Source organism: Streptomyces sp. NPDC006687 (assembly GCF_040636215.1).
Lineage (GTDB): Bacteria > Actinomycetota > Actinomycetes > Streptomycetales > Streptomycetaceae > Streptomyces.
Genome location: NZ_JBEYJJ010000004.1, coordinates 170,921 through 227,169, shown reverse-complemented (window position 1 = coordinate 227,169; position 56,249 = coordinate 170,921). Strand labels below are relative to the sequence as shown.

Genomic DNA, 56,249 nt, shown 5'->3' with positions numbered 1-56,249 from the left:
CGAGGATCGTGACGAGGCCGCCCGGGTCCACCAGGCGGTCGGGGAGGAGGGAGTCGGGGGCCAGGCGCAGCGGGACGCCGCGCTCCGCCGCGACGGTCGCCTTGCCCACCAGCAGCGCCGCCAGCAGGGGGTCGTGGACCTTCTCGGTGACCTGCTCGGCTGTGGTGCGGTGCACGCCCACGACCTCCGTCACGAAGGCGACGGCTTCCTCGTGCAGGCCCAGCTCGAGGAGGCCGAGCAGGGTGTGGAGGCGGTTGGCGTGCTCGTGGTCCTGGGCGCGCAGGGCGTCGATCAGGCCCTTGGTGGAGTCGAGTTCGCGGCTCAGGTGCTCCAGTTCGGTGCGGTCGCGCAGGGTGGCGACGGCGCCGCCGTCGGCGGTGGGCATGCGGTTGGCGACCAGGACGCGCGGGCCCTGGACGGTCAGCAGGTCGCGGCCGGTGACGCGGCCGGCCAGGACGTCGCTGGTACGGCCGGCGCCCAGGATCTCGTCCAGGGGGCGGCCGGCCAGGGTGTCCGCGCGGTCCTGGTCGAGGCCCAGGAGCCGGGCCGCCTCGTCGTTGACGAGGCGTACCCGGTCGTCGCGGTCGAGGGCGATCACGCCCTCGCGGATGGAGTGCAGCATCGCCTCGCGTTCGGCGAGGAGGCCGGCGATGTCGGAGAAGGCCAGGTCCCGGGTCTGCCGTTGGATCCGGCGGGAGAGGAGGTAGGCGGCGAGCGCTCCGGCGGCGAGGGCGCCGCCGGCGTAGGCCAGGAGGCCCGGGATGGCGCCGAGCAGTCGGTCGTGCACGCTGTCGTAGGCGATGCCGACGGAGACGGCTCCGACGATCTCCCCGTCGGCCGCGAGGAGCGGCACCTTTCCGCGGGCGGAGCGGCCGAGGGTGCCCTCGTCGATCTCCATCACCTCGTGGCCGGCGAGGGCGTCGCCCGGGTCGGTGGAGACGGGCAGCCCGATGCGGTCGGGGCTGGGGTGGGAGCGGCGGAACCCCTTCAGGTCGAGGACGACGACGTACTCGGCACCGGTCGCGCGGCGGATCCGTTCGGCGGCCGCCTGTACGGGGCTGTCGGCCGTGGGGGCCGAGCCGAGCAGGTCGGTGGCCAGGGAGGGGTCGGCGGCCGTGCTCTGGGCGATGGCCAGCGCACGCCGCATCGCCTGGTCGTCCAGCTGGTGGCCCAAGGGCGCCAGGAAGAGCCCCGTGGCCAGGACGAGGACCCCGGCTGCGATGGCCAGCTGGGTGAACAGGATCTGCGAGACGGCGCGCCGGGGCAGTCCGAGGCGCCGCGCCCGCAGGGGGAGGGGGTGCATGACGAGTAACCGTAGGTCGGCATGCACGGAAGCGGAACGCCTGTCGCCCAGTTCTGCCCGGGCGGTCGCGGAGAGTGAACAGGCCGGATCATGGCCCGAGGCCCGGCGGGTAGGGGCGTTCCGGGGGCGTCAGGGCGGGGCATGGGCCGACGCGCGCCGTCGGTGCGGTGGGGTGGCAGGGCGGGGGAGTGCGGAGGGCGGTCTCTGTCTTTCGGCAGAGGGGCGGATCGGCCGTGAGGCGCATGCCGCCGCGGGCTGGGGTATCGATACTGGTCAGCGTGGTGAGCTTTCCCGTGTCGCGTCCTCGTCCCCCAGTCCGCGGCCCCGTGCGCGCGGCGGCGGAGACGGCCTGGGTCCTGCTCGCCGGGCTGGGCGTGTGGGCGGTGGTCGGCTACGCCGGGGTGCTTCCGCACCCGTTGCTCCAGCTGCCCGCCCTGGCCGTCGGCGTGACCCTCTTTCCGCTGCGCCGCCGCTTCCCGTCGGCCGTCCTCCTCGTTCTCGCGGCGCTGACCGGTCTGGCCGGCTGCGTAGGCCCGGTCACCGCGGCGACCGCGTACACGGTCTCCCGGCGGACGGTCCGGGCACGGCGGAGGGCCGGGCTGCTGGCGGCGGCGGCCACCCTGCTGGTGGTGTGCGCGACGCTGGCCGCCCCCTGGCTCGGTCCCGGGCCGCTGCCGTACGGGCCGGCGCTCGGGCTGGTCCTGACGCCGACCGCCGTGCTGGTCCCCGGCCTGGTCGGCACCTCGTACGGGCAGCAGCGGCGGCTGGTGCGGGCGCTGCGCGAGCGCGGGGACGCGGCGGAGCGGGCCCGGCGGCTCGCCGACAGCGAGGCCCGCATCCATGAGCGCTCCCGGATCGCCGCCGAGATGCACGACCTGGTGGGACACCGGCTCAGCCTCATCTCCCTGCACGCCGGGGGACTGGAGCTGGCTCTGCAGCGGGCCGACCCCGAGCTGCGCGAGGAGGCCGTCCTGGTCCGCCGGACCACCCGGGACGCCCTGCGCGAGCTGCGTCAGGCCCTCGGGGTGCTCGGCCCGCTGGGCCGGGACACCGGCCCGGAGGCCCTCACCGACGCCACCGGCACCCGCGCCGACATCGAGGCCCTGGTGGCGGAGTCCCGCAGCGGCGGGATCGCCGTCCGCCTCGACTGGACGGGGCCGGACCTCACCGGCCGCCCGGCGGGGGTGCGCAGGGCGGTGCACCGGCTGGTGCGGGAGTCCCTGACCAATGTGCACCGGTACGCCGGTGCGGCACACGTCGCCGTGAGCGTGGCCCACGGTGAGGAGACGGTTCGGGTCACCGTCCGCAACGGCGCCCCGCCGGGCCCCCGCGCCCCCGCCGGGGGCCTGGGTTCCGGCAGGGGGCTCACCGGCCTGCGCGAGCGGGTCGAGCTTCTGGGCGGTTCCTTCACCGCCGCCCCGCTCGCCTCCGGCGGCTTCGCGGTCGAGGCGGCCCTGCCCGCCGAACCCGCCGACGCGCCCGCCGTCCGGCGGGAGCCCCCGCCCCCCGGTACCGGCGGCGGGGCTCCCGTCGTATCCGCTCCGCCCGGACGCTGCACCGCGCACGTGCTGACGCTCGCCCTCGGAATGGTCGCGCTGAGCACGCTGATGGCCCTCGGTACCCTCTTCGTCTACGCCACCGCCCCGCACCGGGACGCCGGACCGCGCCCGCTGCCCCGGGTCGGCATGAGTTACGACGAGGTGATGGGCGCCGGAGTCACCGACAACGCGGCGGTCCGGGCGGCGGCCGCCGGCCGGGAGCCCGCGCGCCCGCCGGGGACGGCCGGCTGCGTGTACCCGTTCAACGGGGCCACCCAGTCCCGCCCCGGCTCCCTGACCATCGCCCGCTACTGCTTCGACGCCGGGCAGCGCCTCATCGCCGTCGACCGTTTCACCGTCCCGTCGGTCCGGGACGCCACACCCTGGGAGATCCCGTGACCGAGCCCGCCCGCCCCATCCGCGTCCTGCTCGCCGACGACGAGGCGATGATCCGTGCCGGAGTACGCCTGATCCTCCGGCACGCCGAGGGGATCGAGGTCGTCGCCGAGGCGCCCGACGGCCGTCAGGCCGTCGAACTGGCCGCCGCGCACCACCCGGACGTCGTGCTGCTGGACATCCGGATGCCGGTCTGCGACGGGCTGGCGGCGATCGCCCCGCTGCTGGCCCTCGACCCGGCGCCCCGCGTGGTGATGCTGAGCACCTTCGGCGACGACGACAACGTGGTGCGGGCGCTGCGGGAGGGAGCTGCCGGTTTCCTGCTGAAGGACGAGGGGCCGCAGGAGCTGATCAGCGCGGTCCGGTCGGCCTCCGCCGGGGACGCGGTGCTCTCCCCGGGGGTGACCGGGGCCGTGATCTCCCGGATGCTGGCGGCCGGTGAGCCGCGCGGCGCCGGGGCAGCGGCGGCGGACGACCGGATCGCCCGGCTGACCGGCCGGGAGCGGGAGGTGCTGGCGATGCTCGGCGAGGGCCTGTCGAACCAGGACATCGGCGCCCGGCTCGGCATCGGGACCGGCACGGTGAAGACCCATGTGGGTGCCATCCTCGACAAGACCGGCTCCACGAGCCGGGTCCAGGCGGCCCTGCTCGCACACCGGGCCGGTCTGGCCCCCTGAGCCCCGGTCCCCCCGGCCCCTCGGCCGCCCGCGGCCTCTGCGCGCCCCCGCATCTCCCGTGCCCTCGGTGTCCCCGGTGTCTCCCGTAGGGCGGGGATCCGCCGGCCCGGTCTCTGCCCTTCGGCAGAGGGCGGCCGACCGGACCGGGTCTTCCGGCAGAGCCCGACTCCCGCCTGCAGGCCGATGTCCTCGCAGGTCAGGGCCGTGACGATGGATGCATGTCACACACCTTCCCCCCTTCGCCCTCCCCTGCCCCGCCCGCGGGTGCCGCCCGTCCGGAGCCGGCCGCCCGCGCCTCCGGCCTGACCAAGACGTACGGCAAGGGCGAGACCCGGGTCACCGCGCTGGACGCGGTGACCGTGGACTTCGTCCGGGGCCGGTTCACCGCTGTGATGGGTCCCTCGGGTTCCGGCAAGTCCACGCTCATGCACTGCATGGCCGGCCTGGACTGCGTCACCTCGGGGTCGGCGCGGATCGGCGGGGTCGAGCTGTCCTCCCTGAACGACCGCCAGCTGACGCGGCTGCGCCGGGAGAAGGTCGGTTTCGTCTTCCAGGGCTTCAACCTGATGCCCACCCTCACCGCGCTGGAGAACATCACCCTGCCGCTGCGGCTGGCCGGCCGCCGGCCCGAGACCGCCTGGCTGGACACCGTCGTCGCTACCGTGGGGCTCGCGGGCAGGCTCGCGCACCGTCCCGCCGAACTCTCCGGCGGCCAGCAGCAGCGCGTGGCCGTCGCCCGGGCCCTGGCCTCCCGGCCCGAGATCGTCTTCGCCGACGAGCCCACCGGCAACCTCGACTCCCGCTCCGGCGCGGAGATCCTCGGCTTCCTGCGCGACTCGGTGCGCGAACTCGGCCAGACCGTGGTGATGGTCACCCACGACCCGGTGGCCGCGGCCCACGCCGACCGGGTCGTGTTCCTCGCCGACGGGCGCCTGGTGGACGAACTGCACGCCCCGGACTCCGGCGCCGTGCTCGACCGGATGCTCGCGTTCGAGGCCCAGGGCCGCACCTCCTGACCGGCCGCGCCGCGCCCGCCGCCGGGCGCCCGCTCCCGTGGCGCCGGCCCCTCGCCTTCGCGCCCCTCCGGGCCTCGCGCCCTGCGCGCCCGCGACCGTCCGCCGCCTCCTCCTCCGCCCCCGAGACAGTCCGCCGGCCGCTCGCTCCTTCGCGCCGTCCGCGCGTGCTTCTGTCCGCCGCCCCCCGCCTCCTGAAAGCCCGCCATGCTGCGAACAGCCCTGCGCAACGTCCTCGCGCACAAGGCCCGTCTGACCATGACCGTCCTCGCGGTCTGCCTCGGGGTCGCGTTCATCTCCGGCTCCCTGGTGTTCGCCGACACCACCGCCGCCGCCTACCGTGCCTCCCTGGCACGCGACCGCTCCGGTGTCGCGGTCACGGTGGACCCGAAGTTCCCCGTCGGCGCCCCCGCCGCCGAACGCGGCTCCGTCCTCGACGACGCGCTCGTGGCCCGGCTCGCCGCCGTGCCCGGCGTCAGCGCGGCCCGCCCCTCCGCCGACGGATCGGCCACCCTCGCCGCCAAGGACGGCGCCCCGCTGCGGGCCGGCCGCCCGATGGGCCACCAGGCCGCCGCCTACGTCCCCGGCCCCGACGGCAAGGACGCCCGCTACCCCCTCACCGCCGGGCGCGCCCCGCGCACCTCGGGCGAGGTGGCCCTCGACGGGGGCACCGCCGACGCGGGCGGATACTCCCTCGGTGACGTCGTCCGCCTGGCCACCGACGGCCCCGTCCTGCGGCTGCGGCTGGTCGGGCTGGTCTCGACCACCGACACCCGGGTCACCGCCGGCGGCACCCTCGCCGTCTTCGACAAGGCCACCGCGCAGGAACTGTTCGCCGCCCCGGGCCGTTACACCGGCATCGACCTGTCCGCCGCGCCCGGCACCGACCCGGCCGACCTCGCCCGCCGTGTCGGCGCGCTGCTGCCGGCCGACCGGGCCGAGGCGACCACCGCGGCCGCGCTCGCCCAGCAGCAAGCGGTCTTCATCGACGCCAAGACCAGCGGCTACTCCCGGCTGCCGCTGGTCTTCGCCGTGGTCTCGCTGTGCATCGGCTCGTTCCTGATCGTCAACACCTTCACCATGCTCGTCACCCGGCGCTCCCGGGAGATCGCGCTGCTGCGCGCCATCGGCGCCACCCGCCGCCAGGTGGTGGGCTCCCTACTCGCCGAGGCCGCCCTCGTCGGGTCCGTGGCCTCGGTGCTCGGCTTCGGGCTCGGGCTCGTGGTGGCGAGCGTCCTGCCCGGCGTGCTCGCAAGCGCGGACGACCCGCTGCCGACGGGGCCGCTGGTGGTCGGTCCCGCCGCGGTGCTCGCCTCCCTGGCCGTCGGTGTCGGCGTCACCGTCCTCGCGGCGTGGCTGCCCTCCCGCCGGGCGGCCCGGATCGCGCCCGTCGAGGCGATGCGCACCGCCGAGCAGCCTCCCTCGGCGACGTTGTCGCGGGTCCGGGGCGCGGCCGGCGCCGTCGGAGTCCTCGTCGGAGGCGGACTGCTCCTGTCACTGGACGATGCCCGCGACGCCTCCGACGCGCACCTGCGGACCGCGATGTCCGGCTGCGGGATCCTCGTCACCGGGCTGGTCCTGCTGGCCCCGCTGCTGGCGGCCCCGGTGATCCGCCTTCTGGGCCGCCTCGCCGGCCGGCCCGGGGTGGCCGGCGGCCTGGCCAGGGACAACGCGCTGCGCGATCCCCGGCGCACGGCGGCCACCGCCGTCGCCCTGATGATCAGCACCGGGCTGGTCTGCGGACTGGCCGTCATCGAGGAGTCCTCGGCCCGTGCCCTGGACGCGCAGGCCGCGGCGGGTCTGAGCGCCGACTACGTCATCAGCACGGGAGGCAGCACCACCGCCATCGACCCGGCCGCCGTGCGACGGGTGGCCGAGGTGCCCGGAGTCACGGCGGCCTCGGCCGTCGCGGACTCCACCTTCGCGGCCGGGTCCTTCGCCCGGCAGGTCTCCGGAGTCGACCCCGGCACCGTGGGCGCCGTCATGAAGCTGCGGTTCGCCAGCGGCGGGGCCGATGCCATCGGGCCGGGCCGGATCGCCGTCTCCAGCAGCTTCGCCCGCGAGCACCGGCTCACCACCGGGGGACGGATCGAGGGGAGCATCGGCCCCGGGCAGGGCGAACGGGACAGGTCCTTCACCGTCGTCGGCGTCTACGAGGACAACCCCACCGCCCGGGACGTCCTCGCCTACCGGGGCGAGGTCCAGGAGCACGGCTTCCTGCGGGACTCCGTCCAGCGGGTGCTCGTCCGCACCGGCGGCGCGGCCCCGGCGGACGTGCAGAAGCGGCTGCGCGGCGCCCTCGACGACAACCCCCTGCTGAAGGTGCAGAGCCGCGCTCAGCTCGTGCGGGAACAGGGCGGTACGGCGGCCGACCTGATGACCATGGTCTTCGGACTGCTCGCCATCGGCGTGGCCGTCTCCGCGCTGGGCATGGTGAACACCCTCGCCATGTCCGTCGCCGAACGCACCCGGGAGATCGGCGTCCTGCGAGCGATCGGCATGGACCGCACCGGCGTCCGGCGGATGATCGGGACCGAAGCCCTCGTCGTCGCGGCGTACGGCACTCTGCTGGGCCTGGCCGCCGGCCTGTTCGGGGCGTGGAAGGTCAGCGGCCTCGCCAACGGGGCCATCCCGCAGTACGCGTTCAGCCTCCCCTGGGGAACCCTCGCCCTGGTCGTCGTCCTCTCGCTCGCGGCGGGCGCGGCGGCGGCCGTGGTCCCGGCCCGCCGGGCCGCGGCGCTCGGCCCGCTGCGTGCGGTGTCCGGCGGCTGACCGGTCCCCGCGCTCCGGCGGCCCCGGGCCGCCGGGGCGCGGGGATCAGGGGGTCGGGCGGGGCGGGCGGGGGCCCGTGTAGTGGCCGCTCGGGCGCATCCGCAGCGGCCGCTCCTGGTACTCCTCCAGCGCGTGCGCGATCCAGCCCGCCGTCCGGGCCACCGCGAACACCGTCTCCCCGGCCTCGGCGGTCATCCCGCAGGACAGCGTCAGCACCGCCAGCGCCAGGTCCACGTTCGGGTGCAGCCCGTGCCGGGCCATCACCGCCGCCACCTCCCGGGCCGCGCCCAGGGCGGCGGCCGCCCGGGGCAGTTCCTCCAGCCGCTCGTACAGCACCCGCGCGCGGGGGTCCTCGCCGTGGTAGAGGCGGTGGCCGAACCCCGGCACCCGGCGGCCCGCGCGCAGGTGTTCCGCCACCACCGGTGCGGCGCCGCCCCGTTCCAGCACCTCCGCCAGCATCCGGTGCGCGAGCCGGCCCGCCGCCCCGTGCAGGGGGCCCTCCAGTGTGCCCAGCCCGGCCGAGACCACCGCGTACGGGTGGGCCCGCGCGGAGGCGGCGACCCGTACGGCCAGGGTGGAGGCGGCCAGGTCGTGGTCGACCAGGAGGGCCAGGGCGAGGTCCAGCACGTCCAGGGCCACCGGATCGGGATCCTGCGCGGTCAGCCGGGACCACAGCCCCCAGGCCAGCCGCCCGTCGCCCGGCTGCGCCGGGGCCACCTCGGGCAGGGCCCCGACCAGCGTCGGGATCAGGCAGCGCGCGGAGCCCAGTACGGCCTCCTCCGACAGGTCGAAGCGCAGCGGGTCCGCGACCGCGGCGGCGGCGACCGCGACCCGGAGCAGGTCCAGCGGGCCGCCGTGCTCGGGCATGGCGGCCACCGCCCGCCGGGCGGCGGCGAGCGGCTCCGGGGGAGCGGTGAACCGGGCCCCCCGCACCAGGGTGCCCGTCCAGAGCCACTCGGCGACCTCCTCGAAGGCGTACCGGGAGGCGAGTTCCACCGCGTCCACCCCGCGGAACCAGTACCGGTCCGGCCCGCTCTCGATGAGGGTGAGCGCCGTGCTCACGGACAGCTCCCCGGCGGCCGGGCCCGCCGCCTCGCGCCGGCTGCGTCGGGCCAGCGCCTCCACCTCGGCGGCGTCGAAGGTGCTGCCCCGGCCGACCGGGTCGCGGCGGCTGCCGAGCTGGCCGCGGCTGACGTAGGCGTACACGGTCGCCGGCTTCACCCCGAGGAGCCGGGCGGCCTCCTGCGTACTGATCCGTCGGGAGGGGGCATCGGACGGGCGGTCGTCGCTCATGAGTCCCAGCCTACATAGATTGATTCAATCAATATTGACATCGATCTAGTCAAGATGGATGGTCGATCCATGAACACCACCGTCGAAGTGCCCCGCGGTCTCGCGGGAGTCGTTGTCACCGAGACCCAGCTCGGTGACGTCCGTGGCCGCGAAGGCTTCTACCACTACCGCCAGTACTCGGCCGTGGAACTGGCCGCCTCCCGCACCTTCGAGGACGTCTGGCACCTGATGTTCCGCGGCACCCTCCCGGCCGGACCCGCCGAGCGGGACGCCTTCGCCGCCGAGATCGCCCCGCTGCGCCACCTCCCCGCCGAGGTACGGGACGCCCTGCCCGCCCTCGCCCGGGCCACCGCCCTCTCCGGCCCCCTCGCCGGCCTGCGCACCGCGCTCTCCCTCCTCGGCGCCTCCGCCGGATTCCGCCCCGTCTACGACCTCGACCCCGGCCGCCGGGCCGCCGACGCGCTCGCCGCCTGCGCCGCCGTACCGACCCTGCTCACCGCCCTGCACCGGCTCGGAGCGGGCCTGGAGCCGGTCGCCCCGCGCGACGACCTCCCGTACGCCGCCAACTACCTGTGGATGCTGACCGGCGAGGAGCCCGACCCCGTCAAGGCCCGCGCCGTCGAGCGGTACCTGATCTCCACCGTCGACCACGGCTTCAACGCCTCCACCTTCACCGCCCGCGTCATCGCCTCCACCGGCGCCGACGTCGCGGCCTGCCTCACCGGGGCCGTCGGCGCCCTCTCCGGCCCGCTGCACGGCGGCGCGCCCAGCCGGGCCCTGGACACCCTCGACGCCATCGGCACCGCCGACCGCATCGGCCCCTGGATCCGCGAGCGGGTCCTCGCGGGCGACCGGATCATGGGCTTCGGGCACCCTGTCTACCGCACCGAGGACCCGCGTTCGCGGATGCTGCGGGACATCGCCCGGGAGTTCGGCGGGCCGCTCGTGGAATTCGCCGTGGAGGTCGAGCGGCAGGTGGAGGAGATCCTCGCCGAGCTCAAGCCGGGCCGGGAACTGCACACCAACGTGGAGTTCTACGCGGGCGTGGTCATGGAGCTGTGCGGGCTGCCGCGCGAGATGTTCACCCCCACCTTCTGCGCGGCCCGCGTGGTCGGCTGGAGCGCGAACGTCCTGGAACAGGCCGCCGACTCCAAGATCATCCGTCCGGCCGCCCGCTACACCGGCCCCACCCCGCCCCAGCCCGTACCGCCGCTGGGCTGACTACGATCGTCCGGGTGAACAGCGTCCAGCCCATCCCCGTCGTCGTCCTCTCCGGATTCCTCGGCTCCGGCAAGACGACGCTCCTCAACCACCTCCTGGCCCACCGCGGCGGCACCCGCATCGGGGTCGTGGTCAACGACTTCGGCTCGATCGAGATCGACGCGATGTCGGTGGCCGGCCAGGTCGGCGACTCGATGGTCTCGCTCGGCGGCGGCTGCCTGTGCTGCGCGGTCGACGGCAGCGAGCTGGACGCGTACCTGGAGAAGCTGGCCGCGCCCGCGCACCGCATCGACGTCATCGTCATCGAGGCCAGCGGGCTCGCCGAGCCCCAGGAGATGGTGCGGATGCTCGTGGCCAACGAGAACCCGGCCGTCCGCTATGGCGGCCTCGTACAGGTCGTCGACGCCGCCGAGTTCGACGCGACCCGGGCCGCGCACCCGGAGACCGACCGCCACCTGGCCGTCGCCGACCTGGTGGTGCTCAACAAGACCGACCGGGTGGACGCCGCCGAACGGGCCCGGATCGAGGCGGAGGTCGCCGCGCTCGCCGCCCCCGGCACCCCGCTCGTCGGCGCCGACCACGGACGGATCGACCCGGAGCTGCTCTTCGACCGCCGCCCCTGGACCGAGACCCGGGGCCAGCTCTCCTTCGAGGACCTGCTCGCGGAGGCCGGGGACCACGGGCACGAGGACGGCGACCACGGCGGGCACGCGCACACCGCCTACGACAGCGTCTCCTTCACCACCGACCAGGCCCTCTCCCCGCGCCGGTTCATCGACTTCCTCGACGGCCGCCCCGCCGGCCTCTACCGCATCAAGGGCTTCGTCTGGTTCGGGGTCCCCGGCCACCAGGAGCGCTACGAGGTCCACGCGGTCGGCCGCTTCCTGCGGTTCGATCCCGGACCCTGGGGGCGGGGCGAGCCGCGCCGCACCCAGCTGGTCCTCATCGGCCGGGGCATCGACGGCCCCGCCCTGCTGGCCGCACTGGAAGCCTGCCGGGAGCCGGACCCCGGCCGGGCCCGCCCCGAGAGCATGTGGGGAGTGCTGCGCTACGCCCCCCGCCCGGCGGAGGAGGACCCCGCCGGGGACACCACCGACGGACCGGCCTAGGCGACCTCGACCCCGAAGTCGGCCAGCAGGGCCCCCAGGCCCTCGCGGTAGCCCTTGCCGCCGATCACGAAGTCCCAGTCCCCGTTGGCCCGGCGCCGGAACGAGCCCAGCACCAGGGCCGTCTCACCGGCGCGGCCGTCGGAGACCTCCAGGCGGCCCAGCTCCCCGCCCGCCGGGTCCAGCAGCCGGATATGGGCGTCGGTGAAGCCCGCCAGGTCCGCGTCCGGATCGGCCTCGGGGTCCACCGCGGCCACCAGCACCAGCCGGTCGGCCTGCGCCGGCAGCGCGTCGAAGGCCACCTCCAGCGCGGCCCGGTCCGGGGCGGAGTGCGGGCGGGAGCGGACCGAGCCGTCCGGGGTACAGGGGTTGTTGTAGAACACGAAGTGCTCCTCGCTCAGCACCCGGCCGCCCGTGCAGACCAGCGCGCACACGTCCAGCGCCACCGTCCCCGACCAGTGCATACCGAGGACGTTGTGCTCGGCGGGCGGGGCCAGCGGTGTGTCGACCAGGGTCGGCGCCGGGGAGGCCGTCACGGGCGGCCCGGAGGCCGGGCGGCCGGCGGAGGCGGCCGGGCCCAGCCGTCCGCGCAGCCCGTACTGGTGCAGCAGCTCCACCAGATCCGCCCCGGGAACCAACTCCAGCGGCTTGCCGTTGGCAAAGGTGTACGACCCGGGCCCGAAGGACGCGGTGGTGACGAGCACCCCCTTGTTCGCCCCCTTGTCCTGGACCGTGCCGTACAGGTCCCGTACCGCCGTCGGCGGCACGGTGTTGCGGTAGCGCTTGACCTGCACCACGATCCGCCCGCCCCGGATCGGGGCCGGGTCCAGCGCCTCGACGTCCACCCCGCCGTCGCCGGAGCGCTGCGTGGTCACCGCCTCCATGCCCATGGCCCGGAACAGTTCGGCGACCAGGTTCTCGAAGGCGATCGGGTCCATGGTGAAGAGGTCCGGCTCGTCCTCGTCACCTCCGGCGTGCCCGCCGTGGCTGACGACGCCTCCGCCGACCTCGTCGGGCCGTCGCCCCGGACGCACCTCCGTCAGCTGGTCGGGGCGCGCCGACAGCTGCCCGCCCAGCCCCGACACCAGGCAGTCCACCGGGCTGACCTGCTCCAGCCGGAGCCCGGCGAAGGCGCCGCGCCCGGCCGGAAGGGTGGACAGCACGAACCTCGCCTCCTGCCCGGTCGCCGGATCGTGGCAGTCCACGAACCCGTTGACGACGACCGAATCCAGCACCCCGAACTCGTCGGCCGCGTACAGCTCCCGCACCACCAGCAACATGCACTGCGCCAGCAGCTCCCGGTACAGGCCGCGGCGTTCGGTCACGGGCCGGGGCCTGATCCTGTCCTGGTCCATGCTCGGCAGGTACTGGACCGCCCTGGCCTCCGGCACCACCGCGAACCCCGGCAGCTCCCAGTCCAGCACCAGCTGGCGCGCGGCCGGGTCGTAGGCGGCCGTCACCTGGCGCGGCAGCGCCTCGGGCCAGGCGGCGCAGGCGTACAGCGCGGCAGAGAAGTACTCCACCACCGCGTCGGCGCGACCCGCGCGCAGGGCCTCGGCCAGAGCGGCGAGGCCGCTGTTGTGGGCGCGCACCCCGGCGAGTTGTTCCGCCGCCCACCGGTCGTACTGCTCGCGGTACGACGCCAGCTGCTGCCGGCGCTGCGCCTCCGCGGCGTTCGCCGCCTGCCAGGCGGCGGTGTACCGGTCGTGCGCCTCCCGCTCCGCCTGCGCCCGCTGCTGCGAGCCCGCCGGCCAGCTGCCGACCTGCTGCCGGAACTCCTCGATGCGGGGCATCGGCACCGGCTGCCCCAGTGCTCCGGGGTCGAAGGGCTGCAACCACTCGGGCCGCACCAGGGAGGCCACCCGGAACGGGGGAGCCGCGCATCCCGCGACGAGCAGCCCCTTGAGCGTCTCCACCTCGGCCTCGATCTCAGCGGTGCGGCGGGCCGCCTCGGCCTCGCGGTACTGCCGGTGGCTGCGGTTCGCGTCGCGCTCGTAGGCGCGCTGCCGGCGCTCGGCCTCACGCTGTTGGATCACCTGCGTCTGCTGCTGCCGGCGCTGGGACTCGGCCCAGTCCCCGATCACCCCGCCCGCCTGACGAGTCATCAGCTGTGTCTCCCCCCACCGACTCCCGGAAGGAAAACACTAGTCGGCATTCGGGTGGTACGTCCCCCCGGTCGCACCACCCGAATGCCGCCGTACGGTCCTACAGTGCCGCCCCCGCCAGAACCGCGACCCCCGACGGGAGCGCGGTGCCCGAGCCGTCGCGGCGCGGGTCCGGGGCCGGGAGGGCCGCCGGGGTGCCGCCGGCGGTGGCCGCGCGGGCCGGGGCGTTGCCCGCCCAGGCCAAAACCAGCGTGTCCTCACCCTTCAGGAACCGCTGGCAGCGCACGCCGCCCGTGGCCCGCCCCTTGCGCGGGTACTGGTCGAACGGGGTCAGCTTGCCCGAGGCGGGCGAGCCGTCGAGCGTCCCCTGCGAGCCCGCCACGGTGAACACCACGGCGTCACGGGCCGGGTCCACCGCCGAGAAGTGGATCACCTTGGCGTTCCCGGCGAGCTTGATGCCCGCCATACCGCCCGCCGGGCGGCCCTGGGGGCGCACCTGTGCGGCCGGGTAGCGCAGCAGCTGGGCGTCATCGGTGATGAAGACCAGATCCTCCTCGCCGGTGCGCAGCTCGACCGCGCCGACGATCCGGTCCCCCTCCTTGAGGGTGATGACCTCCAGCTCGTCCTTGTTCGCCGGGTAGTCCGGCACGACCCGCTTGACCACACCCTGCTCGGTGCCCAGGGCCAGGCCCTGCGAGGACTCGTCCAGCGAGGTCAGGCAGATGACCGTCTCGTCGGCCAGCAGCCCGGAGAGGAACTCCGCGATCGGCGCCCCGCCCGCCAGGTTCGGCGCGGCGTGCGTGTCCGGCAGCTGGGGCAGGTCGATCACCGAGAGCCGCAGCAGCCGTCCCAAGGAGGTCACCACGCCCACATCGGCCCGGGCCGTCGCCGCCACCTGGGAGACGACCAGGTCGTGCTTGGCGCGGGCCGCGCCCTCGTCCACCGGCAGCAGGTCGGCGTTCGCCGTACGGGCCAGCAGGCCCGTGGACGACAGCAGCACCCGGCAGGGGTCGTCCGCGACCTCCAGCGGGACGGCGGCCACCTGCGTACCGGCCGACTCCAGCAGCACGGTCCGGCGCGGGGTGGCGAACTTCTTGGCGACCGACGCCAGTTCCGAGGAGACCAGCTTGCGCAGCTCCGCGTCCGAATCGAGGATCCGGGTCAGTTCCTCGATCTCCGCGGTCAGCCGGTCGCGCTCCGACTCCAGCTCGATCCGGTCGAAGCGGGTGAGCCGGCGCAGCGGGGTGTCCAGGATGTACTGGGTCTGGATCTCGCTCAGCGAGAAGCGCTCCATCAGGCGCTCCTTGGCCTGCGCGGAGTTGTCGCTGTCGCGGATGAGGCGGATGACCTCGTCGATGTCGAGCAGGGCCACCAGCAGGCCCTCGACCAGGTGCAGCCGGTCGCGGCGCTTGCCGCGGCGGAACTCGCTGCGCCGGCGCACGACCTCGAACCGGTGGTCGAGGTAGACCTCCAGCAGCTCCTTGAGGCCCATCGTCAGCGGCTGGCCGTCGACCAGCGCCACGTTGTTGATGCCGAAGGACTCCTCCATCGGCGTCAGCTTGTACAGCTGCTCCAGTACGGCCTCGGGGTGGAAGCCGTTCTTGATCTCGATGACCAGGCGCAGGCCGTGCGCGCGGTCGGTGAGGTCCTTGACGTCGGCGATGCCCTGGAGCTTCTTGGAGCCGACCAGGTCCTTGATCTTCGCGATGACCTTCTCGGGGCCGACCGCGAAGGGCAGTTCGGTGACGACCAGGCCCTTGCGGCGGGGCGTCACGTCCTCGACGGACACCGTGGCGCGGATCTTGAAGGTGCCGCGGCCGGTCTCGTAGGCGTCCTTGATCCCGGACAGGCCCACGATCCGGCCGCCGGTGGGCAGGTCGGGGCCGGGCACGAAGCGCATCAGCGCTTCCAGGTCCGCGTCCGGGTACCGGATCAGATGGCGGGCGGCCGCGATGACCTCGCCCAGGTTGTGCGGGGCCATGTTCGTCGCCATGCCGACCGCGATCCCGGAGGAGCCGTTGACCAGCAGGTTCGGATAGGCGGCGGGCAGGGTGACGGGCTCGCGCTCCTGGCCGTCGTAGTTGGCGGTGAAGTCGACGGTGTCCTCGTCGATCGACTCCGTCATCAGCGACGTCGCGTCGGCCATCCGGCACTCGGTGTACCGCATGGCGGCCGGCGGGTCGTCGTTGCCGAGGGAACCGAAGTTGCCGTGCCCGTCGACCAGCGGCAGCCGCATGGAGAAGGGCTGGGCCATGCGCACCAGGGCGTCGTAGATCGACTGGTCGCCGTGCGGGTGGAGCTTGCCCATGACCTCGCCGACGACACGGGCGCACTTCACGTAGCCGCGGTCGGGGCGCAGGCCCATCTCGCTCATCTGGTAGACGATGCGCCGGTGCACCGGCTTCATGCCGTCCCGGGCGTCCGGCAGGGCCCGGGAGTAGATCACCGAGTACGCGTACTCGAGGAAGGAGCCCTGCATTTCGTCGACGACGTCGATGTCGAGGATCCGCTCCTCGAAATCCTCCGGCGGCGGGGTCTTCGTGCTGCGGCGGGCCATCGCTGCGGCGCTCCTAACCAAGATATCGGGGGGTGTACGTGCGGGGTGTGCGACGGGGTCGACGCGGACCATTGTGGCCCCAGCCACCGACAACGCCGACCCCGACCCTGGGCGACCCCCTGGATGGGGGCCCCTCCCGGCGGTAGCCGGGTCCCCGGCCGGACGGGGCCGGGGACGGGAACTTCTCCGCGCACCTGCGCGCTTGCATACAGTGGCAGGTCGATAAGAAATCTCTGCATCGCGATCGAAGGGACCACATGCCCATGGGTCACACGGCCACAGCTCAGGCCGGCTCCGGCGGCCTGACAGCGACGGAGCACCGGCTGGCCAACGGCCTGCGCGTGGTGCTCTCCGAAGACCACCTCACCCCGGTCGCCGCCGTCTGCCTCTGGTACGACGTCGGCTCACGCCACGAAGTCAAGGGGCGGACCGGTCTGGCTCACCTCTTCGAGCACCTGATGTTCCAGGGCTCGGCGAGCGTACCGGGCAACGGGCACTTCGAGCTCGTCCAGGGCGCCGGCGGTTCGCTGAACGGCACCACCAGCTTCGAGCGCACCAACTACTTCGAGACGATGCCGGCCCACCAGCTGGAGCTCGCCCTGTGGCTGGAGGCGGACCGCATGGGCTCGCTGCTGGCCGCCCTGGACGAGGAGTCCATGGAGAACCAGCGCGACGTCGTCAAGAACGAGCGCCGCCAGCGCTACGACAACGTCCCGTACGGCACGGCCTTCGAACGGCTGACCGCCCTGGCCTACCCCGAGGGCCACCCGTACCACCACACCCCGATCGGCTCCATGGCCGACCTGGACGCCGCCTCCCTGGAGGACGCGCGGAACTTCTTCCGCACCTACTACGCGCCCAACAACGCCGTCCTGTCGGTCGTGGGCGACATCGACCCCGAGCGCACCCTCGCCTGGATCGAGAAGTACTTCGGCAGCATCCCGGCGCACGACGGCAAGCAGCCGCCCCGTGACGGCAGCCTGCCCGAGATCATGGGCGCCCAGCTCCGCGAGGAGATCGTCGAGGAGGTCCCGGCCCGCGCGCTGATGGCGGCCTACCGGCTCCCGCACGACGGCACCCGTGAGTGCGATGCCGCCGACGTGGCGCTGACGATCCTCGGCGGCGGCGAGTCCTCCCGCCTGCACAACCGCCTGGTCCGCCGCGACCAGAGCGCCGTCGCGGCCGGCTTCGGCCTGCTGCGCCTGGCCGGCGCGCCCTCCCTGGGCTGGCTGGACGTCAAGACCTCCAGCGGCGTCGAGGTGCCCGCCATCGAGGCGGCCGTCGACGAGGAGCTCGCCCGGTTCGCCGCCGAGGGCCCCACGGCCGACGAGATGGAGCGCGCGCAGGCGCAGCTGGAGCGCGAGTGGCTGGACCGGCTGGGCACCGTCGCCGGCCGCGCCGACGAACTGTGCCGCTTCGCGGTGCTGTTCGGTGACCCGCAGCTGGCCCTGACGGCCGTCCAGCGCGTCCTGGACGTCACCGCCGAGGAGGTGCAGGCCGTGGCCGCGGCCCGGCTGCGCCCGGACAACCGCGCGGTGCTGGTCTACGAGCCGCTGCCCGGCGCCGCGGACACCGACGAGAGCGACGAGAGCCACGAGAGCGAGGGGGCGGAGCAGTGAGCGACACCGCAGCCGTCACGATGACCTTCCACCCGCGTCCGCAGGCCGGTGAGGCCACGCCGTGGGCCTTCCCCGCCCCCGAGCGCTCCACCCTCGGCAACGGCCTGACCCTGCTGCGCTGCCACCGCCCCGGCCAGCAGGTCGTCGCGGTCGAGGTCAACCTCAAGGCGCCGCTGGACGCCGAACCCGAGGGACTCGACGGCGTGGCCACCATCATGGCCCGCGCCCTGTCGGAGGGCACCGACAAGCACTCCGCCGAGGAGTTCGCCGCCGAGCTGGAGCGCTGCGGCGCCACCCTCGACGCCCACGCCGACCACCCCGGCCTGCGCGTCTCCCTGGAGGTTCCCGCCTCCCGCCTGGCCAAGGCGCTCGGGCTGCTCGCCGAGGCGCTGCGCGCCCCCGCCTTCGACGAGGGCGAGGTCGGCCGCCTGGTGCGCAACCGGCTCGACGAGATCCCGCACGAGCAGGCCAACCCCCAGCGCCGCGCCGCCAAGGAGCTCTCCAAGGAGCTCTTCCCGGCCTCGCTGCGCATGTCCCGCCCCCGCCAGGGCACCGAGGAGACGGTCGCCCGGATCGACGCCGCCGCCGTACGCGCCTTCTACGAGGCCCACGTACGCCCCTCCACCACCACGGCGGTGGTCGTCGGCGACCTGACCGGCATCGACCTGGACGCCGTCCTCGCCGACACCCTGGGCGCCTGGACGGGCGACACCGCGGCCCCCCGGCCGGTGCCGCCCGTCACGGCCGACGACACGGGCCGCGTGATCATCGTTGACCGGCCCGGCGCGGTCCAGACGCAGCTGCTGATCGGCCGGATCGGGCCCGACCGGCACGACATCGTCTGGGCCCCGCAGGTCCTCGGCACCTACTGCCTGGGCGGCACCCTGACCTCCCGTCTGGACAAGGTCCTGCGCGAGGAGAAGGGCTACACCTACGGCGTGCGCGCCTTCGGCCAGGTGCTGCGCTCCACGGCGGACGGCAAGGGCGCCTCGATGCTCGCCATCAGCGGCTCGGTGGACACCCCGAACACCGGTCCGGCGCTGGAGGACCTGTGGCAGGTGCTGCGCACCCTCGCCGCCGAGGGCCTGACGGACGCCGAGCGCGATGTGGCGGTGCAGAACCTGGTGGGGGTCGCCCCGCTGAAGTTCGAGACGGCCGCCTCGGTCGCCGGGACGCTGGCCGACCAGGTGGAGCAGGAGCTGCCGGACGACTACCAGGCGCGGCTGTACGCGCGGCTGGCCGAAACCGGTACGGCGGAGGCCACTTCGGCGGTCGTGAGCGCCTTCCCGGTGGACCGGCTGGTCACGGTCCTCGTGGGCGACGCGGCGCAGATCGAGGAGCCGGTGCGGGCCCTCGGCATCGGTGAGGTCACCGTCGTCGGCAACTGACCGGCCGATGGCCGTCAACTGACCAACGGCCGGAGCGTTTTCGGAGGGGCCCGGTGGAGCGTCCACCGGGTCCCTCTTTGTCCGTTTGGTGGTGTGGTTTCAGGTATGCGGTGTGGCGTACGCAACAAATTAGCTCGTCTGTTTGGCGATTGACTGATGATCCGCCTAGCGTCATGCGTGCTGTCCGTCAGTTGTGCCAGCCGCACCCGCGGCACCGGGCAGCGATCGCCGAGTCCCCGTCAGGCGCGAGCCTGGGGAGCCGGGGACCCACAGTCCCTGGGGTGAATCGGACCGCCTCGCCAGAGGGGGGCCGTAGGAGACCTTCCTGCTCCGAACCCGTCAGCTAACCCGGTAGGCGAGAAGGAAGGAAAGGATCACCCCCTCCATGGCGTTTGGCAGTCGTGCAGCCGGCTCCGGTTCCGGTAAGCACCGTGGTTCGAGCCGTCTGAGCCGCAAGACCGCCGGGTACGCCGGCATCGCGGCCCTCGCCACCACGGGCGTGGCGGCCACCCTCGCGGCCCCCGCCTTCGCCGCCGACACCCACGGCGGCCCCTCCTTCGAGGACACCGGCGCCCTGAACGCCGTCGTCGTCGCCGACGGCCTCCAGGACGACATCGAGGTCCAGGCCGCGACCCAGCAGAGCGCCGCCGAGGCCGTCGCCGCCCAGGCGCAGGCCGAGGCCGACGCGAAGACGCGCGCCCAGGAGGCGAAGCGCATCGCCGAGGTCAAGGAGAAGGCCGAGCGCGAGGCCGCCGAGAAGGCCGCCCAGGAAGAGGCCCGCAAGCGCCTCAACACCTTCGTGGCCCCGGTCGACAACTCGTACGTCAGCACCCAGTACGGCGCGGGCGGCGGCATGTGGTCCTCCGGCAGCCACACGGGCATCGACTTCCACGCCGACGAGGGCACCTCGGTCCACGCCGTCGGCGCGGGCACCGTCGTCGAGGCCGGCTGGGGCGGCGCCTACGGCAACAACATCGTGATCCGCCACAACGACGGCAGCTACACCCAGTACGGGCACCTGATGTCGCTGAACGTCTCCGTCGGCGAGACCGTCACCGCGGGCCAGCAGATCGGCCTGTCGGGCTCCACCGGCAACTCCAGTGGCCCGCACCTGCACTTCGAGGCCCGCACCGGTGCCACGTACGGCACGGACATCAACCCGCTGGCCTACCTGCGCCAGCACGGTGTCGGCATCTGACCCCACTTTTGCGCGAGAAGGCCCCGGCTCCCCGAGCCGGGGCCTTCTCCGTTTCTCCGCCTTTGTTTACGGCCGTTCTCGGAAATCCCCGCGCATTGTCATAGAGTCGCAGGGGCGGTGTGCCCGATTCGGAACGAAACCCAGCGGAGGTCCGGCCTTGCGTATTCCGGCGCACGCGGTGTGCACAGCCATTCGCGACGATATCGTCTCCGGTTTCTTCGGGCCGGGCGGCCGGCTGACCGAGGAGGTGCTCGCGCGCCGGTACGGGGTCTCGCGGGTGCCGGTGCGGGAGGCGCTGCGCACGCTGGAGTCCGAGGGGTTCGTCACCACGCGGCGGCACGCGGGGGCGTGTGTGGCCGAGCCGAGCGAGCAGGAGGCGGCCGATCTGCTGGAGCTGCGCGTGCTGCTGGAGCCCCTCGCCGCCTCGCGGGCGGCCCGGCGGCGGACCGAGGCGCACCTGAAGGTGCTGCGGGGGCTGGTGCGGCTGGGCCAGGAGCGGGCCAGGCGGGGCCAGGGGGAGGACCTGCGGGCGCTGGGGGGCTGGTTCCACGAGACCCTGGCCCAGGCGTCCGGCAGCCCGGGGCTGATCGCCCTGCTGACGCAGACCCGGCGCAAGATCGCGTGGCTGTACGAGGTGGGCTCGCCCGCCCGGCCGGTGGACTCCTGGGCGGAGCACGGGGCGCTCGTGGACGCGGTGGCGCGGGGGGACGCGGAGCGGGCCAGGGCGGTGGCCGCGCTGCATGTGGAGCGGGCGGCGGCGGTGTTCCGGCCGCGGGTGAGGGAATGGCAACATGCCGTAAACACCGGGAGTGGCCGGAATTAACGCGGGACGCGTATAAAAGGGGGCGCGCCATAATTCCCCCAGGCCGGGGTGCCGCGTTTTTCGGCCAATTCCGCCGAGGCGGATTTCCTGCCGGATTCCGGCGGGCCGCGCGGCCGGCCGTAACGACGAAACCGCGGCCCCCGTGTCATGGGGCCGCGGCTTCGGTGAAGGGGTCAGACCGTTTCGGGGAGTTCTTCCAGGCCCTCCGCGACCAGCTTCGCCAGGCGGTCCAGCGCCACGTCGGCGCCCTCCGCCTCCGACGCCAGGACGACCTCCTCGCCGCCCTGGGCGCCCAGGCCCAGGACCGCCAGCATGGACGCGGCGTTGACGGGCTCGCCGCCCGCCTTCGCGATGGTCACGGGGACGCCGGAAGCGGTCGTCGCGCGGACGAAGATCGACGCGGGACGAGCGTGCAGGCCCTCGGCCCAGCCGACGTTGACACGGCGCTCTGCCATGGTGATGCCCTTCAGGTTCTCGCGGTTGTCTAGACCAGTCTCTCACGCCACCCGGAATGCTCGGGCCGCCCCTCGGCCCTCCTCAGCTTTGCACCGATGTGCCCCAGCGTGCCGGATTCCCGGCCTCCGCGCCGCCCGGCCTGTCGGAGGCGTCCGGCCACCGGCCGGATCCTGCGCTTAGGCTGACCCCATGACCACCGCGTCGGACCCCTCGTACCCGGCCCACTGGGAAGCGGACGTCGTGCTGCGCGACGGCGGAACCGCCCGGATCCGGCCCATCACGACCGAGGACGCCGGGCGGCTGGTCAGCTTCTACGAGCAGGTCTCGGACGAGTCGAAGTACTACCGCTTCTTCGCCCCCTACCCCCGCCTCTCCGACCGCGACGTGCACCGCTTCACGCACCACGACTACGTCGACCGCGTCGGCCTCGCCGCCACCATCGGCGGGGAGTTCATCGGCACCGTCCGCTTCGACCGCATCGGCCCCGACGGACGGCCCGCCTCCGCCCCCGCCGACGAGGCCGAGGTGGCCTTCCTCGTCCAGGACGCCCACCAGGGCCGCGGGGTCGCCTCCGCCCTCCTCGAACACATCGGAGCCGTCGCCCGGGAGCGGGGCATCCGCCGTTTCGCGGCCGAGGTGCTGCCCGCCAACACCAAGATGATCAAGGTGTTCACGGACGTCGGCTACCAGCAGAAGCGCAGCTTCGAGGACGGTTCCGTCCACCTCACCCTCGACCTCGAACCCACCGCCGAGTCCCTCGCCGTCCAGCGCGCCCGCGAACAGCGCGCCGAGGCCCGGTCCGTCCAGCGGCTCCTGGCCCCCGGCTCGGTCGCGGTGATCGGCGTCAGCCGCTCCGGATCCGGCGTGGGTGCCGCCACGCTGCGCAACCTGCGCGACGGGGGCTTCCACGGACACCTCTACGCCGTCAACGAGGCCCGCGCCCCCGGCATGGAGGGGGACCTGCTGGACGGGGTGCGCGCCTACCGCACCGTGGCGGACATCGGGGCCCCCGTGGACCTCGCCGTGATCGCCGTCCCCGCCGGACGGGTGCCGGACGCCGTCGCCGCCTGCGGGGAGCACGGGGTGCAGGGGCTGGTGGTGCTGTCGGCCGGGTACGGGGAGAGCGGCCCAGCGGGGCTGGCCCGGCAGCGCGAGCTGGTGCGGCAGGTGCGCTCGTACGGGATGCGGCTCATCGGGCCCAACGCCTTCGGGGTGATCAACACCGCGGCCGACGTCGAGCTGAACGCCTCCCTCGCCCCCGCACCCGCGACCGCCCGGGGGCGGATCGGGCTGTTCACGCAGTCGGGGGCCATCGGGATCGCCCTGCTGTCCGGACTGCTGCGGCGCGGCGAGGGTCTGTCCTCCTTCGTGTCCGCCGGCAACCGGGCGGACGTCTCCGGCAACGACATCCTCCAGTACTGGTACGAGGACGAGGCCACCGACGTCGCCCTGATGTACCTGGAGACCCTCGGCAACCCCCGCAAGTTCACCCGCCTCGCCCGCCGCACCGCCGCCCTCAAGCCCCTGGTCGTCGCCCTCGGCGGCCGCCACACCCCCGCCGGGCACGTCGTCACCGGGACCCGGCTGCCCGAGGCCACCGTCTCCGAGCTGATGCGGCAGGCCGGTGTCATCCAGGTCGACACCGTCACCGAGCTCGTCGACGTCGGGCGCCTGCTGGCCGGGCAGCCGCTGCCGGCCGGACCCCGCGTGGCCATCCTCGGCAACTCCGAGTCCCTCGGGGTGCTCACGTACGACGCCTGCCTGACCGAGGGGCTGCGGCCGGCGCCCCCGCTGGACCTCACCACCGCCGCCACCCCCGAGGACTTCCGCGCCGCCCTCACCGCCGCCCTGGCCTCCGATGACTGCGACGCCGTCGTGGTCACCGCCATCCCCTGGGTCGGCGAGCGGGCCCTGGCCGACGACCTCGCGGAGGCGCTGCGCCAGGCCGTCGCCGAGGTGCCCGGCAAGCCCGTCGCCGTCGTCCACGTCGAGCTCGGCGAGCTGGTGGAGGCCCTCTCCGCCGCCCGGGCCACCGCCCCCGCCGCCACCCAGCCGCCGCCGGCACCCGCGCCCGCCGGCGCCCCCCGCGACCGCGCCCCGGCACCCTCGGGCACCCCCGCCCCCGGGGGTCGGATCCCCGCCTACCCGGCGGCCGAGCGGGCCGTGAAGGCCCTCGCCGAAGCCGTCCGCCACGCCCAGTGGCGCCGGGCCAACGCCGACGCCGGTCACGTCCCCGAGTACGAGGACATCGACGAGAGCGGCGCCGCCGCCCAGCTCACCGCCCTCCTCGCCGGCGTCCCCGAAGGAGCCGCGCTGACCCTGGACGAGCCCGAGGCCCGCGAGCTGCTCGCCCGCTACGGCATCCGCGTCCTGCCCACCCTCCCCGCCCCCAGCGCCGACGCCGCCGTCCGCGCGGCCCGGATCCTGGGCTACCCCGTCGCCCTCAAGACCACCGCCCCCCACCTGCGCCACCGCGCCGACCTGGGCGGCGTACGCCTCGATCTGACCACCGAGGCCGAGCTGAGGCGCTCGTACGAGGAGCTCACCGAGGCCCTCGGCAAGCCCGCCGAACTGCTGCCCGTCGTCCAGACCATGGCCCCGCGCGGGGTGGACACCGTCGTCCGCTCCGTCGTCGACACCGCCGCCGGCGCCGTGCTCTCCTTCGGGCTCGCCGGGGTCCCCTCCGAACTGCTCGGCGACACCGCGCACCGCCTGGTCCCCGTCACCGACCGCGACGCCGCCGGCCTGATCCGCTCCCTGCGCGCCGCACCCCTGCTCTTCGGCTGGCGCGGCAGCGACCCCGTCGACACCCCCGCCCTGGAGGAGCTGCTCCTGCGGCTGTCGAGACTGGTGGACGACCATCCCGAGGTGACCGGGATCTCCCTGGAGCCGGTCGTCGTCGCCACGGAGGGCCTGTCCGTGCTCAGCGCCACCGTGCGCGTCGCCCACCCGCCCGCCCGCACCGACCTCGGGCCGCGGACCCTGCCCAGCTACTGACCGACGGGCAGGTAGGCGGACCCCGTACGGGCCTTAGGATGGACCTCATGGCGAAATCCGGTACGACGACCCAGGGGCTGCGCGCGGCGATCGAGCGCAGCGGCTACTACCCGGCCCTCGTGGCCGAGGCCGTGGAGGCCGCGGTGGGCGGCGAGCCGGTCTCGTCGTACGTGGTCCACCAGGAGACCACCTTCGACTCCAACGAGGTCCGCCGGCACGTGACCGTGCTGGTCCTCACCGACAGCCGGTTCATCGTCAGCCACACCGACGAGCAGGCCGCCGACGCCGGGTCCCCGTCCCCGTACGCGACCACCTCCACCGAGTCGGTCAAGCTCAGCTCGATCTCCTCCGTGGTGCTCAGCCGCGTCGTGGCCAACCCGGAGTTCTACACCCCCGGCCGGCTGCCCCGCGAGGTCGTCCTGACCATCGGCTGGGGCGCGGTCTCGCGCATCGACCTGGAGCCCGCCGCCTGCGGCGACCCCAACTGCGACTCCGACCACGGCTACACCGGCAACTCCACCGCCGACGACCTCAGCCTGCGCGTCAGCGAGGCCGGCGACGGCCCCGAGACGGTCCGCCAGACGCTGCTCTTCGCCCAGGCGCTCTCCGAGGCCACCGCGGCCACCACCCGCTGATGCCGTACTCCGCGCCGCCGAGCTGGCCGGGCGATCCGGAACCGCTCGACCTCGCCGGGGCCCCGGTCCCCGAGTACGGCACCGGCTCGCTCGCCGACCTGCTGCCGACCCTGGCGGCGGGCCAGGGCGTCCCCGGCCTCACCGCCGGGATCGCGGAGCTGACCCCGGCCGACCGCAACTGCGTCTTCCTGGTCGACGGCATGGGCTGGGAGCAGATCAAGGCCCACCAGGAGTACGCCCCCTTCCTGGCCTCCCTGCTCGCGAGCTCGCGCGGCGGCACCGGCCGGCCGCTCACCGCCGGCTTCCCCGCCACCACGGCCACCTCCCTGGCCTCCGTCGGCACCGGCCTGCCGCCCTCCCGGCACGGCCTGCCCGGCTACGCCGTCCGCGACCCGGCCTCCGGCCGGCTGATGAACCAGCTCCGCTGGCAGCCGTGGACCCCGCCCAAGCCCTGGCAGCCGTACCCGACGGTGTTCCAGCTCGCCGACGCGGCCGGAGTGCACACCGCCCAGGTGTCCGCGCCGAACTTCCAGACCACCCCGCTCACCCAGGTGGCCCTCAGCGGCGGCACCTTCCACGGCCGGATGACCGGCGAGGACCGGATGGACCTCGCCGCGATCCAGCTCGCGGCCGGTGAGCGCTCCCTCGTCTACACGTACTACAGCGAGCTCGACGGGGCCGGACACCGCCACGGCGTGGACTCCGACGCCTGGCGCGGCCAGCTCATGTACGTCGACCGGCTCGTGCAGCGGCTCGCCGAGCAGCTGCCGCCGCGCACCGCGCTGTACGTCACCGCCGACCACGGCATGGTGGACGTCCCCTTCGACGAGGACTCCCGCATCGACTTCGACGAGGACTGGGAGCTGGGCGCGGGCGTCGCCCTGCTCGGCGGCGAGGGCCGCGCCCGGCACGTCTACGCCGTCCCCGGCGCCGAGGCCGACGTACTGACCGTATGGCGCGAGGTGCTCGGCGACCGCTTCTGGATCGCCGGCCGCGAAGAGGCCCTGGACCGGGGCTGGTTCGGAGCACCGGGGGAGTGCGACGAGCGGGTCCTCGGCCGGATCGGCGACGTGATAGCCGCGGCCCAGGCCGATGTCGCGATCACCGCCTCCCGCAACGAGCCCAACGAGTCGGCCCTCACCGGTATGCACGGCTCCATGACGGCGGCGGAACAGCTGGTCCCCCTCCTGGAAATCCGCACCTGACCGTCCCACCGCCCCCCTGTCCCCTCACGGCCCACGACCTGAAAGGCCCCGTACTTCCCATGCCCGAGCTGGTGTTCTTCTCCGGAACGATGGACTGCGGAAAGAGCACACTGGCTCTCCAGATCGGCCACAACCGCTCCGCCCGCGGCCTCCAGGGCGTCATCTTCACCCGGGACGACCGGGCGGGCGAGGGCAAGCTCTCCTCCCGGCTCGGCCTGGTGACCGAGGCGGTCGAGGCCGCCGAGGGCATGGACCTGTACGCGTACCTGGTGGAGCTGCTGTCCAAGGGCGGCAAGGCCGACTACGTGATCGTGGACGAGGCGCAGTTCCTCGCGCCGCAGCAGATCGACCAGCTGGCCCGCATCGTCGACGACCTCGACATGGACGTCTTCGCCTTCGGCATCACCACCGACTTCCGCACCAAGCTCTTCCCCGGCTCCCAGCGGCTGATCGAGCTCGCCGACCGGATCGAACAGCTCCAGGTCGAGGCCCTGTGCTGGTGCGGCGCCCGCGCCACCCACAACGCCCGCACGGTGGACGGGGTGATGGTCGTCGAGGGCGCCCAGGTGGTGGTCGGCGACGTCAACCGCCCGGCCGGGGAGGTCGGCTACGAGGTCCTGTGCCGGCGCCACCACCGCCGCCGCCTGACCTCCGCCTCGGCCCACGCCGCGAGCCTCTCCCCGGACGTCCTGCCCGTCAACTCCGCCTGACGCCATCCGGCGCGGACTTCCGCAACTCACGGTGACCTGGTGCTCGGGGGAGCTGAGCGGGAGGTGCCCGTCCTACCTTCGTGGGGTGACGACCGCCGCCCCCGTCCCCGCCCTCGGCCACCACGCCCTGCTGGTGCTCCTCCTCCAGCTGGCCCTCCTCCTGCTCCTCGCCGTCTGCCTGGGCCAGCTGGCCGCACGCTTTCGGATGCCCGCGATCGCCGGCGAGCTCCTCGCGGGCGTGCTCGTCGGCCCCTCGGTCCTGGGCCACCTGCTGCCCGGCCTCGCCGGCCGACTGCTGCCGGAGACGCCCGCACAGATGCACCTCCTCGACGCGATCGGCCAGCTGGGCGTCCTGCTTCTCGTGGGAATCACCGGCACCGAGCTGAAGTACGACCTCGTCAGGCGCCGCAGGGCCACCGCCCTGCGGGTAAGCCTCGCCGGCCTGGTCCTGCCGCTGGGGCTCGGCGTCGCCGCGGGCTACCTGCTGACCACCCCCCTGCTGCCGGACGGCACCGACCCGACGGTGTTCGCCCTGTTCCTCGGTGTGGCCCTGTGCGTCAGCGCGATCCCCGTGATCGCCAAGACGCTGATGGACATGGACCTCCTGCACCGCGAGATCGGCCAGCTCACCCTCGCGTCCGGGGTGATCGACGACGTCGTCGGCTGGTTCCTGCTGTCCGTCGTCTCGGCGATGGCCACGGCCGGCCTGACCGTCGGCAGGCTCGCCGCCTCCCTGCTGTTTCCCGCGGGCGCCGTCGTACTCGCCCTGCTGGTGGGCCGGCCCCTCGTCCGGCTCGCCCTGTGCGCGGCCGACCGGTCGCCGGATCCGGGGCCGACCGTCGCCGTGGCGGCACTGGCCGTGCTGCTCGGCGCGGCGGGTACGCACGCACTGGGCCTGGAGGCCGTCTTCGGGGCCTTCGTCGCCGGCGTCCTGCTCGCGACCAGCGGCAGGCTGGACCCGGAGCGGCTGGCCCCGCTGCGCACCACGGTGCTGGCCTTCCTCGCGCCGGTCTACTTCGCCACGGCCGGGCTCCGGATGGACCTGACCGCGCTGGCCCGGCCCGAGGTCCTGGGGGCGGCGTGCGCCGTGCTGGCCGTGGCCGTGCTCGGCAAGTTCGCGGGTGCCTACGCCGGAGCGAGGCTGAGCCGGCTGAGCGGCTGGGAGGCCCTCGCGCTCGGCGCCGGAATGAACTCCCGCGGGGTGATCGAGGTGATCGTGGCGATGGTGGGCCTGCGGCTGGGCATCCTGGGCCCGGAGGCGTACACCGTCGTCGTCCTCGTCGCGATCGTGACCTCCCTCATGGCACCGCCCCTCCTGCGTGCCGCCATGGCCCGGGTGGAGAGGCCGGAGCCGGACCCGGGCGCCGGTGCGCGGGGCCTGGCGCCGCCTCCGGCTGCCACGGTCTGAGGACGCGCTCAGGCGGGCCCGGGGGCGAGCCCGTCCTCGACCAGCCCGGCCAGGACGGCCCGGCCCAGGGCGTGCACGGCGGACTGGGGCCGGACCATCACCGTGAACTCCCTGATCCGGCCGTCCTCGTCGAACTGGAGCAGGTCGATCCCGTGGATCTCCCGTCCCGCCACGCTGCCCCGGAAGGGCAGGATGACCGACGGGGCGGCCTCCCCGTCGGCGCTGGTCTCGGCCTCACCCTCCAGCCGCCCCAGGTAGCGCAGCTCCTCGAAGGTGCGCAGCAGGACCCCGAACAGGCCCATGACCATCGCCTTGCCTTCGAACGGGACGAACTTCACGGGGCTGTAGAGGCGGACGTCGTCCGTGAACAGCTCGTCCAGCGCGGCGAGATCGCGCTTCTCCACGGCGGTGCGGAAGCGTTCGGCAGTCTCCATGACCCCTCCAGGAATGCGGCGTCGACTACTCAATAATCTGACTAGTCACTTTCTTGAGTATGATGCCGAGGCGCCCGGGCAAACGGAAGGGGGCCGGACATGGCACTGCGGCACGCGGTCCTGGCCGCGCTGCTCGACGACGAGTACAGCGGCTACCAGCTGGCGAAGGCGTTCGACATCGGCGTCGCCAACTTCTGGCACGCCCTGCCCCAGCAGCTGTATGCCGAACTGGCCAGGCTGGAGACGGACGGGCTGGTCACGGGCCGGGAGGTGGTCCAGGAATCGCGGCCCAACAAGCGCCTCTTCCGGGTCACCGACGCCGGCCGCGCCGAGCTGGAGCGGTTCGCCGGGACCGAGTCGAAGCCGTCCTTCATCCGCGACGACCTCCTGGTCAAGGTCCAGACCGCCGACCGCGTCGGCACCGGCCCCGTCATCGAGCAGCTGGAGCGGCGGGCCGCCGCCGCCGACGCCAAGCTCGAACTCCTCGGCACGCTCCTGCAGACCCTGCGCGGCGACCTGGACGAGGCGGAGTTCCTCCTGCGGGGCGAGCGGATCGGGGGCTACCTGACCTGCCTGCGCGGCCTCGCCTTCGAACGGGAGCACCGGGACTGGTGCCTGCGGACCGCGGCCGTCCTGAGAGAAAGGCAGCACATCCGTGAGCACCGGTGAGCCCCTGCGCTACGTCGCCCTGGGCGACAGTCAGACCGAAGGAGTCGGCGACGGCGACGACGCGACGGGCCTGCGCGGCTTCGCCGACCGGCTCGCCGAGCACCTCGCGGCCGCCCACCCGGGGCTGCTCTACGCCAACCTGGCCGTCCGGGGCCGGCTCGCCGGCCAGGTGCGCGCCGAGCAGCTGGCCCCGGCCCTGGAGCTGGAGCCCGGTGTGGCCACCGTCGTGGCCGGTGTCAACGACCTGCTCCGCCCGCGGTTCGACGCGGCCGAGGTGGCCGGGGAGCTCGAGGAGATGTTCGCCGCGCTGACCGCCGCCGGGGCCCGCGTGGCGACGGTGACCTTCCCCGACGTGACCCGGATCGTGCCCGTGGCCCGGCCGTTGCGCCCCCGCGTGGAGGAGCTCAACGCCCGGGTGCGCGCCGCCGCCGCACGCCACGGGGTCGTGGTCGCGGAGACGGGCCGGGCGGCCGCCGCGGCCGACCCGCGCCTGTGGAGCACCGACCGGCTCCACGCCAACCCCCTCGGTCATGCCCGGATCGCCGCCGCCCTGGCCGAGGCCCTCGCCCTGCCCGGCTGCGACGACACCTGGCGGCGTCCCCTGCCGCCCCGGCCACCCCGCGGCGCCCTCCGGACGGCGGCGTCCGAGGTGGGCTGGGCGGCGGGATTCCTCGGCCCCTGGCTCGGACGGCGGCTGCGCGGCACCTCCTCCGGCGACGGCCGCACCGCCAAGCGCCCCCGCCCGCTCCCGGTGGCCTAGGCCGAGCGCACCACCGCGAAGAGCGCCCCCTCCGGGTCGGCCACCAGGGCCAGCCGCCCCCGGATCCGGTCCCGGGGCGGGCTCAGCACCCGCCCGCCCAGCTCGGCCACCCGGGCCGCCGCCGCGTCGGGGTCGCCGACCTCGAAGTAGGTCATCCAGTGCGGCCCCCGGTCGTGCGGCAGGGACCGGCCGACCCCGTGCACCGCGGCCACGGGCCGGCCGCCCAGCCGCAGGGTCAGGTAGTCGAAGTCGTCGGAGCCGGCCGCGTGCCGCTCGGCCTCGTGACCGAAGACGTGCTGGTAGAACTTGCCGACCGTCGAGGTGTCCTGGGTGACCAGCTCGTTCCACACCGGGGTCCCCGGCACCCCGTAGCGCTGCCCGTGCCCCGAGTCCTGCCAGATCCCGAAGATGGCCCCGACCGGATCGGAGCAGATCGCCACCCGCCCCTCCGCCCCGGCGTCCATCGGGCCCACGGCCACCGTGCCGCCGCAGGAGCGGATCGCCTCGGCCGCGCAGTCGGCGTCGTCGGTGGCGAAGTACGTGGTCCAGGCGACCGGAAGATGCCGGTCCGGCGGCATCTCGCCGATGCCGGCCACCTCCTCGCCGTCGAGGACGGCCCGCACACCCGGCCCGAGCTGCGCGGGTCCCGGCTCGTACTCCCAGCCGAACAGGTCGGCGTAGAAGTCCTCGGTCCGCCCGAGTCCGTGCACCATCAGACTCACCCAGCACGGTGTGCCGGACGGCCGCCGCGAAGCCCCCGCTGCCTCGGTCATGTCAGCAGTCTCCTCCGTCGTGTCCCGATTGACGCCGCTGATGCTTCCACTCCGCGACGCGCGGCGCGCCCCGACCGGGCCGGACGGTACGGGCGCTGACGCAGATGTCCGGATCACTGCGCCCGCCGGTGCCCGGCGCGTCACCGGGCCGCGGGGGCGGGGAGGAAGATGGCCCCATGACTGCGATTCTCTCGGCCTCCGCACTGATGGACGAACTGGCCGGCCCCCGCCCGCCGGCGCTCCTGGACGTCCGCTGGCAGCTGGGCGGCCCCGACCAGCGCCCCGCCTACGAGGCAGGACACCTGCCCGGCGCCGTGTACATCGACCTCGACCGCGAACTGGCAGGTCCGCCCGGTGCCGGCGGCCGCCACCCGCTGCCCGACCCCGAGGCGTTCGGCGCCGTGATGCGCCGCGCCGGGGTGCGCGCGGACGAGCCGGTGGTCGTGTACGACGGCGGGCAGGGCTGGGCGGCCGCCCGCGCCTGGTGGCTGCTGCGCTGGACGGGTCACCCGAACGTGCGAGTCCTCGACGGGGGTCTGGCCGCCTGGACGGCGGCGGGCGGCCCGGTCACCGCCGACGCGGCCACCCCGGCCGAGGGTGATTTCAAGCCAAACCCGGGGCGTTCGGGTCTCCTGGAGGCCGAGGACGCGGCCGCCCTGGCCCGCACGGGGCTGCTCCTGGACGCCCGGGCGGGCGAGCGCTACCGGGGCGAGGCCGAGCCCATCGACCCGGTCGGCGGCCACATCCCGGGCGCGGTGTCGGCCCCGACCACCGAGAACGTGGGCCCCGACGGGTTGTTCCTCGCGCCGCAGACCCTGCGGGCCCGCTTCACGGAACTCGGCGCCACGCCGGGCACCGAGGTGGGCGTGTACTGCGGTTCCGGGGTCTCCGGCGCGCACGAGGTCCTCGCGCTGGAGGTGGCGGGCATCCCGGCCGCCCTCTACGCGGGCAGCTGGTCGCACTGGACCTCCGACCCGCGGCGCCCCGTGGCCACCGGCCCCAACCCCTGACCGGTCCGCGTCCGGCGGCGCCCCCGAGGGGGCCCGCCGGGCGGGCTACTCCTGCTTCTTGCGCCGGGTCCCGAAGACGATCTCGTCCCAGCTGGGCACCGCCGCGCGGCGCCCGGGCCGGACCCCGTCGGCCTCGGCCTGCCGGTCGGTCGTCCCCGTCAGCCGCTCGCGGTGTCCGGCGACCGTCCGGGGCATCAGCACGTCGGCGTACGCCGATCCGGCGCCCGCCGAGGCCGCCGCGGCCGGGGGTTCCTCCGTCTCGGCCTCCTCGTCCGCGACATCCGTACGCTCCGGGACCACGAGGTCGCCCCGGAAGCTGGGGACGGCCTCCAGGAGGCTGGTCAGCGTGTCCCTCTCCTCCTCGGGCTCCGGCGCGGGCGGGGGAGGGGCGGGCCGCTCGATCTGCCGGTCGAGGGCGCGGTCCAGCGGCCGGTCGCGCGGCAGCCGGGCGATCCTCGGCACGAACGGGAAGCTCGGCTCCGGGGTGGAGGGCAGGTCGTCGGACTCGCCGATCAGGGAGCGGGCCTCGTCGTCCACGGCGACGACCAGCCGGCGCGGAGGGTCGTAGGTCCAGCTCGCCGCGTGCGGCTCGCCCGCCACCCGGTAGACCAGCAGGACCTCCCAGGTGCCGTCGTCCCGGCGCCAGGAGTCCCACTGCACCGAGTCCTTGTCGGCCCCGCGCAGCGTGAGCCGCTCCTGCACGGCCTCGCCGAGCTGGGGACCGGTGTTCTCGCCGGGGCGGCGTACGGGCGTCTTGCGGGCCCGTTCGGCCATGAAGGCGCGCTCGGCCAGGACGGGGCCCTCGAAGCGGCGGACCCGGTCGACCGGGATGCCGGCGAGCTGTGCGACCTCCTCAGCGGAGGCGCCGGCCCGTATGCGGGCCTGGATGTCACGGGGGCGGAGGTGGCTCTCCACCTCGATCTCGATCTGGTTCAGGCGCGCGCGGTCATTGCGCACGGCAGCCCGCAGCCGCTCATCGATCGGAAGCGTGTACTCCGTGCTGTCCGCAGCCTTGAGCACCAGTCGTGTTCCGTCATTCGAGACGGCCACGACACGCAGTTCGGGCATGGGGACCTCCCGGGTGGTGCCTGCCGACGTCACGTGCGTCGCTGCTTCCGCTAGTCGAGTGTGGCCTGCCCGGGTGCAGCCTGCCACAACCTTGCCGAGTTAAACCGGCGTGTCGGGCATGCGCCCTTGATCGACGTTATGGCACGGTTACCTGTTGGGCACGCACAGTGACCGAGTGGTTACTGTGCGCAGCAGGAGCCCGTGCGATACCGCGGCATCACCGGTCGTGAGCGCCGCTTCTCCGTCAGCCGGCCCCCTCTCCCGGGTCCGGACATCCGAAAGGAAGCACGGCCCCAGGGCTCGCCACAGTACTCCATTCGGGCCACCCGGGTGGACCGCCGCGCCGCGGAACTTGTCCCGGGCGCCAGGAGTTGGCCTGCCCGGAATCGGGTCCGCACGGCGGTCCGCCCGCGTACGCGGCCGTTTCGGGGCGCCCGGCCCCGAAACGGATGCGGCGTCAGTCCCCCAGGACGCGCCGCAGGTAGTCGTTGCCGAACACCCGGTCCGGGTCCAGCCGGTCGCGTAGCGCCGTGAACTCGCCGAAGCGGGGGTAGGCGGCGGCCAGGTACTCCGCGTCCCGCGTGTGCACCTTGCCCCAGTGGGGGCGCCCGCCGTGGGCGGTGAAGAGGCGCTCGGCCGCCGTGAAGTAGCTCTGGTACGGGGTGCCCCGGTACATGTGCACCGCGATGTAGGCCGTGTCCCGTCCCGAGGCCGTGGACAGGGGGATGTCGTCCGCCGGGGCCGTCCGCACCTCCACCGGGAAGCTGATCCGCAGACCGGAGCGGTCCACCAGCGCCTTGAGCTCCCGCAGCGCCTCGACCGCCCGCTCGCGCGGAAGGGCGTACTCCATCTCCACGAACCGCACCCGGCGCGGGCTGGTGAACACCTTGTACGGGATGTCCGTGTAGGTGCGCGCCGACAGGGCGCGGCTGGCGATCCGGGCGATGGAGGGGATGGCCGCGGGGACCGCGCGGCCCAGGGAGTTGACGGCCTGGAAGACGCCGTTGGACAGCAGCTCGTCCTCGATCCAGCCGCTGACCGCCCCCAGCGGGGCGGCGGGGCCCTGGCTGCGGTTGTTGCGCTTGGTGTTGCAGTTGCCGGTGTGCGGGAACCAGTAGAACTCGAAGTGCTCGTTCTCCGCGACGTGCTGGTCGAACTCGGCGGTCACCCGGTCGAAGCCCATCGGCTCCTCGCGGGCGGTCAGGAGGAACAGCGGCTCCACGGCGAAGGTGAGCGAGGTGATGACGCCCAGCGCCCCGATGCCCAGCCGGGCGGCCGCGAAGACCGCGCGTTCCTCGTCGGTCCCCTGCTCCGAACAGGTCATCAGGCGCCCGTCCGCGGTGACCAGTTCCAGGGCGCGGATCTGCGCGGCGAGGGAGGCCGAGTCGCGGCCGGTGCCGTGCGTGCCGGTGCTGGTGGCGCCGGAGACCGTCTGCTCCATGATGTCGCCCATGTTGGTGAGCGACAGGCCCCGCGCGGCCAGGGCGCGGTTGAGGTCCTTCAGGGGCGTGCCCGCCGCCACCGTGACGGTGCCCGCGGCCCGGTCGGCCGACAGGATCCCGGAGAGCCCCTGCGGCCGTATCAGCACCCCGTCGGTGGCGGCGGCCGCGGTGAAGGAGTGGCCCGTGCCGACCGCCTTCACCCGCAGCCCCTGCGCGGCGGCCCGGCGGACCTCCTCCTGGAGTTCGCCGACCGAAGCCGGCGCCACCACCCGGGCGGGGGTGGCGCGGACGTTGCCCGCCCAGTTACGCCAGGCGGTCCGCCCGCTCTGCGCTGCTATCCCCGATGTCGCCGTCACGCGAGGGCTCCTCCCCTTGCGCCGGCCTCGTCAGCCGGCGGTAACCCGCGAACGCCACCGCCGCCGCGGCGGCCCCCGCCGAGACCGAGACGACGTATCCGCGCTGGGCCCCGGCCGCGTCGATGACCAGACCGGTCACGGAGGAACCGACCGCGACACCGACCGCCAGGCCGGTGCTGATCCACGTCATGCCCTCGGTGAGCTTCGCGCGTGGTACGTGCGCTTCGATCAGGGCCATCGTGGTGATCATCGTGGGAGCGATGGCGAGGCCCGAGACGAAGAGCGCCACGGCCAGAAACGGAAGGTTCCCGGCCAGTAGGAGGGGGATCATACTCACGGCCATCGCACAGATGCCCAGTACCCAACGGCGTTCCATCCGCCCCTTGAGATGGAGCAGGCCGAAGACGATGCCCGCCAGACAGGATCCGGCCGCCCAGATGGCCAGGATGAAGCTGGCCGCGGCCTTGTGGCCCTGCTCCTCGGCGAAGGCGAGGGTGGAGACGTCGATGGACCCGAAGATCGCGCCGGTCGCCACGAAGGTGGCCGTCAGCACCTGCAGGCCCGGGGAGCGCAGGGCGGAGGAGTGCTTCCCGTCGCGGTCGCGCGGATGCGGCGGCGGCTCGGTGGCGCGCTGTGCGGTGAGCAGCCAGACACCGACCAGCAGGCAGCCCGCGGCGATCACCGGACCGGCCTCCGGGAACCAGGTGGTGGACAGCCCGATGGCCAGGATCGGGCCGAAGATGAAGCAGACCTCGTCGATCACGGACTCGAAGGAGTACGCCGTGTGCAGCTCGCGCGGCGCCTCGCGGTAGAGCTCGGTCCAGCGGGCGCGGACCATCGAGCCGACGCTCGGTACGCAGCCCGCGACCGCCGCGAAGACGAACAGCGTCCAGTCGGGCAGTTCGTAGGCCGCGGCCAGCACCAGAGCGGTCACGGAGGCGACGGAGACCAGCGTCGCGGGCCGCAGCACCCGCCGCTGCCCGTACTGGTCGACCAGCCGGGAGACCTGGGGGCCCATCACCGCGGCCGCCAGGGCCAGGGTGCCGGTGAGGGCGCTGGCCATCGCGTAGCGGCCGGTGAGCTCCGAGATCATGGTCAGGATGCCGACGCCGACCATGGAGATGGGCAGCCGGCCTATGAGTCCGGCGGCGCTGAACGCCTTGGTGCCGGGTGCCGCGAAGATCGCGCGGTAGGGACTGGGCAAGGGCTCTCCGTAAGGGACGACTTCGGCCCCTCCAGGCTACGGCCGCCCCTGAGGCACCCGCTCGGGGACAAGGGCGGCACCGACAGGGCGGCCGGTGGAACTTAGGGTCACCTTACCTGGGAACCGTTCCGGTATGCGGACCGGCCGGTTCTCCCGCACGCGCCCCGGGTGGCAGGATGCGGAACATGCCAGACCAGCTCCGTGCCCCTGACGCGCCCGCGGCCGACGGCCTCGCGGCTCCCTACGACGCCCTCCTGCTGCTGTCCTTCGGCGGCCCCGAGGGACCCGACGACGTCGTGCCGTTCCTGGAGAACGTCACCCGCGGGCGGGGGATCCCGCGCGAGCGCCTCAAGGAGGTGGGCCGGCACTACTTCGGCTTCGGCGGGGTCAGCCCGATCAACGGGCAGAACCGCGAGCTGCTGGCGGCGCTGCGCAAGGACTTCGCCGACGCCGGCCTGGACCTGCCCGTCTACTGGGGCAATCGCAACTGGGCCCCGTTCCTGACCGACGTGCTGCGCGAGATGGTCCGCGACGGCCGCCGCCGCATCGCGGTCCTCGCCACCAGCGCCTACGCCTCCTACTCGGGCTGCCGCCAGTACCGCGAGAACCTCGCCGACGCGCTGGCGGCCCTGGCGCAGGAGGGCCTGGAGCTGCCCCGGGTGGACAAGCTGCGGCACTACTTCAACCACCCCGGCTTCGTACGGCCCATGACCGACGGGGTGCTGGCCTCGCTCGCCGCCCTGCCCGAGGAGGTCCGGGGCGGCGCCCACCTGGCCTTCACCACCCACTCCATCCCGACCGCCGCCGCCGACACCTCCGGTCCGGCCGAGGACCACACGAGCGCGGGCGAGGGCGGGGCCTACGTCAGGCAGCACCTCGACGTGGCCCGGGTGATCGCCGACGCCGTCGCCGCCGAGACGGGCACCGCCCACCCGTGGAAGCTCGTCTACCAGTCCCGCAGCGGCGCCCCCCACATCCCCTGGCTGGAGCCCGACATCTGCGACCACCTTGAGGCCCTGCGCGAGGAGAACGCGCCGGCGGTCGTCATGGTGCCCATCGGCTTCGTCTCCGACCACATGGAGGTCCTCTACGACCTCGACACCGAGGCCGCCGCCAAGGCCGCCGAACTGGGCCTGCCCGCCGAGCGCTCCGCCACCGTCGGCGCCGACCCGCGCTTCGCCGCGGCCGTACGGGAGCTGGTGCTGGAGCGCGCCGCCCGTGAGCGCGGCGAGCGGCCCGCGGAGTGCTGGGTGGGCAGCCTGGGCCAGAGCCACGACGTGTGCGCGGTGGGCTGCTGCCCGGCGCGTTCGCCCCGCCCGGCGGCCGCCGGCGCGGACAGCCCGTACGCGTAGGGGGAGCACATGATCTCCGAAGAGCTCAAGGCCGAACTGCTGGACGTGGGCCTGGAGGCGGCCCGCCGGGCCGGGGAGCTGCTGCGCGACGGCCGTCCCGCCGATCTGGCGGTGGCCGCGACCAAGTCCAGCCCCATCGACGTCGTGACGGAGATGGACCTCGCGGCGGAGAAGCTCATCACCGGGATCCTCGCGGAGCGCAGGCCCGGCGACGGGATGCTCGGCGAGGAGGGCGCGGACGTCCCCGGCAGCAGCGGGGTGCGCTGGGTCGTCGACCCGCTGGACGGCACCGTCAACTACCTCTACGGGCTTCCCGGATGGGGCGTGTCCATCGCCGCCGAGTACCGGGGCGAGACCGTGGTGGGCGTGGTGGAGGCCCCGGTGCGCGGGGAGACGTACCACGCCGTGCTCGGCGGCGGGGCCTGGTCGGGCGGCGCCCGGCTGGCCTGCCGGGCGGCGGCCCCGCTGGACCAGGCGCTGGTCGCCACCGGGTTCGGCTATCTCCAGGCGCGGCGGGAGCACCAGGCCGAAGTGGCCCGGCGGATCATCCCCCTCGTCCGGGACATCCGGCGCGCCGGCTCGGCGGCGCTCGACCTGTGCGACGTCGCGGCCGGCCGGCTCGACGGGTACTACGAGCGCGGGCTGAACCCCTGGGACCTGGCGGCGGGGGAGCTGATCGCCCGTGAGGCGGGCGCGCTGACCGGGGGCCGGCCCGGGCTGCCGGCCTCGGGGGAGCTGACGGTGGCGGCCACCCCGGCGGTCTTCGCCTCACTCCAGCCGCTCCTGGAGGAAGCCGGGGCCTGGCACGACTGAGCCGGGCCCGGTCCGGCCCGGGTCCGGGCCCGGTCCGGACGCGAAAGGACCCCCTGCCGCGGGTGCGGCAGGGGGTCCGTCGCCGTTCTGTGCGGCCGCCGCGGAGCCGGGGCTCGGGAGCGGGCCGTATCGCTCGGCCGGGGCAGGCGGAGGCAGACCGGGGCGGGGGCCCCGGTCAGGCCGCCGTGACCGGCACGCCGTGTTCCGCGGCGAGCCGCTGGAGGTCATCCAGAGCGGCCTGTTCCACATCCGCGAGGTAGTCGTCGCCCGTCTCACGGGCCTTGCTGAGGTCCGACTGCGTGGCCTTGATGCGCTGCAGGAGACCCGCGGTGAATGCGTCCATGGTGGGTGCGCCCCCTCTTCGTGGGTCGCGGCGGACGAGCGCGGGGCAGTCCGCCGACAGGAGTGGATGGGGTGTGCAGTCGTCCTCCCCGGCACCCAGGGCCCAGAAACCTCGTGAGGCGAGGGAATCCTCACTTCTGCGCCCGTCGGACGCCCGAAGGGGCCCTCAGGGGCGCCTTACAGCCGGTTTACGGCCGAAACCGGCAGGATGGGGGCGCAATACAGGTGCCCTCAGGAGTGCCCTCGAGGCTCGAAGGAAGGAAACGACGTGCGCGTACTCGTCGTCGAGGACGAGCAGCTGCTCGCCGATGCGGTGGCCACCGGCCTGCGCCGGGAGGCCATGGCCGTGGACGTCGTGTACGACGGCGCCGCGGCCCTGGAGCGCGTCGGGGTGAACGACTACGACGTGGTCGTGCTCGACCGGGACCTTCCGCTGGTGCACGGCGACGACGTCTGCCGGAGGATCATCGAACTCGGCATGGCCACCCGCGTCCTGATGCTCACCGCCTCCGGCGACGTCAGCGACCGCGTGGAGGGCCTGGAGCTGGGTGCCGACGACTACCTGCCCAAGCCCTTCGCCTTCAGCGAGCTGACCGCCCGCGTCCGCGCCCTGGGCCGGCGCACCACCGTGGCCCTGCCGCCGGTGCTGGAGCGGGCCGGGATCAAGCTGGACCCCAACCGGCGTGAGGTGTTCCGCGAGGGCCGTGAGGTGCAGCTGGCACCCAAGGAGTTCGCGGTGCTGGAGGTCCTCATGCGCAGCGAGGGGACGGTGGTCTCGGCCGAGCAGCTGCTGGAGAAGGCGTGGGACGAGAACACCGACCCCTTCACCAACGTCGTCCGGGTGACGGTCATGACCCTGCGCCGCAAGCTGGGCGAGCCGCCCGTCATCGTGACCGTGCCCGGCTCCGGGTACCGGATCTGACCTGATGGCCGCGACCCCGTCACCGCCACCGGCGCCACCGAAACCCACCTGGGACCCCGGCCAGCCCGAGGGTCCTTTCCCTTGGCTGCGGCCGACCATCCGGATACGCCTCACCCTGCTCTACGGCGGCATGTTCCTCATCGCCGGGATCCTGCTGCTGTCGATCATCTACCTGCTGGCCGCGCAGGCCCTGCGGGAGGGCAACGCGCTCCCGTTCAAGATCGTGGGCGGGCAGAAGGTCGAGGTCTCCAGCAGCACCTGCCCCGGCGTCGGCATCGACCAGTCGATCGAGCAGTTCAACGCCGCGATCGGCCAGTGCATCCTCGACCAGCGCAAGCACGCGCTGGACGACCTGCTCAGCCGCTCCCTGATGGCCCTCCTGGGCCTGAGCGTGATCGCCTTCGCCTTCGGCTACGCGATGGCCGGCCGGGTGCTCTCGCCGCTCGGGAAGATCACCCGGACCGCCCGCCGGGTGGTCGGCTCCGACCTGACCCGGCGGATCGAGCTGGACGGGCCGGACGACGAGCTCAAGGAGCTCGCCGACACCTTCGACGAGATGCTCGACCGCCTGGAGCGGGCCTTCACCGCCCAGCAGCGGTTCGTGGCCAACGCCTCGCACGAGCTGCGGACCCCGCTGGCCATCAACCGGACCCTGCTGGAGGTCCACCTGTCGGATCCCGGTGCGCCGGTGGAGCTTCAGCAGCTCGGCAGGACCCTGCTCGCGACCAACGAACGCAGCGAGCAGCTGGTCGAGGGCCTGCTGCTGCTGGCGCGCAGCGAGAACCAGATCGTGGAGCGCAAGCCCGTGGACCTGGCGGAGGTCGCCTCGCGCGCCATCGACCAGGCGCGCGGGGAGGCGGTGGCCAAGGGGGTGGAGATCCGCGGCGAGCGCGCCCTGGCCGTGGTCCAGGGCAACGGCGTGCTGCTGGAGCGGATCGCCCTGAACCTGGTGCAGAACGCCGTCCGGTACAACGTGCCGGAGGGCGGCTGGGTGGAGGTCACGACCGAGGTCCAGCACGGCCAGGCGGTGCTGGAGGTGTCGAACACGGGTCCCGTGGTTCCCGCGTACGAGGTGGACAACCTCTTCGAGCCCTTCAGACGGCTGCGTACGGAGCGAACGGGCAGCGACAAGGGTGTGGGCCTCGGACTGTCCATCGCGCGCTCTGTGGCGCGCGCACACGGCGGCCGCATCCTGGCGACCCCGCGTGAGGGAGGAGGGCTGGTGATGCGTGTCACGCTGCCCCTTTGATCCGCCTCCGGGGTGTTCGCCGTCAGCGGAACTCCCCGAGTGGGCGGAGCGGCTCGGCTGTGTGATCGATCACATGGCCGAGTGTCCGGGTGTGCGCGTTCCGTGACCCCGAGACGGCCGGAAAGCCCGGGAAGTCCGGGTTTCCGGCCCCCTGAATGGCGGGAAATACACGGGGTGGCGTTTGTGCAAGACGGCCCCCCGACCGTGTACGGTCCCGGTCGTCATCCCAGCTACGGACCCCTGCGGGCGCGGGGCTGGGTGTCGATTGAGTAACAGACCTTGATGTGAGGCAAAATCTCCGCCTCAGGTCGGGCACAAGTCCGGCCTCTCGCGCGTTACGTGCGCTGAGACACCGCTAAATCCCAGAGGGGGAGAGCGAAAAAATGGCAACGGACTACGACACCCCACGCAAGACCGACGATGACGTCGACAACGACAGCATCGAAGAGCTGAAGGCGCGGCGCAGCGACAAGGTCACTTCCAGCGTCGACATCGAGGACTTCGACGGCGCCGAGAGCCTGGAGCTCCCGGGCGCGGACCTCTCCAACGAGGAACTGGCCGTCCGGGTGCTGCCCAAGCAGGCGGACGAGTTCACCTGCATGAGCTGCTTCCTGGTGCACCACCGCAGCCAGCTGGCTCGTGAGAAGGACGGCCAGCCGATCTGCCGTGACTGCGACTAGGTCTCGGCCATGACCGGCTCGACGCCGTTCCGGAAGCTCCGCTTTCGGAAGACCGGCGATCCGGCGGCAGGAGCGCAGGCGGAAGCCACGGGCCCGGAAACGGGCCCCGGGACCGCCGGCGACCCCGCCTCCGGTACGACTGTCGTGCCGTCCGACACCGCTGCGGCGGTGCCGCCGGCCACAGAGGCGGACGAGGAGTCCCGGGGCAGACCCGGGACGCGTCGGATGCAAGCCGTCAAGAACGGTGTGCGCAAGGGCGGCGCGAGCGTGCGGAACGCCGCCCTGTACATCGCCGACCGCATCATCGAGAACGCCCCGCGCGTTCCCGTCCGGGAGCTCGCGACACTCCGCGCGCAGTTCCCCGGCCTCGGCCCCGACCAACTGGCCGACAAGCTGATCGCCGGCGCCGCGAACGCCACCTCGACCGTGGGCGCGAGCGTCGGCGCGGCCGCCATGCTGCCGGTCCCGCCCGCCATACCCGCGGAGCTGGCCGCCGAGATCACCGCCGTCGCCGCCATCGAGCTCAAGCTCATCGCCGAACTGCACGAGGTCTACGGCCAGCGCCCGCCCGGCACCCTGAAGGACCGCAGCCTCGCCTACCTCACGGCATGGACCGAGGAGCGCGGCGTCGACCTGACCAAGCCGACCACGCTGAACGCGGCGCTCGGCGGCCAGGTGAAGCGCGAACTGCGCCAGCAGATCACGAAGCGGACGGTCCGCAACCTGCCGATGCTGATGCCGTTCATGGTGGGCGCCGCCGTCGGCGCGGTCATGAACCGCCGGGACACCAGGAAACTCGCCGAGAAGGTACGCGCCGACCTGCGGCGCCGGGCCGTCCCCTGGCACCAGCTCCCCGCCTCCGCGCACCCTGCGCGCCCCCTGCCCGGGGGCGTCCCCGCCGCACTGGAGCCGTCGGACCCGTCCGGGCCCGGCCGCTGACCGCGCCGGGGCCCCGCGGGGGCCCGGCCCGGGGCCTCACGCCTGGGCGGCGGAAGCCTCCTGGGCCGCCCGTACCGCCGCCGCCAGGGCCTGCGGGGCGCGCGTGGAGACGTACACGTACGGGGTGGGGTCCGCCGGGTCCGTGACCTCGATCCGGACCGCGGTCGGGATGTAGCTGCGCATCAGCATGAAGGCCCGGACATCGGCCTTGTACGTGCGCCACGCCCGCGCCTCCTCGCCCTCCAGCACCTCGGGCTCACCCAGCGCCGACACCGGGATCCGCGCGTCCCCCGCCGCCAGCGTCCCGCCCACCACGCGGACCCGCGCGGAGCCGATCGAGCTGACCATCATCCCCGCCAGCGCGCCGCCGCCGACGAACCCCGCCAGCAGCGGCAGGGTCCCCAGGGGAAGGGTGATCAGGGCGCCGGCCACAGCGGTCAGCGCGGCGATGCCCCACCAGGTGCGGGGGGCGGACAGGCGTTCGTCGTGGTGCGCGGGGGAGAGCTGCATGCCTTCAAGCCTCCCACGAGGCGACCGGTGGGTAGCCGCGCGGGTAAGGTCTGCGCCTGTGAGTGGACGAAACACAGCGTTGACGCCGCCGGCCGATGCCGTCGCTCCGGTCCGGCATCCCGATGCACCGGCACCCGGAGAGCTCCTCGGTGCGCACTACGAACACTGTTTCGGGTGCGGCGGGGGCCAGCCCCATGGGCTCCACCTGGAGGCCCGCGCGGGCGAGGGCGTACGCGTCACCGCCGAGTTCACCGTCCGCCCCGCCCACCAGGGCGCGCCCGGTCTGGCCCACGGCGGGGTGCTGGCCACCGCGCTCGACGAGACGCTCGGCTCCCTGAACTGGCTGCTGCGCGTCATCGCGGTGACCGGCCGGCTGGAGACCGACTACGTGCGGCCCGTCCCCGTGGGCACCGTGCTGCACCTGGAGGCCGAGGTCACGGCCGTCGCGGGCCGGAAGATCTACTCCACGGCGGTGGGCCGGATCGGCGGCCCCGACGGGCCCGTCGCCGTCCGCGCCGACGCGCTCTTCATCGAGGTGAAGGTCGACCACTTCATCGACAACGGTCGGCCCGAGGAGATCCGGGCGGCGATGGCCGACCCGGACCAGGTCAGGCGCACCCGCGCCTTCGAGGTGAACCCCTGATGTCCCAGAAGAACCACGGCCCCCGCCATGACGTCGACGTACTGATCCGCCGCGTCGACCCCGAGGTGCCGCTCCCCGCCTACGGCCATCCCGGTGACGCCGGCTGCGACCTGGTGACCACGGTGGCCGCCGAACTGGCCCCCGGCGAGCGGGCCGTCCTGCCCACCGGCATCTCCATCGCGCTGCCCGACGGCTACGCCGCCTTCGTGCACCCGCGCTCGGGGCTGGCCGCCCGCTGCGGGCTCGCGCTCGTGAATGCCCCGGGGACGGTGGATGCCGGGTACCGTGGAGAGATCAAGGTGATCGTGGTCAATCTCGACCCGCGCGAGAGCGTCCGGTTCGAGCGCTTCGACCGCATTGCCCAGCTGGTTGTCCAGAGGGTCGAGAAGGTGCGCTTCCATGAGGTGGCGGAACTTCCCGGCTCGGCCCGGGCCGACGGGGGGTTCGGCTCCACCGGCGGTCATGCGGCCGTGGCCGGATCCGGCGCTGGTCAGCAGGGTGGGAATGGCTACGCTTCGGTCGTAACCGACCGGGAAGGACAGTGACGTGTTCGGACGTCGCAAGAAGAACGACTCCGCTGACGACGGCGGCGCGGCCGAGCAGGTCGACGGCGTGCGCGCCGACGCGGCGGCCGAAAACGAGGAGCGCCGGCGGGTGAACCTGCCGCCGGCCCCGCGGCCCGACGGCCCCTGGGACGTCTCCGAGGTGCCCGGCAACCCGGCTGACGGCCGGGTCGACCTGGGCGGCATCCTCGTACCCGGTGTCGAGGGCATGGAACTGCGCGTCGAGGTCGCCGGTGACGCGATCGTCGCCGCCACCGTGGTCCTGCGGGACAGCGCCGTCCAGCTCCAGGCGTTCGCCGCTCCCAAGAAGGAGGGCATCTGGGGCGAGGTCCGCGAGGAGATCGCCTCCGGGATCACCCAGCAGGGCGGTCTGATCGAAGAGGTCGACGGCCCGCTGGGCTGGGAGCTGCGCGCGCAGGTCCCCGTACCGCTGCCCGACGGCCAGACCGGCGCCCAGCTGGTGCGCTTCGTCGGCGTCGACGGCCCGCGCTGGTTCCTGCGCGGGGTCATCTCCGGCCAGGGCGCGGTGCGCCCGGAGTCGGCCGGGGTGCTGGAGCAGATCTTCCGGGAGACCGTCGTCGTCCGCGGCGAGGGCCCGATGGCCCCGCGTGACCCCATCGTCCTGAAGCTGCCGAACGACGCCCAGATGGTGCCGGACGGCGTGCAGACGGCCGAGGAGCAGGAGAGCTCCCGCTTCTCCGGCGGCATGGGCCAGCTGGACCGCGGCCCGGAGACCACCGAGGTCCGCTGACCCCGGTCCGCCCCCGTCCGCGGCCGCGCACCGGCCGGCGGGCTCCTCCAGGAGGCCGCCCGCCGGTTCGGGCCTGCCCTGCGCCGGTCGCGTCAGGAATGCGTCAGGGATCGGGCTTCCGGCAGCCGATCGGCGCGTGAGCAGCGGGAACGTGCCTGAGAATGAACGCATGGCACGCGGCAGGCTGAGGATCTATCTGGGCGCGGCGCCCGGTGTGGGCAAGACGTACGCCATGCTCTCCGAGGGCCACCGACGGGTGGAGCGGGGCGGTGACGTGGCCGTCGGCTTCGTCGAGCACCACGGGCGCCCGCGCACCGAGGTGATGCTGCACGGGCTGGAACAGGTGCCCCGCCGGGAGCTGTCCCACCGGGGTGCCTCCTTCACGGAGATGGACGTGGACGCGGTGCTCGCGCGCCGCCCCGCCGTGGCCCTCGTCGACGAGCTGGCGCACACCAACGTGCCCGGCTCGCGCAACGCCAAGCGCTGGCAGGACGTCGAGGAACTGCTGCGGGCCGGGATCGACGTGGTCACCACCGTCAACATCCAGCACCTGGAGTCCCTCGGCGACGTGGTCGAGACGATCACCGGGGTCCGCCAGCGCGAGACCGTGCCGGACGAGGTGGTCCGCCGGGCCGACCAGGTGGAACTGGTCGACATGTCCCCCCAGGCGCTGCGCCGGCGGATGGCCCACGGGAACGTCTACCAGCCCGACAAGGTCGACGCGGCGCTGTCCAACTACTTCCGGCCCGGCAACCTCACCGCCCTGCGCGAGCTGGCGCTGCTGTGGGTGGCCGACCGGGCCGACGAGTACCTCCAGCAGTACCGGGGCGAGCACGGCATCCGCTCCACCTGGCAGGCCCGCGAGCGCATCGTCGTCGGACTCACCGGCGGCCCCGAGGGGCGCACGCTGATCCGCCGGGCCTCCCGGATGGCCGCCAAGGGCTCCGGCAGCGAGATCCTCGCCGTCTACATCGCCCGCAGCGACGGGCTGACCTCGGCCTCGCCCAAGGAGCTCGCGGTCCAGCGGACCCTCGTCGAGGACCTGGGCGGAACGTTTCACCATGTGATCGGCGACCACGTCCCCGAAGCGCTCCTCGCCTTCGCCCGCGGGGTCAACGCCACCCAGATCGTGCTGGGCTCCAGCCGCCGCAAGAGCTGGCAGTACGTGCTGGGCCCCGGGGTGGGCGCGACCGTGGCCCGCGACAGCGGCCCCGACCTCGACGTGCACATCGTCACCCACGAGGAGGTGGCCAGGGGGCGCGGACTGCCCGTGGCCCGCTCCGCCGCCCGGCTGGGGCGGGCCCGGATCGCGGCCGGCTGGGTGGTGGGCGTGGTCTTTCCGGCGCTGCTGTGCCTGCTGCTGACCCACATCAGCACCGACCCCGGCCTCGCCAACGACATGCTGCTCTTCCTGGCGCTGACGGTGGCGGCCGCGCTGCTGGGCGGGCTCTGGCCGGCCCTGGCGTCCGCCGCCTTCGGGTCCCTGCTGCTGAACTACTTCTTCGTCGAGCCGCTGCACCGGTTCACCATCTCCGACACCCGCAACATCATGGCCATCTCGGTCTTCATCGGGGTCGCCGTCTCGGTGGCCTCGGTGGTGGACCTGGCCGCCCGGCGCACCCACCAGGCCGCCCGGCTGCGCGCCGAGTCGGAGGTCCTGTCCACGCTGGCCGGGAGCGTCCTGCGGGGCGAGACCGCCCTGGACGCGCTGCTGGAGCGGGTGCGCGAGACCTTCGCGATGGAGTCGGTGGCCCTGCTGGAGCGGACCGGCGAGCGGGAGCCGTGGACCCGGGCCGGCAGCGTGGGACCCGCCCCGGCGGCCCGGCCTGAGGAGGCGGACGTGGACATGCCGGTCGGCGACCACATGGCGCTGGCCCTGTCCGGGCGGGTGCTGCCCGCCGAGGACCGGCGGGTGCTCGGTGCCTTCGCCGCCCAGGCCGCGGTGGTGCTGGACCGCCAGCGGCTGGTGGGGGAGGCCGAGGAGGCCCGCCGGCTGGCCGAGGGCAACCGGATCCGCACCGCCCTGCTGGCCGCCGTCAGCCATGACCTGCGCACGCCCCTGGCCTCCATCAAGGCGTCCGTCAGCTCCCTGCGCTCCGCCGACGTGGAGTGGTCCGAGGAGGACCGGGCCGAGCTGCTGGAGGGGATCGAGGACGGCGCCGACCGGCTCGACCACCTGGTGGGTAACCTGCTCGACATGTCCCGGCTCCAGACCGGCACCGTGACCCCGCTGATCCGGGAGATCGACCTGGACGAGGTGGTTCCGATGGCGCTGGGCGGCGTACCGGAGGACAGCGTGCGGCTGGACGTGCCGGAGACCCTGCCGATGGTGCGGGTGGACCCCGGGCTGCTGGAGCGGACGGTGGCCAACGTGGTGGAGAACGCCGTCAAGTACAGCCCGGCCGGCCGGCGGGTGCTGGTCGCGGCCAGCTTCCTCGGCGACCGGGTCGAGCTCCGGGTCGTCGACCGCGGCCCCGGCGTCCCCGACGAGGCCAAGGACCGCATCTTCGCCCCGTTCCAGCGCTACGGCGACGCCCCGCGCGGGGCCGGGGTGGGCCTCGGCCTCGCGGTGGCGCGCGGCTTCGCCGAGGCCATGGACGGCACCCTCACCGCCGAGGACACCCCCGGCGGCGGGCTCACCATGGTGCTCACCCTCCGCGCGGCCCGCCCCGCCGGCCACCCGCGGCCCCAGGGCCCCGGGCGGCCCGGGGACATACCCGAACACCTTCCCGAACGACAGAAAGCAGGACCCCGATGACCCGGGTGCTCGTGGTGGACGACGAACCGCAGATCGTCCGGGCCCTCGTGATCAACCTCAAGGCGCGCAAGTACGAGGTCGACGCCGCCGCCGACGGGGCGGGCGCCCTGGAACTCGCGGCCGCCCGCCACCCCGACGTGGTCGTCCTGGACCTCGGGCTGCCCGACATGGACGGGGTGGAGGTGATCAGGGGCCTGCGCGGCTGGACCCGTGTCCCGATCCTGGTGCTCTCCGCCCGCCACAGCTCCGACGAGAAGGTCGAGGCCCTCGACGCGGGCGCCGACGACTACGTCACCAAGCCCTTCGGCATGGACGAGCTGCTGGCCCGGCTGCGCGCGGCCGTCCGCCGGGCCGAGCCGGCCGCGGGGGCGGGCGGCGAGGAGGTGGTCGTCGAGACCGAGGGGTTCACGGTGGACCTCGCGGCCAAGAAGGCCGCCCGCGACGGACGCGACGTCCGGCTGACCCCCACCGAGTGGCACCTGCTGGAGGTGCTCGTCCGCAACGGCGGGAAGCTGGTCAGCCAGAAGCAGCTCCTCCAGGAGGTCTGGGGCCCCTCCTACGGCACCGAGACCAACTACCTGAGGGTCTACATGGCCCAGCTGCGCCGCAAGCTGGAGGCGGACCCCTCGCACCCGCGGCACTTCATCACCGAACCGGGCATGGGCTACCGCTTCGAGAAGTAGCGGCAGGGCTTCGAGCGGGGGCGCGGGCGCCGGTACGCTTCCTGTATGAGTGCTGAACCGCGTCCCGAGAAGCCCGCGAAACCGGCCAGGCCGGCGGGCCGGTTCCGCCGGATGATAGAGCGGCTGTCCACCTCCCAGGAGGAGCTGCATTCGGCGGAACTGCAGGAGGACGCAGAAGCCGCGGGGTGCACGCGGATCTGCGACTGCCACGACCGCCAGATAGTCAAGGTGACCGGCACCCTGCGTACGGTCACCCTGCGGCCGCGAGCGGGCGTACCCGCCCTGGAGGCGGAGCTCTTCGACGGCTCGGCCGCGCTGGACGTCGTCTGGCTCGGGCGTCGCTCGATCGTGGGAATCGAGCCCGGCCGGCGCATGATCGCCTCCGGGCGGATCGCGATGAGCCACGGGCGCCGGGTCCTCTTCAACCCGAAGTACGAACTCCGACCGCTCGGACAGGAGCACTGACCGGTGACGTCACTCGACCGACCGACCACACCAGGGTCCGCGCCCTCCCCGCCCCCCTCCCCCTCCGGGGACCCCTCCCCGGACCAGCGGGAGGTCACGCAGGCGGCGCTGTTCGACGCCTTCGGCGGCATCCGGGGCACCGTCGAGACGATGCTGCCCGGCCTGCTGTTCGTGATGATCTACACGATCAACAAGGACGTGACGATGTCCGCCATCGCGGCGGGCGTGGTCGCGGTGCTGCTGGTGATCGTCCGGCTGCTGCGCAAGGACACCGTCAAGCACGCCTTCAGCGGGGTCTTCGGCGTGGGCGTGGGCGTGGCCTTCGCCCTGTTCACGGGCAGCGCGAAGGGCTTCTACCTGCCCGGCATGATCTACGGGGTCGGCCTGGGCGTGGCCTTCACCCTCTCGGCGCTGGTCGGCTTCCCGCTGCTCGGCGTCATCCTGGGGCCGGTGTTCAAGGAGAACCTGTCCTGGCGCACCCGCAACCCCGGGCGCAAGAAGGCGTACACCAAGGCCAGCCTGGCATGGGGCCTGGTCTTCCTGGCGAAGTACGCGATCCTCTTCCCGCTGTACTGGTGGGGTGACGAGACCCAGCTGGGCTGGGTGCTGATCGCGCTGAAGCTCCCGCCGATGGTGCTGGCCGTCTACTTCACCTGGGTCTTCCTGGCGAAGGCGCCGCCGCCGATCGACGTGATCGCCGAGTACGAGGCCGAGGAGGCCGCCCGCGAGAAGCGGGGCTGAACCGCGAGACGCCGAAGGGGCGGGGCGACCAAGGTCGCCCCGCCCCTTCGGCGTCCGCTCAGTGCTTGGCCTGGAGGAGGTCCTCCAGCTGCTCCTCGCGTGCCTGGGCGGCCACGAACAGCAGCTCGTCGCCCGGCTCCAGCGTCTCCTCGCCGTGCGGGGTGAGCACCCGGTTGCCGCGGATGATCGTCACCAGCGAGGTGTCCTCGGGCCAGGCGATGTCGCTGATCTGCGTCCCCGCGACCGAGGAGTCGGCCGGCAGGGTCAGCTCGACGAGGTTGGCGTCGCCGTGGCTGAAGCGCAGCAGGCGCACCAGGTCGCCGACGCTGACGGCCTCCTCGACCAGGGCCGACATCAGGCGCGGCGTGGAGACCGCGACGTCGACGCCCCAGGACTCGTTGAAGAGCCACTCGTTCTTCGGGTTGTTCACCCGCGCCACGACCCGGGGGACCCCGTACTCGGTCTTGGCCAGGAGGGAGACGACCAGGTTCACCTTGTCGTCACCGGTGGCGGCGATGACCACGTTGCAGCGCTGCAGCGCCGCCTCGTCCAGCGAGGTGATCTCGCAGGCGTCGGCCAGCAGCCACTCCGCCTGCGGCACCCGCTCCACCGAGATGGCGGTCGGCGCCTTGTCCACGAGGAGCACCTCGTGGCCGTTCTCCAGCAGCTCCCCCGCGATGGAGCGGCCCACGGCCCCGGCTCCGGCGATCGCGACCCTCATGCGTGTGCCTCCTCGGGACCCTCGGCGAGGGCTGCTTCCACCTTGTCGATCTCGTCCGTGCGCATCATCACGTGGACGAGGTCGCCCTCCTGGAGGACGGTCTGCGAAGTCGGCAGCATCGCCTCGCCCAGGCGGGTGAGGAACGCGACACGCACCCCCGTCTCCTCCTGGAGCTTGCTGACCTTGTGGCCGATCCACGCGGCGGAGGTGTGTACCTCCGCGAGCTGGACACCGCCGCTCGGGTCGCGCCACAGGGGCTCCGCACCCGACGGCAGCAGCCGGCGCAGCATCTGGTCGGCCGTCCACCGTACGGTCGCCACGGTGGGGATGCCCAGGCGCTGGTAGACCTCGGCGCGCTTGGGGTCGTAGATACGGGCGGCGACGTTCTCGACGCCGAACATCTCGCGGGCCACGCGGGCGGCGATGATGTTGGAATTGTCACCACTGCTGACCGCGGCGAAGGCTCCCGCCTCCTCGATCCCGGCCTCGCGCAGGGTGTCCTGGTCGAAGCCGACCCCGGTGACGCGGCGGCCGCCGAACGAAGCCCCGAGCCGACGGAACGCGGTGGGGTCCTGGTCGACCACCGCGACCGTATGCCCCTGCTGCTCCAGGTTCTGCGCGAGAGCGGAGCCCACTCTTCCACAGCCCATAATGACGATGTGCACGGCCGTCCTTCCGGCTGACAGCGGCTCGCTGGTTTCCAGCCTCATTGCATGCTCTGGTTAATCAGGGTCTCAGACCATGGCCCAAGCTACACACGGGCGGTCACCGGTGTGACCATTTGGGGTCCCCGAGGGGCCTCATTGGCAGCGCATTGGCGAGGATCACGGACCGGGGGTTCGTCAGGCCGATATCGAACGCTTACGATCCTCTCCGTGTCCAAACTGACCGACGTGCCCAAACGGATCCTGATCGGCCGGGCGCTGCGCAGCGACCGGCTGGGGGAAACGCTCCTCCCCAAGCGGATCGCCCTTCCCGTCTTCGCCTCCGACCCGCTCTCGTCCGTGGCCTACGCCCCGGGCGAGGTCCTGCTGGTCCTGTCGATCGCGGGTGTGTCGGCGTACCACTTCAGCCCATGGATCGCGCTCGCGGTCGTCGTGCTGATGTTCACCGTCGTGGCCTCCTACCGGCAGAACGTCCACGCGTACCCCAGCGGCGGCGGCGACTACGAGGTGGCCAACACCAATCTCGGTCCCAAGGCCGGGCTCACGGTGGCGAGCGCACTGCTGGTCGACTACGTCCTCACCGTCGCCGTGTCCATTTCCTCCGGCGTGGAGAATCTCGGCTCCGCCGTCGATTTCGTCATCGAGCACAAGGTGCTCTCGGCGATCATCATGATCCTTCTCCTCACGCTGATGAACCTGCGCGGCGTGAAGGAATCCGGGAAACTCTTCGCCATCCCGACGTACGTGTTCGTCGGCGCCGTCTTCGTGATGATCGCCTGGGGTGCCTGGCGCGGCCTGGTCATGGGGGACACCATGACGGCGCCCACCGCCCACCTGGAGATCAAGGCCGAGCACCAGGGCCTCGCCGGCTTCGCGCTGGTCTTCCTGCTGCTGCGCGCCTTCTCCTCCGGCTGTGCCGCCCTGACCGGCGTCGAGGCCATCAGCAACGGCGTGCCGGCCTTCCGCAAGCCCAAGAGCAAGAACGCCGCCACCACCCTCGCCCTGATGGGCGCCCTGGCGGTCACCATGTTCTGCGGGATCATCGGCCTGGCCATGGCCACCGACGTCCGCATGGCCGAGGCCCCCGCCACCAACCTGCTGGACAACGGCGTCCCCGTCGGCGACGGATTCGTCCAGCACCCGGTGATCTCCCAGGTGGCCGAGGCCGTCTTCGGCAGCGGCAGCTTCCCGTTCATCGTCCTGGCGACCGCCACCGCCCTGGTCCTCTTCCTGGCCGCCAACACCGCGTACAACGGCTTCCCGCTGCTCGGCTCGATCCTCGCCCAGGACCGCTACCTGCCGCGCCAGCTGCACACCCGCGGTGACCGGCTCGCCTTCTCCAACGGCATCGTGCTGCTCGCGGGCGCCGCCATGCTGCTGGTGTGGATCTACGACGCCGACTCCACCAAGCTGATCCAGCTCTACATCGTCGGCGTGTTCGTCTCCTTCACCCTCAGCCAGATCGGCATGGTCCGGCACTGGAACCGCCACCTGGCGACCGAGCGCGACCAGGCGGCCCGCCGCCGTATGCACCGCTCCCGGGCCATCAACACCTTCGGCGCCGCCTTCACCGGCCTGGTGCTCGTCGTCGTCCTGGCCACCAAGTTCACGCACGGCGCCTGGGTCGCCCTGCTGGGCATGCTGATCTTCTACGGCACGATGACCGCCATCCGCAAGCACTACGACCGGGTCGCCTCCGAGATCGCCGCGGACGAGGGCCCCAGCGACGACAGCGTGCGCCCCTCCCGGGTCCACTCCATCGTCCTGGTCTCCAAGGTCCACAAGCCCACCCTGCGCGCCCTGGCCTTCGCCAAGCTGACCCGCTCGGACACCCTGGAGGCCCTGAGCATCAGCGTCGACACGGCCGAGACCAAGGCGCTGAAGCAGGAGTGGGAGCGGCGCGGGATCAACGTCCCGCTGAAGATCCTCGACTCCCCCTACCGCGAGATCACCCGCCCGGTGGTGGAGTACGTCAAGGGCCTGCGCAGCGAGAACCCGCGCGACGCGGTCAGCGTCTACATCCCCGAGTACGTCGTCGGGCGCTGGTACGAGCACCTGCTGCACAACCAGAGCGCGCTGCGGCTCAAGGGCCGGCTGCTCTTCACCCCCGGCGTGATGGTCACCTCGGTGCCCTACCAGCTGGAGTCCTCGGAGCTCGCCCGCCGGCGGGCCCGCAGGCGCCAGGAGTGGAACGCCCCGGGCGCGGTGCGCCGGGGCCCCGTCGACGCCCCGCGGCCGCGTTCCAAGGACGCTGCGGGGAAGTAGGCGCAGCGGGTGGCGAACGGCCGGGCGGGACCCACGTAGACTGGTGGGTCGGCCGCCCGGCCGTTCCTTTTGCGCCCCTGATCTCCCTGGAGTCTCCCCGCCATGACCGAGCAGAACGAGAAGCAGTCACTGGTCGGGGAGGAGTACGAGGTCGAGGTCGGCCCCGTCGCGCACGGCGGCCACTGCATCGCCCGGACCTCCGAGGGCCGCGTGCTGTTCGTCCGCCACACCCTGCCGGGCGAGAAGGTCGTCGCGCGCGTGACGGAGGGCGAGGCGGACTCCCGCTTCCTGCGCGCCGACGCGGTCACGATCCTGACCGCCTCCAAGGACCGGGTCGAGGCCCCCTGCCCCTTCGCCGGCCCCGGCAAGTGCGGCGGCTGCGACTGGCAGCACGCCAAGCCGGGCGCCCAGCGCCGGCTCAAGGGCGAGGTCGTCGCCGAGCAGCTGAAGCGGCTCGCGGGACTGACGCCGGAGGAGGCCGGCTGGGACGGCACCGTGGCTCCCGCCGAGGGCGACAAGCTCCCGGCCGGCGAGGTCCCGCAGTGGCGCACCCGCGTCCAGTACGCCGTCGACGAGGACGGCCGCGCCGGGCTGCGCAAGCACCGCTCGCACGACATCGAGCCCGTCGACCACTGCATGATCGCGGCGCCCGGCGTCAGCGAGCTCGGCATCGAGAAGCGCTCCTGGCCGGGGATGGACTCGGTCGAGGCGATCGCCGCCTCGGGCTCCAGCGACCGCCAGGTCGTCCTCACCCCCCGCCCGGGCGGCCGCCTGCCCCTGGTGGAGCTGGACCAGCCGGTCTCCGTCCTGCGGGTGGAGGAGAAGGACGGCGGCGTGCACCGCGTCCACGGCCGCCCCTTCGTCCGCGAGCGCGCCGACGGCCGCACCTACCGCGTCGGCATGGGCGGCTTCTGGCAGGTCCACCCCCAGGCCGCCGACACCCTGATCAAGGCCGTCATGCAGGGCCTGATGCCGCGCAAGGGCGAGATGGCCCTCGACCTCTACTGCGGCGTCGGCATCTTCGCGGGCGCCCTCGCGGAGCGCCTCGGCGAGGCGGGCGCCGTCCTCGGCATCGAGTCGGGCAAGCGCGCGGTGGAGGACGCCCGCCACAACCTGGCGGACTTCCCCCGGGTCCGCATCGAACAGGGCAAGGTCGACACCGCCCTCCCGAAGACCGGCATCACCGAGTGCGACCTGGTCGTCCTGGACCCCCCGCGTGCGGGCGCGGGCAAGCAGACGGTCCGCCACATCGCCGCCCTCTCCCCCCGCCGCATCGCCTACGTCGCCTGCGACCCGGCGGCCCTGGCCCGCGACCTGGCGTACTTCAAGGAGGCGGGCTACAAGCCCCGCACCCTCCGCGTCTTCGACCTGTTCCCGATGACGCACCACATGGAGTGCGTGGCGATCCTTGAGCCGGTCGCCAAGGGCGCCTGACCTGCGGTTGGGACCGGTGGGCGTAGGGCGGGGTCAGGGTGCCTCCTCCTCGGTGTCGTCGACGAGGAACAGCGTGCCCAGGCGGCCGCCCCGGGCCGAGCTGATGACTCCGGCGGCGGGGTCCTTGGTGCCGCGGCGGTATGCCCCGCCGTAGCCGTGGCTGGCCAGGAAGACGCCCCAGGTGAGGATCGCGAGTTCGGTCAGGACGCCGACCCGGGCGGCATCCGGGTGATGAGCGGCTTCCGCGACGGCGCGGGTGCCGAGAGCAGCGGCAGGCATGGGCGTCGGCGGGGCTGCTGCGCCGCGCCCCCTGGCTGCCCTGGCGCTGTACGACGGCCGACTACCGTGCTGCGGCACTCACGTCAGACCGGCAGGCCCGTGGGTTCCTTGATGCGCTTCATGATGATCTGGGAGTTGACCTCCGTGACGCCCGAAAGGGCCGTCAGGCGTTCGATCCACAGGCGCTCGTACGCGCGGAGGTCGTTGACGGCGATGCGCAGCAGGCAGCCGGGGCTGCCGAAGAGGCGGTACGCCTCGATCACGTCGGGGATGTCCTGGAGGGCCGCCTCGAACGCCTCGACCGCCTCGCGGTCGCGGCGGACCTCCACCGAGACCAGGACCTCGAAGCCGCGGCCCACCGCCTCGGGGTCGATCACCGCGCGGTAGCCCTGGATGACGCCGTCCTGTTCCAGTTGCCGGACCCGGCGCATGCAGGGGGAGGGGGTCAGGCCGACCCGCTGGGCGAGCTCCTGGTTGCTGAGCCGGCCGTCGCGCTGGAGCTCGCGCAAGATTTCACGATCAATCGCGTCCATGGCGCAATTATTCACCAAGGAAGCGCGAGGAAGGGCGGCGAACTCGCAATCTGATTGCGCGTAGATCCCCTTATCATTGCTCTTTCCGGGATTTTGTTCGGACCTCGCTCCGGGGTTCTGACGTCAGGGAAGGGAAGGCCATGGGGCGCATCGTCGTCATCAGCACCGGCGGGACGATAGCCAGCCGGTGGACGGGCTCGGGCTTCGCCGCCGAGGCCGGCGGGCGTGAGGTCATGGCCACCGCGCCGGTCCCCGAGGGCGTCACCGTCGAGGTCGTCGACCTGTTCAGCGTCAACAGCCCCCGCCTGACCACCGCCCACCAGCTGACCCTGCTGCGCACCGTCCACGAGGTCCTCGCCGACCCGGACGTCGACGGGATCGTCGTCACGCACGGCACGGACACCCTGGAGGAGTCCGCGTTCCTGGTGGACCTGCACCACCACGACCCCCGCAGCGTGGTCTTCACCGGCTCGCAGCTGCCCATGGGCTCCACCGAGGGCGACGGCCCCGGCAACCTGTACGACGCCCTGCTCACCGCCGCGACCACGCGCGGGCTCGGCGTCCTGATCGCCTTCGCGGGCCGCGTCCACGCCGCCCGCGGCACCATGAAGACCCAGGCAGTGGCCCTCGACGCCTTCGCCGACCCCTCCCGGGAGCTGCTCGGCAAGATCGGCTTCGGCAAGGTGACCGTCCTGCGCGCCCCGCAGCGGCCGCAGGCGCTGCCCCTGCCCGCGATGCCGGAGCTGCCGCCGCGCGTGGACATGGTGATGCACCACGCCGACGGCGACCCGGTGCTCCTGAACGC

The 56,249-nt window shown here is 73.5% G+C and carries 50 protein-coding genes and 1 riboswitch (2 of these 51 running past the window's edge); of the genes, 34 read left to right on the top strand and 16 right to left on the bottom strand.

From position 1 onward, the window contains the following. Nucleotides 1-1,303, bottom strand: the 5' portion of a protein-coding gene (locus tag ABZ716_RS07450; protein WP_358957355.1) for a sensor histidine kinase. It extends 314 nt beyond the left edge of the window; the window shows 1,303 of its 1,617 coding nt (coding positions 1-1,303); the start codon lies at nucleotides 1,301-1,303; its stop codon lies off the left edge, out of view. Nucleotides 1,304-1,629: 326 nt separating this feature from the next. On the opposite strand from ABZ716_RS07450, the gene ABZ716_RS07445 reads away from it, so the two are divergent. From ABZ716_RS07445 to ABZ716_RS07430, 4 genes are all read left to right on the top strand, one after another. Further along, nucleotides 1,630-3,240, top strand: a complete 1,611-nt coding sequence (locus ABZ716_RS07445; protein ID WP_358957353.1) for a histidine kinase — start codon at nucleotides 1,630-1,632, stop codon at nucleotides 3,238-3,240. Then, nucleotides 3,237-3,914: a response regulator transcription factor gene (locus ABZ716_RS07440; protein WP_358812747.1), complete on the top strand. Its 678-nt coding sequence runs from the start codon at nucleotides 3,237-3,239 to the stop codon at nucleotides 3,912-3,914. Before ABZ716_RS07445 ends, ABZ716_RS07440 begins: the two co-directional genes overlap by 4 nt. 218 nt (nucleotides 3,915-4,132) lie before the next feature. Beyond that, a complete protein-coding gene (locus ABZ716_RS07435) occupies nucleotides 4,133-4,930 on the top strand; it encodes an ABC transporter ATP-binding protein (RefSeq protein ID WP_358957350.1) in 798 nt (265 codons plus the stop codon). Between the two features lie 204 nt (nucleotides 4,931-5,134). Further along, the gene (locus ABZ716_RS07430) at nucleotides 5,135-7,699 is read left to right on the top strand and encodes an FtsX-like permease family protein (protein ID WP_358957348.1); all 2,565 of its coding nucleotides are present in this window, start codon (nucleotides 5,135-5,137) and stop codon (nucleotides 7,697-7,699) included. A 45-nt stretch (nucleotides 7,700-7,744) separates the two neighbouring features. On the opposite strand, the gene ABZ716_RS07425 is transcribed toward ABZ716_RS07430, so the two are convergent. After that, the gene (locus ABZ716_RS07425; RefSeq protein WP_358957346.1) at nucleotides 7,745-8,992 is read right to left on the bottom strand and encodes a citrate synthase; all 1,248 of its coding nucleotides are present in this window, start codon (nucleotides 8,990-8,992) and stop codon (nucleotides 7,745-7,747) included. 54 nt (nucleotides 8,993-9,046) lie between these two features. Here ABZ716_RS07425 and ABZ716_RS07420 point away from each other — a divergent pair, with 54 nt between their 5' ends. Together ABZ716_RS07420 and ABZ716_RS07415 are read left to right on the top strand one after the other, a co-directional pair. Next, complete coding sequence (locus tag ABZ716_RS07420) at nucleotides 9,047-10,213, top strand: citrate synthase/methylcitrate synthase (protein ID WP_358957343.1); 1,167 nt, start codon at nucleotides 9,047-9,049, stop codon at nucleotides 10,211-10,213. 14 nt (nucleotides 10,214-10,227) lie between these two features. After that, the gene (locus tag ABZ716_RS07415) at nucleotides 10,228-11,322 is read left to right on the top strand and encodes a GTP-binding protein (protein ID WP_358957341.1); all 1,095 of its coding nucleotides are present in this window, start codon (nucleotides 10,228-10,230) and stop codon (nucleotides 11,320-11,322) included. Here ABZ716_RS07415 and ABZ716_RS07410 read toward each other — a convergent pair. Beyond that, entirely contained in the window at nucleotides 11,319-13,424 is a 2,106-nt protein-coding gene (locus tag ABZ716_RS07410; RefSeq protein WP_358957339.1) for a restriction endonuclease, read from the bottom strand. The genes ABZ716_RS07415 and ABZ716_RS07410 overlap by 4 nt on opposite strands. A 100-nt stretch (nucleotides 13,425-13,524) precedes the next feature. After that, entirely contained in the window at nucleotides 13,525-15,981 is a 2,457-nt protein-coding gene (locus ABZ716_RS07405) for a DNA topoisomerase IV subunit A (protein ID WP_358957336.1), read from the bottom strand. A gap of 263 nt (nucleotides 15,982-16,244) precedes the next feature. Between ABZ716_RS07405 and ABZ716_RS07400 the strand changes: the two genes are divergently transcribed. The 4 genes from ABZ716_RS07400 (at nucleotide 16,245) to ABZ716_RS07385 (ending at nucleotide 21,009) form a co-directional block, all read left to right on the top strand. After that, on the top strand, nucleotides 16,245-17,600 hold the full coding sequence (locus ABZ716_RS07400) for a pitrilysin family protein (protein ID WP_358812755.1): 1,356 nt from the start codon (nucleotides 16,245-16,247) through the stop codon (nucleotides 17,598-17,600). Nucleotides 17,601-17,620: 20 nt separating this feature from the next. Then, entirely contained in the window at nucleotides 17,621-18,988 is a 1,368-nt protein-coding gene (locus ABZ716_RS07395; RefSeq protein ID WP_358812787.1) for a pitrilysin family protein, read from the top strand. 216 nt (nucleotides 18,989-19,204) lie between these two features. Next, nucleotides 19,205-19,360, top strand: a riboswitch (cyclic di-AMP (ydaO/yuaA leader). A 13-nt stretch (nucleotides 19,361-19,373) separates the two neighbouring features. Further along, a complete protein-coding gene (locus tag ABZ716_RS07390; protein ID WP_358812756.1) occupies nucleotides 19,374-20,186 on the top strand; it encodes a M23 family metallopeptidase in 813 nt (270 codons plus the stop codon). Between the two features lie 157 nt (nucleotides 20,187-20,343). Further along, nucleotides 20,344-21,009 carry a GntR family transcriptional regulator gene (locus ABZ716_RS07385; protein ID WP_358957334.1) on the top strand — a complete coding sequence of 222 codons (666 nt, stop codon included), beginning with the start codon at nucleotides 20,344-20,346 and terminating at the stop codon, nucleotides 21,007-21,009. Between the two features lie 173 nt (nucleotides 21,010-21,182). On the opposite strand, the gene ABZ716_RS07380 is transcribed toward ABZ716_RS07385, so the two are convergent. Beyond that, nucleotides 21,183-21,464, bottom strand: a complete 282-nt coding sequence (locus tag ABZ716_RS07380; RefSeq protein ID WP_358812758.1) for an HPr family phosphocarrier protein — start codon at nucleotides 21,462-21,464, stop codon at nucleotides 21,183-21,185. A 190-nt stretch (nucleotides 21,465-21,654) separates the two neighbouring features. Here ABZ716_RS07380 and ABZ716_RS07375 point away from each other — a divergent pair, with 190 nt between their 5' ends. The 5 genes from ABZ716_RS07375 (at nucleotide 21,655) to ABZ716_RS07355 (ending at nucleotide 28,420) form a co-directional block, all read left to right on the top strand. Then, on the top strand, nucleotides 21,655-24,462 hold the full coding sequence (locus ABZ716_RS07375; RefSeq protein ID WP_358957332.1) for a GNAT family N-acetyltransferase: 2,808 nt from the start codon (nucleotides 21,655-21,657) through the stop codon (nucleotides 24,460-24,462). Nucleotides 24,463-24,509: 47 nt separating this feature from the next. Continuing rightward, nucleotides 24,510-25,097, top strand: a complete 588-nt coding sequence (locus tag ABZ716_RS07370) for a DUF5998 family protein (protein WP_358957329.1) — start codon at nucleotides 24,510-24,512, stop codon at nucleotides 25,095-25,097. Next, on the top strand, nucleotides 25,097-26,302 hold the full coding sequence (locus tag ABZ716_RS07365; protein ID WP_358812760.1) for a nucleotide pyrophosphatase/phosphodiesterase family protein: 1,206 nt from the start codon (nucleotides 25,097-25,099) through the stop codon (nucleotides 26,300-26,302). Before ABZ716_RS07370 ends, ABZ716_RS07365 begins: the two co-directional genes overlap by 1 nt. Before the next feature lie 59 nt (nucleotides 26,303-26,361). Further along, entirely contained in the window at nucleotides 26,362-27,012 is a 651-nt protein-coding gene (locus ABZ716_RS07360; protein WP_351880588.1) for a thymidine kinase, read from the top strand. Between the two features lie 85 nt (nucleotides 27,013-27,097). Continuing rightward, nucleotides 27,098-28,420: a cation:proton antiporter gene (locus ABZ716_RS07355; RefSeq protein WP_358957327.1), complete on the top strand. Its 1,323-nt coding sequence runs from the start codon at nucleotides 27,098-27,100 to the stop codon at nucleotides 28,418-28,420. A gap of 8 nt (nucleotides 28,421-28,428) precedes the next feature. Here the strand turns inward: ABZ716_RS07355 and ABZ716_RS07350 are convergent, their stop codons facing one another. Beyond that, complete coding sequence (locus ABZ716_RS07350; RefSeq protein WP_358812762.1) at nucleotides 28,429-28,854, bottom strand: nuclear transport factor 2 family protein; 426 nt, start codon at nucleotides 28,852-28,854, stop codon at nucleotides 28,429-28,431. A 99-nt stretch (nucleotides 28,855-28,953) separates the two neighbouring features. Between ABZ716_RS07350 and ABZ716_RS07345 the strand changes: the two genes are divergently transcribed. Then, nucleotides 28,954-29,523 carry a PadR family transcriptional regulator gene (locus tag ABZ716_RS07345; protein WP_358957324.1) on the top strand — a complete coding sequence of 190 codons (570 nt, stop codon included), beginning with the start codon at nucleotides 28,954-28,956 and terminating at the stop codon, nucleotides 29,521-29,523. Further along, entirely contained in the window at nucleotides 29,510-30,283 is a 774-nt protein-coding gene (locus ABZ716_RS07340) for an SGNH/GDSL hydrolase family protein (RefSeq protein ID WP_358957321.1), read from the top strand. The genes ABZ716_RS07345 and ABZ716_RS07340 overlap by 14 nt, the downstream gene beginning before the upstream one ends. Here ABZ716_RS07340 and ABZ716_RS07335 read toward each other — a convergent pair. Next, the gene (locus ABZ716_RS07335) at nucleotides 30,280-31,056 is read right to left on the bottom strand and encodes a VOC family protein (RefSeq protein WP_358812765.1); all 777 of its coding nucleotides are present in this window, start codon (nucleotides 31,054-31,056) and stop codon (nucleotides 30,280-30,282) included. The genes ABZ716_RS07340 and ABZ716_RS07335 overlap by 4 nt on opposite strands. 176 nt (nucleotides 31,057-31,232) lie before the next feature. Here ABZ716_RS07335 and ABZ716_RS07330 point away from each other — a divergent pair, with 176 nt between their 5' ends. Continuing rightward, nucleotides 31,233-32,066 (top strand): sulfurtransferase, encoded by an 834-nt coding sequence (locus tag ABZ716_RS07330; protein ID WP_358957318.1) that lies wholly within the window; start codon nucleotides 31,233-31,235, stop codon nucleotides 32,064-32,066. A 45-nt stretch (nucleotides 32,067-32,111) separates the two neighbouring features. Here the strand turns inward: ABZ716_RS07330 and sepH are convergent, their stop codons facing one another. From sepH to ABZ716_RS07315, 3 genes are all read right to left on the bottom strand, one after another. Then, a complete protein-coding gene (gene sepH / locus ABZ716_RS07325) occupies nucleotides 32,112-33,134 on the bottom strand; it encodes a septation protein SepH (protein WP_351880567.1) in 1,023 nt (340 codons plus the stop codon). A gap of 457 nt (nucleotides 33,135-33,591) precedes the next feature. Then, on the bottom strand, nucleotides 33,592-34,932 hold the full coding sequence (locus tag ABZ716_RS07320) for a D-arabinono-1,4-lactone oxidase (RefSeq protein WP_358957316.1): 1,341 nt from the start codon (nucleotides 34,930-34,932) through the stop codon (nucleotides 33,592-33,594). Continuing rightward, nucleotides 34,880-36,136, bottom strand: a complete 1,257-nt coding sequence (locus ABZ716_RS07315) for an MFS transporter (protein ID WP_358957314.1) — start codon at nucleotides 36,134-36,136, stop codon at nucleotides 34,880-34,882. Before ABZ716_RS07315 ends, ABZ716_RS07320 begins: the two co-directional genes overlap by 53 nt. Before the next feature lie 185 nt (nucleotides 36,137-36,321). Here ABZ716_RS07315 and ABZ716_RS07310 point away from each other — a divergent pair, with 185 nt between their 5' ends. Both ABZ716_RS07310 and ABZ716_RS07305 read left to right on the top strand, forming a co-directional pair. Beyond that, entirely contained in the window at nucleotides 36,322-37,488 is a 1,167-nt protein-coding gene (locus ABZ716_RS07310) for a ferrochelatase (protein WP_358957312.1), read from the top strand. A 12-nt stretch (nucleotides 37,489-37,500) separates the two neighbouring features. Then, on the top strand, nucleotides 37,501-38,301 hold the full coding sequence (locus ABZ716_RS07305; RefSeq protein WP_358812788.1) for an inositol monophosphatase family protein: 801 nt from the start codon (nucleotides 37,501-37,503) through the stop codon (nucleotides 38,299-38,301). Nucleotides 38,302-38,476: 175 nt separating this feature from the next. Here the strand turns inward: ABZ716_RS07305 and ABZ716_RS07300 are convergent, their stop codons facing one another. Next, nucleotides 38,477-38,644 carry a hypothetical protein gene (locus ABZ716_RS07300; RefSeq protein WP_358812770.1) on the bottom strand — a complete coding sequence of 56 codons (168 nt, stop codon included), beginning with the start codon at nucleotides 38,642-38,644 and terminating at the stop codon, nucleotides 38,477-38,479. A 267-nt stretch (nucleotides 38,645-38,911) separates the two neighbouring features. On the opposite strand from ABZ716_RS07300, the gene ABZ716_RS07295 reads away from it, so the two are divergent. The 4 genes from ABZ716_RS07295 (at nucleotide 38,912) to ABZ716_RS07280 (ending at nucleotide 42,433) form a co-directional block, all read left to right on the top strand. Continuing rightward, nucleotides 38,912-39,565 (top strand): response regulator transcription factor, encoded by a 654-nt coding sequence (locus ABZ716_RS07295; protein ID WP_351880549.1) that lies wholly within the window; start codon nucleotides 38,912-38,914, stop codon nucleotides 39,563-39,565. 4 nt (nucleotides 39,566-39,569) lie between these two features. Next, the gene (locus ABZ716_RS07290) at nucleotides 39,570-40,814 is read left to right on the top strand and encodes a HAMP domain-containing sensor histidine kinase (protein WP_358812771.1); all 1,245 of its coding nucleotides are present in this window, start codon (nucleotides 39,570-39,572) and stop codon (nucleotides 40,812-40,814) included. 383 nt (nucleotides 40,815-41,197) lie between these two features. Next, nucleotides 41,198-41,494: a DUF4193 domain-containing protein gene (locus tag ABZ716_RS07285; RefSeq protein ID WP_042809536.1), complete on the top strand. Its 297-nt coding sequence runs from the start codon at nucleotides 41,198-41,200 to the stop codon at nucleotides 41,492-41,494. A gap of 9 nt (nucleotides 41,495-41,503) precedes the next feature. Continuing rightward, nucleotides 41,504-42,433, top strand: coding sequence for a hypothetical protein (locus tag ABZ716_RS07280; protein WP_358957309.1), 930 nt, complete (start codon nucleotides 41,504-41,506; stop codon nucleotides 42,431-42,433). Between the two features lie 36 nt (nucleotides 42,434-42,469). Here the strand turns inward: ABZ716_RS07280 and ABZ716_RS07275 are convergent, their stop codons facing one another. Then, nucleotides 42,470-42,943 carry a DUF3093 domain-containing protein gene (locus tag ABZ716_RS07275; RefSeq protein WP_351880540.1) on the bottom strand — a complete coding sequence of 158 codons (474 nt, stop codon included), beginning with the start codon at nucleotides 42,941-42,943 and terminating at the stop codon, nucleotides 42,470-42,472. 58 nt (nucleotides 42,944-43,001) lie between these two features. On the opposite strand from ABZ716_RS07275, the gene ABZ716_RS07270 reads away from it, so the two are divergent. From ABZ716_RS07270 to ABZ716_RS07240, 7 genes are all read left to right on the top strand, one after another. Then, nucleotides 43,002-43,586, top strand: a complete 585-nt coding sequence (locus ABZ716_RS07270; protein WP_358812773.1) for a PaaI family thioesterase — start codon at nucleotides 43,002-43,004, stop codon at nucleotides 43,584-43,586. Next, complete coding sequence (gene dut / locus ABZ716_RS07265; protein WP_358957307.1) at nucleotides 43,586-44,131, top strand: dUTP diphosphatase; 546 nt, start codon at nucleotides 43,586-43,588, stop codon at nucleotides 44,129-44,131. The genes ABZ716_RS07270 and dut overlap by 1 nt, the downstream gene beginning before the upstream one ends. Nucleotide 44,132: 1 nt before the next feature. Next, nucleotides 44,133-44,900: a DUF3710 domain-containing protein gene (locus ABZ716_RS07260; RefSeq protein ID WP_351880531.1), complete on the top strand. Its 768-nt coding sequence runs from the start codon at nucleotides 44,133-44,135 to the stop codon at nucleotides 44,898-44,900. Nucleotides 44,901-45,069: 169 nt separating this feature from the next. Beyond that, on the top strand, nucleotides 45,070-47,658 hold the full coding sequence (locus ABZ716_RS07255) for a sensor histidine kinase KdpD (RefSeq protein ID WP_358957305.1): 2,589 nt from the start codon (nucleotides 45,070-45,072) through the stop codon (nucleotides 47,656-47,658). After that, nucleotides 47,655-48,341, top strand: a complete 687-nt coding sequence (locus ABZ716_RS07250; protein WP_351880525.1) for a response regulator — start codon at nucleotides 47,655-47,657, stop codon at nucleotides 48,339-48,341. The genes ABZ716_RS07255 and ABZ716_RS07250 overlap by 4 nt, the downstream gene beginning before the upstream one ends. 45 nt (nucleotides 48,342-48,386) lie before the next feature. Further along, complete coding sequence (locus ABZ716_RS07245) at nucleotides 48,387-48,806, top strand: OB-fold nucleic acid binding domain-containing protein (protein WP_079430186.1); 420 nt, start codon at nucleotides 48,387-48,389, stop codon at nucleotides 48,804-48,806. Nucleotides 48,807-48,809: 3 nt separating this feature from the next. Beyond that, the gene (locus ABZ716_RS07240) at nucleotides 48,810-49,547 is read left to right on the top strand and encodes a DUF3159 domain-containing protein (RefSeq protein WP_358812776.1); all 738 of its coding nucleotides are present in this window, start codon (nucleotides 48,810-48,812) and stop codon (nucleotides 49,545-49,547) included. A gap of 58 nt (nucleotides 49,548-49,605) precedes the next feature. Here ABZ716_RS07240 and ABZ716_RS07235 read toward each other — a convergent pair whose 3' ends face one another. Both ABZ716_RS07235 and ABZ716_RS07230 read right to left on the bottom strand, forming a co-directional pair. Continuing rightward, nucleotides 49,606-50,268: a TrkA family potassium uptake protein gene (locus ABZ716_RS07235; RefSeq protein ID WP_351880519.1), complete on the bottom strand. Its 663-nt coding sequence runs from the start codon at nucleotides 50,266-50,268 to the stop codon at nucleotides 49,606-49,608. Continuing rightward, nucleotides 50,265-50,933, bottom strand: a complete 669-nt coding sequence (locus ABZ716_RS07230; protein ID WP_358812777.1) for a TrkA family potassium uptake protein — start codon at nucleotides 50,931-50,933, stop codon at nucleotides 50,265-50,267. The genes ABZ716_RS07235 and ABZ716_RS07230 overlap by 4 nt, the downstream gene beginning before the upstream one ends. A 210-nt stretch (nucleotides 50,934-51,143) precedes the next feature. Between ABZ716_RS07230 and ABZ716_RS07225 the strand changes: the two genes are divergently transcribed. Together ABZ716_RS07225 and ABZ716_RS07220 are read left to right on the top strand one after the other, a co-directional pair. Further along, the gene (locus tag ABZ716_RS07225; RefSeq protein WP_358812778.1) at nucleotides 51,144-53,198 is read left to right on the top strand and encodes an APC family permease; all 2,055 of its coding nucleotides are present in this window, start codon (nucleotides 51,144-51,146) and stop codon (nucleotides 53,196-53,198) included. A gap of 102 nt (nucleotides 53,199-53,300) precedes the next feature. Next, complete coding sequence (locus ABZ716_RS07220; protein WP_358957302.1) at nucleotides 53,301-54,632, top strand: class I SAM-dependent RNA methyltransferase; 1,332 nt, start codon at nucleotides 53,301-53,303, stop codon at nucleotides 54,630-54,632. A 33-nt stretch (nucleotides 54,633-54,665) separates the two neighbouring features. On the opposite strand, the gene ABZ716_RS07215 is transcribed toward ABZ716_RS07220, so the two are convergent. Beyond that, entirely contained in the window at nucleotides 54,666-54,911 is a 246-nt protein-coding gene (locus ABZ716_RS07215) for a hypothetical protein (protein ID WP_358957300.1), read from the bottom strand. Between the two features lie 83 nt (nucleotides 54,912-54,994). Continuing rightward, on the bottom strand, nucleotides 54,995-55,444 hold the full coding sequence (locus ABZ716_RS07210) for an Lrp/AsnC family transcriptional regulator (protein ID WP_358812219.1): 450 nt from the start codon (nucleotides 55,442-55,444) through the stop codon (nucleotides 54,995-54,997). A 140-nt stretch (nucleotides 55,445-55,584) separates the two neighbouring features. Here ABZ716_RS07210 and ABZ716_RS07205 point away from each other — a divergent pair, with 140 nt between their 5' ends. Then, nucleotides 55,585-56,249 carry the 5' portion of an asparaginase gene (locus tag ABZ716_RS07205; RefSeq protein WP_358812218.1) on the top strand. 337 nt of this gene lie beyond the right edge of the window, so only the first 665 of its 1,002 coding nucleotides appear in the window; it begins with the start codon at nucleotides 55,585-55,587; the stop codon falls past the right edge of the window.

Excerpts from the sequence above, each read along its gene's own strand:
- ABZ716_RS07435 (WP_358957350.1), top strand. The coding sequence starts at position 4,133 with ATGTCACACACCTTCCCCCCTTCGCCCTCCCCTGCCCCGCCCGCGGGT.
- ABZ716_RS07430 (WP_358957348.1), top strand. The coding sequence starts at position 5,135 with ATGCTGCGAACAGCCCTGCGCAACGTCCTCGCGCACAAGGCCCGTCTG.
- ABZ716_RS07425 (WP_358957346.1), bottom strand. The coding sequence starts at position 8,992 with ATGAGCGACGACCGCCCGTCCGATGCCCCCTCCCGACGGATCAGTACG.
- ABZ716_RS07420 (WP_358957343.1), top strand. The coding sequence starts at position 9,047 with ATGGATGGTCGATCCATGAACACCACCGTCGAAGTGCCCCGCGGTCTC.
- ABZ716_RS07410 (WP_358957339.1), bottom strand. The coding sequence starts at position 13,424 with ATGACTCGTCAGGCGGGCGGGGTGATCGGGGACTGGGCCGAGTCCCAG.
- ABZ716_RS07405 (WP_358957336.1), bottom strand. The coding sequence starts at position 15,981 with ATGGCCCGCCGCAGCACGAAGACCCCGCCGCCGGAGGATTTCGAGGAG.
- ABZ716_RS07400 (WP_358812755.1), top strand. The coding sequence starts at position 16,245 with ATGGGTCACACGGCCACAGCTCAGGCCGGCTCCGGCGGCCTGACAGCG.
- ABZ716_RS07395 (WP_358812787.1), top strand. The coding sequence starts at position 17,621 with ATGACCTTCCACCCGCGTCCGCAGGCCGGTGAGGCCACGCCGTGGGCC.
- ABZ716_RS07390 (WP_358812756.1), top strand. The coding sequence starts at position 19,374 with ATGGCGTTTGGCAGTCGTGCAGCCGGCTCCGGTTCCGGTAAGCACCGT.
- ABZ716_RS07380 (WP_358812758.1), bottom strand. The coding sequence starts at position 21,464 with ATGGCAGAGCGCCGTGTCAACGTCGGCTGGGCCGAGGGCCTGCACGCT.
- ABZ716_RS07375 (WP_358957332.1), top strand. The coding sequence starts at position 21,655 with ATGACCACCGCGTCGGACCCCTCGTACCCGGCCCACTGGGAAGCGGAC.
- ABZ716_RS07370 (WP_358957329.1), top strand. The coding sequence starts at position 24,510 with ATGGCGAAATCCGGTACGACGACCCAGGGGCTGCGCGCGGCGATCGAG.
- ABZ716_RS07365 (WP_358812760.1), top strand. The coding sequence starts at position 25,097 with ATGCCGTACTCCGCGCCGCCGAGCTGGCCGGGCGATCCGGAACCGCTC.
- ABZ716_RS07360 (WP_351880588.1), top strand. The coding sequence starts at position 26,362 with ATGCCCGAGCTGGTGTTCTTCTCCGGAACGATGGACTGCGGAAAGAGC.
- ABZ716_RS07350 (WP_358812762.1), bottom strand. The coding sequence starts at position 28,854 with ATGGAGACTGCCGAACGCTTCCGCACCGCCGTGGAGAAGCGCGATCTC.
- ABZ716_RS07345 (WP_358957324.1), top strand. The coding sequence starts at position 28,954 with ATGGCACTGCGGCACGCGGTCCTGGCCGCGCTGCTCGACGACGAGTAC.
- ABZ716_RS07335 (WP_358812765.1), bottom strand. The coding sequence starts at position 31,056 with ATGACCGAGGCAGCGGGGGCTTCGCGGCGGCCGTCCGGCACACCGTGC.
- ABZ716_RS07330 (WP_358957318.1), top strand. The coding sequence starts at position 31,233 with ATGACTGCGATTCTCTCGGCCTCCGCACTGATGGACGAACTGGCCGGC.
- sepH (WP_351880567.1), bottom strand. The coding sequence starts at position 33,134 with ATGCCCGAACTGCGTGTCGTGGCCGTCTCGAATGACGGAACACGACTG.
- ABZ716_RS07310 (WP_358957312.1), top strand. The coding sequence starts at position 36,322 with ATGCCAGACCAGCTCCGTGCCCCTGACGCGCCCGCGGCCGACGGCCTC.
- ABZ716_RS07300 (WP_358812770.1), bottom strand. The coding sequence starts at position 38,644 with ATGGACGCATTCACCGCGGGTCTCCTGCAGCGCATCAAGGCCACGCAG.
- ABZ716_RS07290 (WP_358812771.1), top strand. The coding sequence starts at position 39,570 with ATGGCCGCGACCCCGTCACCGCCACCGGCGCCACCGAAACCCACCTGG.
- ABZ716_RS07285 (WP_042809536.1), top strand. The coding sequence starts at position 41,198 with ATGGCAACGGACTACGACACCCCACGCAAGACCGACGATGACGTCGAC.
- ABZ716_RS07280 (WP_358957309.1), top strand. The coding sequence starts at position 41,504 with ATGACCGGCTCGACGCCGTTCCGGAAGCTCCGCTTTCGGAAGACCGGC.
- ABZ716_RS07275 (WP_351880540.1), bottom strand. The coding sequence starts at position 42,943 with ATGCAGCTCTCCCCCGCGCACCACGACGAACGCCTGTCCGCCCCCCGC.
- dut (WP_358957307.1), top strand. The coding sequence starts at position 43,586 with ATGTCCCAGAAGAACCACGGCCCCCGCCATGACGTCGACGTACTGATC.
- ABZ716_RS07255 (WP_358957305.1), top strand. The coding sequence starts at position 45,070 with ATGGCACGCGGCAGGCTGAGGATCTATCTGGGCGCGGCGCCCGGTGTG.
- ABZ716_RS07250 (WP_351880525.1), top strand. The coding sequence starts at position 47,655 with ATGACCCGGGTGCTCGTGGTGGACGACGAACCGCAGATCGTCCGGGCC.
- ABZ716_RS07245 (WP_079430186.1), top strand. The coding sequence starts at position 48,387 with ATGAGTGCTGAACCGCGTCCCGAGAAGCCCGCGAAACCGGCCAGGCCG.
- ABZ716_RS07235 (WP_351880519.1), bottom strand. The coding sequence starts at position 50,268 with ATGAGGGTCGCGATCGCCGGAGCCGGGGCCGTGGGCCGCTCCATCGCG.
- ABZ716_RS07220 (WP_358957302.1), top strand. The coding sequence starts at position 53,301 with ATGACCGAGCAGAACGAGAAGCAGTCACTGGTCGGGGAGGAGTACGAG.
- ABZ716_RS07215 (WP_358957300.1), bottom strand. The coding sequence starts at position 54,911 with ATGCCTGCCGCTGCTCTCGGCACCCGCGCCGTCGCGGAAGCCGCTCAT.
- ABZ716_RS07210 (WP_358812219.1), bottom strand. The coding sequence starts at position 55,444 with ATGGACGCGATTGATCGTGAAATCTTGCGCGAGCTCCAGCGCGACGGC.